At 63.3% G+C, this 56025-nt stretch carries 51 protein-coding genes, 2 tRNA genes and 1 other RNA gene (1 of these 54 only partly in view); 31 read left to right on the top strand and 23 right to left on the bottom strand.

Annotated features, from left to right (window positions below; genetic code table 11):
- Positions 1 to 245 precede the first annotated feature (245 nt).
- Genes ACFFUC_RS06515 through soxZ form a run of 6 tightly spaced genes read left to right on the top strand, consistent with a single transcriptional unit; the run spans position 246 to position 5084 of the window.
- Positions 246 to 584 (top strand): c-type cytochrome, encoded by a 339-nt coding sequence (locus ACFFUC_RS06515; protein WP_377684649.1) that lies wholly within the window; start codon positions 246 to 248, stop codon positions 582 to 584.
- Positions 581 to 1873 (top strand): NAD(P)/FAD-dependent oxidoreductase, encoded by a 1293-nt coding sequence (locus ACFFUC_RS06510; RefSeq protein ID WP_377684647.1) that lies wholly within the window; start codon positions 581 to 583, stop codon positions 1871 to 1873. The genes ACFFUC_RS06515 and ACFFUC_RS06510 overlap by 4 nt, the downstream gene beginning before the upstream one ends.
- Positions 1874 to 1896: 23 nt before the next feature.
- On the top strand, positions 1897 to 2925 hold the full coding sequence (locus ACFFUC_RS06505; RefSeq protein ID WP_377684645.1) for a YeeE/YedE family protein: 1029 nt from the start codon (positions 1897 to 1899) through the stop codon (positions 2923 to 2925).
- 6 nt (positions 2926 to 2931) lie between these two features.
- Positions 2932 to 4278, top strand: coding sequence for an FAD-dependent oxidoreductase (locus ACFFUC_RS06500; RefSeq protein WP_377684643.1), 1347 nt, complete (start codon positions 2932 to 2934; stop codon positions 4276 to 4278).
- Positions 4262 to 4747 (top strand): thiosulfate oxidation carrier protein SoxY, encoded by a 486-nt coding sequence (locus tag ACFFUC_RS06495; protein WP_377684641.1) that lies wholly within the window; start codon positions 4262 to 4264, stop codon positions 4745 to 4747. The genes ACFFUC_RS06500 and ACFFUC_RS06495 overlap by 17 nt, the downstream gene beginning before the upstream one ends.
- Positions 4748 to 4757: 10 nt before the next feature.
- Entirely contained in the window at positions 4758 to 5084 is a 327-nt protein-coding gene (gene soxZ / locus ACFFUC_RS06490) for a thiosulfate oxidation carrier complex protein SoxZ (protein ID WP_377684639.1), read from the top strand.
- Positions 5085 to 5091: 7 nt separating this feature from the next.
- Here the strand turns inward: soxZ and ACFFUC_RS06485 are convergent, their stop codons facing one another.
- Positions 5092 to 6000 carry a LysR substrate-binding domain-containing protein gene (locus ACFFUC_RS06485; RefSeq protein ID WP_377684637.1) on the bottom strand — a complete coding sequence of 303 codons (909 nt, stop codon included), beginning with the start codon at positions 5998 to 6000 and terminating at the stop codon, positions 5092 to 5094.
- A gap of 221 nt (positions 6001 to 6221) precedes the next feature.
- On the opposite strand from ACFFUC_RS06485, the gene ACFFUC_RS06480 reads away from it, so the two are divergent.
- Entirely contained in the window at positions 6222 to 6848 is a 627-nt protein-coding gene (locus ACFFUC_RS06480; RefSeq protein WP_377684635.1) for an isochorismatase family protein, read from the top strand.
- A gap of 90 nt (positions 6849 to 6938) precedes the next feature.
- Here the strand turns inward: ACFFUC_RS06480 and ACFFUC_RS06475 are convergent, their stop codons facing one another.
- From ACFFUC_RS06475 to ACFFUC_RS06450, 6 genes are all read right to left on the bottom strand, one after another.
- Positions 6939 to 7253: an HlyD family secretion protein gene (locus tag ACFFUC_RS06475; RefSeq protein WP_377684633.1), complete on the bottom strand. Its 315-nt coding sequence runs from the start codon at positions 7251 to 7253 to the stop codon at positions 6939 to 6941.
- Between the two features lie 27 nt (positions 7254 to 7280).
- Entirely contained in the window at positions 7281 to 8030 is a 750-nt protein-coding gene (locus tag ACFFUC_RS06470) for an HlyD family secretion protein (protein WP_377684631.1), read from the bottom strand.
- Positions 8027 to 9613, bottom strand: coding sequence for an MFS transporter (locus ACFFUC_RS06465; RefSeq protein ID WP_377684630.1), 1587 nt, complete (start codon positions 9611 to 9613; stop codon positions 8027 to 8029). Before ACFFUC_RS06465 ends, ACFFUC_RS06470 begins: the two co-directional genes overlap by 4 nt.
- 372 nt (positions 9614 to 9985) lie before the next feature.
- Positions 9986 to 10060: transfer RNA gene (locus tag ACFFUC_RS06460), tRNA-Asn, on the bottom strand.
- A 31-nt stretch (positions 10061 to 10091) separates the two neighbouring features.
- Positions 10092 to 10166 (bottom strand) — tRNA-Asn (locus ACFFUC_RS06455).
- A 61-nt stretch (positions 10167 to 10227) separates the two neighbouring features.
- Positions 10228 to 11112 (bottom strand): MBL fold metallo-hydrolase, encoded by an 885-nt coding sequence (locus tag ACFFUC_RS06450; RefSeq protein WP_377684628.1) that lies wholly within the window; start codon positions 11110 to 11112, stop codon positions 10228 to 10230.
- 33 nt (positions 11113 to 11145) lie between these two features.
- Here ACFFUC_RS06450 and ACFFUC_RS06445 point away from each other — a divergent pair, with 33 nt between their 5' ends.
- The 6 genes from ACFFUC_RS06445 (at position 11146) to ACFFUC_RS06420 (ending at position 19523) form a co-directional block, all read left to right on the top strand.
- Positions 11146 to 12486, top strand: a complete 1341-nt coding sequence (locus ACFFUC_RS06445; RefSeq protein ID WP_377684626.1) for an ATP-binding protein — start codon at positions 11146 to 11148, stop codon at positions 12484 to 12486.
- Positions 12487 to 12630: 144 nt separating this feature from the next.
- On the top strand, positions 12631 to 13557 hold the full coding sequence (gene fabD / locus ACFFUC_RS06440) for an ACP S-malonyltransferase (protein ID WP_377684623.1): 927 nt from the start codon (positions 12631 to 12633) through the stop codon (positions 13555 to 13557).
- Between the two features lie 84 nt (positions 13558 to 13641).
- On the top strand, positions 13642 to 14379 hold the full coding sequence (fabG, locus tag ACFFUC_RS06435) for a 3-oxoacyl-[acyl-carrier-protein] reductase (RefSeq protein WP_377684622.1): 738 nt from the start codon (positions 13642 to 13644) through the stop codon (positions 14377 to 14379).
- Between the two features lie 138 nt (positions 14380 to 14517).
- Positions 14518 to 14751 (top strand): acyl carrier protein, encoded by a 234-nt coding sequence (locus tag ACFFUC_RS06430; RefSeq protein ID WP_377684620.1) that lies wholly within the window; start codon positions 14518 to 14520, stop codon positions 14749 to 14751.
- 154 nt (positions 14752 to 14905) lie between these two features.
- Positions 14906 to 18379, top strand: coding sequence for a DNA polymerase III subunit alpha (dnaE, locus tag ACFFUC_RS06425; protein WP_377684618.1), 3474 nt, complete (start codon positions 14906 to 14908; stop codon positions 18377 to 18379).
- Between the two features lie 85 nt (positions 18380 to 18464).
- Entirely contained in the window at positions 18465 to 19523 is a 1059-nt protein-coding gene (locus tag ACFFUC_RS06420; protein WP_377684616.1) for a hypothetical protein, read from the top strand.
- A gap of 183 nt (positions 19524 to 19706) precedes the next feature.
- On the opposite strand, the gene ilvC is transcribed toward ACFFUC_RS06420, so the two are convergent.
- Positions 19707 to 20729: a ketol-acid reductoisomerase gene (gene ilvC / locus ACFFUC_RS06415; protein ID WP_377684613.1), complete on the bottom strand. Its 1023-nt coding sequence runs from the start codon at positions 20727 to 20729 to the stop codon at positions 19707 to 19709.
- A gap of 129 nt (positions 20730 to 20858) precedes the next feature.
- Here ilvC and ACFFUC_RS06410 point away from each other — a divergent pair, with 129 nt between their 5' ends.
- The 5 genes from ACFFUC_RS06410 to ACFFUC_RS06390 all read left to right on the top strand — a co-directional run bounded on the left by ACFFUC_RS06410 (position 20859) and on the right by ACFFUC_RS06390 (position 24324).
- The gene (locus tag ACFFUC_RS06410; protein ID WP_377684611.1) at positions 20859 to 21314 is read left to right on the top strand and encodes an Lrp/AsnC family transcriptional regulator; all 456 of its coding nucleotides are present in this window, start codon (positions 20859 to 20861) and stop codon (positions 21312 to 21314) included.
- The gene (locus ACFFUC_RS06405) at positions 21311 to 21775 is read left to right on the top strand and encodes an Lrp/AsnC family transcriptional regulator (protein WP_377684609.1); all 465 of its coding nucleotides are present in this window, start codon (positions 21311 to 21313) and stop codon (positions 21773 to 21775) included. The genes ACFFUC_RS06410 and ACFFUC_RS06405 overlap by 4 nt, the downstream gene beginning before the upstream one ends.
- A gap of 75 nt (positions 21776 to 21850) precedes the next feature.
- Positions 21851 to 23152: a lipoprotein-releasing ABC transporter permease subunit gene (locus ACFFUC_RS06400; protein ID WP_377684607.1), complete on the top strand. Its 1302-nt coding sequence runs from the start codon at positions 21851 to 21853 to the stop codon at positions 23150 to 23152.
- Positions 23145 to 23807 (top strand): ABC transporter ATP-binding protein, encoded by a 663-nt coding sequence (locus ACFFUC_RS06395; RefSeq protein ID WP_377684605.1) that lies wholly within the window; start codon positions 23145 to 23147, stop codon positions 23805 to 23807. Before ACFFUC_RS06400 ends, ACFFUC_RS06395 begins: the two co-directional genes overlap by 8 nt.
- 4 nt (positions 23808 to 23811) lie before the next feature.
- Entirely contained in the window at positions 23812 to 24324 is a 513-nt protein-coding gene (locus ACFFUC_RS06390; RefSeq protein ID WP_377684603.1) for a phosphatase PAP2 family protein, read from the top strand.
- A gap of 13 nt (positions 24325 to 24337) precedes the next feature.
- Here the strand turns inward: ACFFUC_RS06390 and ACFFUC_RS06385 are convergent, their stop codons facing one another.
- The 9 genes from ACFFUC_RS06385 to ACFFUC_RS06345 all read right to left on the bottom strand — a co-directional run bounded on the left by ACFFUC_RS06385 (position 24338) and on the right by ACFFUC_RS06345 (position 33068).
- A complete protein-coding gene (locus ACFFUC_RS06385; RefSeq protein WP_377684601.1) occupies positions 24338 to 24673 on the bottom strand; it encodes a YnfA family protein in 336 nt (111 codons plus the stop codon).
- Positions 24673 to 25404, bottom strand: a complete 732-nt coding sequence (locus tag ACFFUC_RS06380; protein WP_377684600.1) for a gamma-glutamylcyclotransferase — start codon at positions 25402 to 25404, stop codon at positions 24673 to 24675. Before ACFFUC_RS06380 ends, ACFFUC_RS06385 begins: the two co-directional genes overlap by 1 nt.
- On the bottom strand, positions 25397 to 27367 hold the full coding sequence (gene parE, locus ACFFUC_RS06375) for a DNA topoisomerase IV subunit B (RefSeq protein WP_377684598.1): 1971 nt from the start codon (positions 27365 to 27367) through the stop codon (positions 25397 to 25399). Before parE ends, ACFFUC_RS06380 begins: the two co-directional genes overlap by 8 nt.
- Before the next feature lie 102 nt (positions 27368 to 27469).
- Positions 27470 to 28129: a glutathione S-transferase family protein gene (locus ACFFUC_RS06370; RefSeq protein ID WP_377684596.1), complete on the bottom strand. Its 660-nt coding sequence runs from the start codon at positions 28127 to 28129 to the stop codon at positions 27470 to 27472.
- Positions 28130 to 28227: 98 nt separating this feature from the next.
- Positions 28228 to 29412, bottom strand: a complete 1185-nt coding sequence (locus ACFFUC_RS06365; protein ID WP_377684594.1) for a dipeptidase — start codon at positions 29410 to 29412, stop codon at positions 28228 to 28230.
- A gap of 10 nt (positions 29413 to 29422) precedes the next feature.
- Positions 29423 to 29914 (bottom strand): GNAT family N-acetyltransferase, encoded by a 492-nt coding sequence (locus ACFFUC_RS06360; RefSeq protein ID WP_377684592.1) that lies wholly within the window; start codon positions 29912 to 29914, stop codon positions 29423 to 29425.
- Positions 29911 to 31749, bottom strand: coding sequence for a M3 family oligoendopeptidase (locus tag ACFFUC_RS06355; RefSeq protein WP_377684757.1), 1839 nt, complete (start codon positions 31747 to 31749; stop codon positions 29911 to 29913). The genes ACFFUC_RS06360 and ACFFUC_RS06355 overlap by 4 nt, the downstream gene beginning before the upstream one ends.
- 84 nt (positions 31750 to 31833) lie before the next feature.
- A complete protein-coding gene (locus tag ACFFUC_RS06350; RefSeq protein ID WP_377684590.1) occupies positions 31834 to 32775 on the bottom strand; it encodes an alpha/beta fold hydrolase in 942 nt (313 codons plus the stop codon).
- An 8-nt stretch (positions 32776 to 32783) separates the two neighbouring features.
- The gene (locus ACFFUC_RS06345) at positions 32784 to 33068 is read right to left on the bottom strand and encodes an SCP2 sterol-binding domain-containing protein (RefSeq protein ID WP_377684588.1); all 285 of its coding nucleotides are present in this window, start codon (positions 33066 to 33068) and stop codon (positions 32784 to 32786) included.
- A gap of 125 nt (positions 33069 to 33193) precedes the next feature.
- On the opposite strand from ACFFUC_RS06345, the gene ACFFUC_RS06340 reads away from it, so the two are divergent.
- The 5 genes from ACFFUC_RS06340 (at position 33194) to ACFFUC_RS06320 (ending at position 38459) form a co-directional block, all read left to right on the top strand.
- Complete coding sequence (locus ACFFUC_RS06340) at positions 33194 to 33940, top strand: tetratricopeptide repeat protein (protein WP_377684586.1); 747 nt, start codon at positions 33194 to 33196, stop codon at positions 33938 to 33940.
- A gap of 2 nt (positions 33941 to 33942) precedes the next feature.
- Positions 33943 to 36921 (top strand): helicase-related protein, encoded by a 2979-nt coding sequence (locus ACFFUC_RS06335; protein ID WP_377684584.1) that lies wholly within the window; start codon positions 33943 to 33945, stop codon positions 36919 to 36921.
- Positions 36918 to 37208: an RNA-binding S4 domain-containing protein gene (locus ACFFUC_RS06330; protein ID WP_377684581.1), complete on the top strand. Its 291-nt coding sequence runs from the start codon at positions 36918 to 36920 to the stop codon at positions 37206 to 37208. Before ACFFUC_RS06335 ends, ACFFUC_RS06330 begins: the two co-directional genes overlap by 4 nt.
- A gap of 60 nt (positions 37209 to 37268) precedes the next feature.
- The gene (gene fdxA, locus ACFFUC_RS06325) at positions 37269 to 37607 is read left to right on the top strand and encodes a ferredoxin FdxA (protein ID WP_377684579.1); all 339 of its coding nucleotides are present in this window, start codon (positions 37269 to 37271) and stop codon (positions 37605 to 37607) included.
- Between the two features lie 342 nt (positions 37608 to 37949).
- Positions 37950 to 38459: a CarD family transcriptional regulator gene (locus tag ACFFUC_RS06320; protein ID WP_377684577.1), complete on the top strand. Its 510-nt coding sequence runs from the start codon at positions 37950 to 37952 to the stop codon at positions 38457 to 38459.
- A 72-nt stretch (positions 38460 to 38531) separates the two neighbouring features.
- Here the strand turns inward: ACFFUC_RS06320 and ACFFUC_RS06315 are convergent, their stop codons facing one another.
- A complete protein-coding gene (locus ACFFUC_RS06315; protein ID WP_377684575.1) occupies positions 38532 to 39917 on the bottom strand; it encodes a M20/M25/M40 family metallo-hydrolase in 1386 nt (461 codons plus the stop codon).
- 169 nt (positions 39918 to 40086) lie between these two features.
- Between ACFFUC_RS06315 and hemA the strand changes: the two genes are divergently transcribed.
- The 3 genes from hemA (at position 40087) to ispG (ending at position 44032) form a co-directional block, all read left to right on the top strand.
- Positions 40087 to 41316, top strand: coding sequence for a 5-aminolevulinate synthase (gene hemA / locus ACFFUC_RS06310; protein WP_377684574.1), 1230 nt, complete (start codon positions 40087 to 40089; stop codon positions 41314 to 41316).
- A gap of 109 nt (positions 41317 to 41425) precedes the next feature.
- Positions 41426 to 42772 (top strand): helix-turn-helix domain-containing protein, encoded by a 1347-nt coding sequence (locus ACFFUC_RS06305; RefSeq protein WP_377684572.1) that lies wholly within the window; start codon positions 41426 to 41428, stop codon positions 42770 to 42772.
- Positions 42773 to 42901: 129 nt separating this feature from the next.
- Positions 42902 to 44032 (top strand): flavodoxin-dependent (E)-4-hydroxy-3-methylbut-2-enyl-diphosphate synthase, encoded by a 1131-nt coding sequence (ispG, locus tag ACFFUC_RS06300; protein ID WP_377684570.1) that lies wholly within the window; start codon positions 42902 to 42904, stop codon positions 44030 to 44032.
- Between the two features lie 89 nt (positions 44033 to 44121).
- Here ispG and ACFFUC_RS06295 read toward each other — a convergent pair whose 3' ends face one another.
- The gene (locus ACFFUC_RS06295; protein WP_377684568.1) at positions 44122 to 44880 is read right to left on the bottom strand and encodes a DsbA family protein; all 759 of its coding nucleotides are present in this window, start codon (positions 44878 to 44880) and stop codon (positions 44122 to 44124) included.
- A 124-nt stretch (positions 44881 to 45004) separates the two neighbouring features.
- Between ACFFUC_RS06295 and ACFFUC_RS06290 the strand changes: the two genes are divergently transcribed.
- From ACFFUC_RS06290 to ACFFUC_RS06270, 5 genes are all read left to right on the top strand, one after another.
- Positions 45005 to 46141, top strand: coding sequence for a pyridoxal phosphate-dependent aminotransferase (locus tag ACFFUC_RS06290; protein WP_377684566.1), 1137 nt, complete (start codon positions 45005 to 45007; stop codon positions 46139 to 46141).
- 101 nt (positions 46142 to 46242) lie between these two features.
- Entirely contained in the window at positions 46243 to 47496 is a 1254-nt protein-coding gene (locus ACFFUC_RS06285) for an N-acetylmuramoyl-L-alanine amidase (RefSeq protein ID WP_377684564.1), read from the top strand.
- Between the two features lie 69 nt (positions 47497 to 47565).
- Positions 47566 to 50106, top strand: a complete 2541-nt coding sequence (locus ACFFUC_RS06280) for a penicillin-binding protein 1A (RefSeq protein WP_377684563.1) — start codon at positions 47566 to 47568, stop codon at positions 50104 to 50106.
- Between the two features lie 86 nt (positions 50107 to 50192).
- Positions 50193 to 51320: a peptide chain release factor 2 gene (gene prfB, locus ACFFUC_RS06275; protein WP_377684561.1), complete on the top strand. Its 1128-nt coding sequence runs from the start codon at positions 50193 to 50195 to the stop codon at positions 51318 to 51320.
- A 258-nt stretch (positions 51321 to 51578) separates the two neighbouring features.
- Positions 51579 to 52562: a patatin-like phospholipase family protein gene (locus ACFFUC_RS06270; protein ID WP_377684559.1), complete on the top strand. Its 984-nt coding sequence runs from the start codon at positions 51579 to 51581 to the stop codon at positions 52560 to 52562.
- A gap of 68 nt (positions 52563 to 52630) precedes the next feature.
- Here ACFFUC_RS06270 and ACFFUC_RS06265 read toward each other — a convergent pair whose 3' ends face one another.
- The 4 genes from ACFFUC_RS06265 to ACFFUC_RS06250 form a co-directional block, all read right to left on the bottom strand.
- On the bottom strand, positions 52631 to 53548 hold the full coding sequence (locus tag ACFFUC_RS06265) for a pseudouridine-5'-phosphate glycosidase (protein WP_377684558.1): 918 nt from the start codon (positions 53546 to 53548) through the stop codon (positions 52631 to 52633).
- Positions 53545 to 54456 carry a PfkB family carbohydrate kinase gene (locus tag ACFFUC_RS06260; protein ID WP_377684556.1) on the bottom strand — a complete coding sequence of 304 codons (912 nt, stop codon included), beginning with the start codon at positions 54454 to 54456 and terminating at the stop codon, positions 53545 to 53547. Before ACFFUC_RS06260 ends, ACFFUC_RS06265 begins: the two co-directional genes overlap by 4 nt.
- A 221-nt stretch (positions 54457 to 54677) precedes the next feature.
- Positions 54678 to 54774: signal recognition particle sRNA small type (ffs, locus tag ACFFUC_RS06255), an RNA gene on the bottom strand.
- Between the two features lie 64 nt (positions 54775 to 54838).
- Positions 54839 to 56025, bottom strand: partial view of a 5'-nucleotidase C-terminal domain-containing protein gene (locus ACFFUC_RS06250; RefSeq protein WP_377684553.1) — the 3' portion only. It continues 595 nt past the right edge of the window; the window shows 1187 of its 1782 coding nt (coding positions 596–1782); the start codon falls outside the window, past its right edge; the stop codon is at positions 54839 to 54841.

The following is a 56025-nucleotide window of genomic DNA, read 5'->3' as shown; positions in this document are numbered from 1 at the left end:
CGCCCTTCGCTTTATCCGGCAGGGCGGGGAAGAATATCCACGGTTTGATGCTGTCGCGAAAGGGATTTTCCCGCTTTCCCCTCCGGTCGGGGGATGGCTTCTTTATCTATCACTTCGGTCGTTATTTGCCTTGCGCGACCTGGCTTCTGCGGCGAGAAAACGAAGGCGGGCCGGACACTTCGGGCCTGCCACGCCGTCAAAGCCGACGAACCGCACAGAGAACCGACGTCAGGAGGACGCGACCAATGAAGCCTCGCCCCGCCCAGCTTGCGATAGCCCTTGCGTTCGTTACGGCGCTGACGCCCCTTGCAGCTTTGGCTACCCGAGCGCATGCCGCTGAGGCACAGGTTGGCGAGGCGCAAGTCCTCGCCGCGCCTTGCGCTGCCTGCCACGGACCCGACGGCGTTTCTCCTGCGCAGATCCCCGCGATCGCGGGCAAGCCGCAGGAGGATCTGGTCCGGCAGCTCCTTGCGTTTCGCGACGCGGCCCCTGCGGACACGACGATCATGAACCGGCTTATGAAGGGGTATGACGACGCGCAAATCGAGCTTTTGGCCGGCTATTTCGCGAAAGTGGGGCAATGATGATGAAAGCGGACCGCAGAACCGTTCTGACCGGAATGGGAGCCGCTTTCGGCTCTCTGGCCGCGCCAGCGATCTTGCGCGCGAATGCGGCTTCGGCCCGTGTCGTCGTGGTCGGCGGCGGCTTTGGCGGAGCGACCGCCGCGCGCTATCTGCGCCGCTACAGCGCCGGTCTGAAGGTTACACTGATCGAGCCCTCCGAGGTCTTCGCGACCTGTCCCTTCTCGAACCTCTATCTCGCGGGGCTGCGGGATTGGGACAGCATCACCCATCGCTACGACGGGCTGCGCGCGGCGGGGATCGAGGTCGTCCATGCCTATGCCGAAGGCGTCGATGCCGGGGCGAAGACGGTGACCTTGTCGAATGGTGCGGTGCTCGGCTACGACCGGCTTGTCCTCTCGCCCGGAATCGACATCAAATGGGGCGCGCTCGAGGGCTATGACGAGGCCGCCGCCCAGCTGGCTCCCCATGCCTGGAAAGCGGGGCTCCAGACCAAGCTGCTCAAGGCCCAGCTCGAGGCGATGGAGGATGGCGGCACTTTTGTCATGTCGATTACCGACGGCGCTTTCCGATGCCCGCCCGGACCTTACGAGCGCGCCTCGATGGTTGCGCATTACTTCAAGCAGCATAAGCCGAAGTCAAAGATCCTGCTTCTCGACAGCAAGCCCAATTTCTCGAAACAGGGGCTCTTCCAGCAGGGCTGGCAGGCACTTTACGGCGAGATGATCGAATGGGTCGGGCTGGATGACGACGGGCAGGTGGTCAGGGTCGACGCCGCCGCCAGAACCGTCGAAACCGTCTTCGGGACCAGCCATAAAGCCGATGTTCTCAATATCGTGCCGCCGCAGCAGGCGGGGGCGATTGCGCGGGCGGCAGGGGTAACCAGCGATACCGGCTGGGTGCCGGTGCAGGGGCAGACATTCGAGGCGGCGCAGGCGGCGGGCATCTATGTCGTGGGAGATGCGACCATAGCCGCGCCGATGCCGAAATCGGGCTTTTGCGCCAATGCGCAGGGCAAGGTCGCGGCGGCCGCGATCATTGCCGATCTGGCGGGGCAGGAGCCGGTAGCGGCAAGCTATGTCAACACCTGCTACAGTCTCGTCGGACCGGATTGGGGCATTTCCGTTGCAGGCGTCTACTACTTCGACGGCGAGAAACTGGCAGAGCGCGAGGGCGCGGGCGGGGTTAGCCCGATCGGTGCGGATGCCGCCTTCCGTCGGGCCGAGGCGCAATATGGCGCGGGTTGGTATGCCTCGATCAGTGCCGACATCTGGGGTGGCACGCCCGTCTGACGGCCGGAATTGACGGAGTGGATATGGGTGCGGCTCTTCTTGGCCTGACCATCGGCGCGGTATTCGGTGCGGCGGCGCGGATCAGCCGCTTTTGCCTGCTGCGCGGTATGAAGGCGCTGGTCGGCGGCGGTGACCGGTCGCCGCTGCGCCTGTTCGCGCTGGCTTTAGCGGTGGCGATCCTCGCGACCCAAGCCTTGAACCTCTGGGGCCTGACCGATCTGTCCGCATCGCTGCCGATGCGCCCACAATTCGCGGCGGGCGGGCTGTTCATCGGCGGCGCGGTTTTCGGGATCGGCACGGTTATGGCCAATGGCTGCGGGGCGCGGATGCTCGTATTGCTTGCGGGCGGGAACATGCGCGCGCTTTTGGTGCTTCTTTGCATGGGGCTTGCGGCGCAGGCGAGCCTGACGGGCGTGTTGTCGTCCTTGCGCGCGGCGCTGCAACTGGGCCGGTTCGCGCCCGAAGCCTTGAGCATTCCGGCCCTGCTGGCATTCACGGGGATACCGGCCGGACTTGTGACCGGCGCGGTGGTCCTCGCGGCTACGGGCGCGTTGGCGGTTTATGCGCGGCCCGTGATCGTCGAGCAGCGCCGCGACGCGGTGATGGGGGTGCTCATCGGGCTTTGCGTCGCTGCGGGCTGGTGGGCGGTCTTTGCGACGGATGATCCTTTTGATCCCAAAGTGCTCAACGGGCTGAGCTTTGTCGGGCCGGTGGGCGAGGGCATCGTCTGGCTGATCCTTTCGACAGGGCGCGCGCTGAGCTTTGGCGTGGCGGTTGTTGCCGGCACGCTGGCCGGAGCCTTCGCCGCGTCGCTTTTGCAGCGCAGCGCCGCGCTTGAAACCTTCACCTCGGGCCGGAATGCGCTGAAGGTGGCTGCGGGCGGAACCCTGATGGGATTTGGCGGAGTGCTTGCCACGGGCTGCTCGATCGGGCAAGGTTTGACGGGTTTATCCACCCTTTCGCTGGCCAGTCTGGTCGCATCGCTAGGTATTTTGTCCGGTATTGCGGTTGGTCTGATCATATCCCGCCACACATCTCCTGTAGGGAGCTAAGGCCCGATGATCCGACGTCCCTTGCTGAGCCGCCGCAGCTTGTTGGCTGCCGCGCCTTCCTTCGCGCTCATGGCCGGTTCGGGAGGTGCACTTCTGGCGGCCCCCGCAGCATTGACTGGCGCGACCCAGCTGCTTCCGCGCAGCAGCAAAAGCCCCCGCATCGTGATTTGCGGCGGCGGCTGGGGCGGGCTTTCCGCTGCCCGCCACCTGCGCGAAAGCGTTCCCGATGCCGAGATCATCGTGCTCGAACGCAATCCGATCTTCTGGTCCTGCCCGATGTCGAACAAATGGCTGATCGACGTGGTCGATACGGCCTTTCTGACCCATGACCTGAACGCGCCCGCGATCAAATGGAACTACCATCTCGTGCAATGCGAGATCACCGCGATCGACCGTGGCGCGAAGGCCGTTTTCACGTCGAAAGGCAAGGTCGACTACGATTTCCTCATCCTCGCGGGCGGCATCCGCAATGCCTATGACGCGTGGTTCGGCGAAGATCGGGCAACGGCCGAATATACCCGCCAGCATTTCGGCTCGGCCTATATCCCCAATGCCGAGCATCTCGCGTTGAAAAACAAGATCCACAATTTCAAAGGCGGCACGATCGTGATGACCCTGCCGCCACCGCCACACCGTTGCCCGCCATCGCCATACGAGCGGGCCTGCGTCATGGCGTGGCATTTCAAGGTCAACAAGATCCCCGCCAAGATCATCATCCTTGACCCCAAGCCCAATATCGCGCCGATCGGGGCAGGCTACCGCGCCGCCTTCGACGAACTTTACGCCGATATCATCACCTATGTCCCGAACGCCGGTGTCAAAGAGGTCGATCCCTACAACAAGCGCATCATGACGCAGGCCGGAGACTTCGACTTTGACGAGGCCGTCTTCATGCCGCCGCATCAGGCCTCGGACATGGTCTGGTATGCCGATCTTGTCGGCACGACCGAAGACGGCAAACCCTCGGGCTGGGCCGACATGAATCCGCGCTTTTATACCGCGAACGGCGATGACGATGTCTATATCATTGGCGACAGCATGGGACCGGTGTCGCCGCATTTCGGCCATTACCCCAAATCGGGCCATGTCGCGAACTACATCGGCAAGATCGTCGCGACCAACATCGGCCAGCGCGTGCGCGACGAAGAGGTCACGGCGCTTTTGCCGGACAATCTGTGCTATATGCTGGTCAACGGCGACCCGCGGGAGGCGATCTCGGTCGAGTTTCTATATGACGTCGGACAGGACGGGCTGGTGCATCAGACGCAGATCGATATCGATGTGCGCACGCCGGACCTTCTGGCCGAGGATTTTGTTTGGGTGGGCGGGATGTTCAATGACTTCCTTCGTTAAACCGTCGCGGCGCCAAGTCGTGGTTCTGGGCGGCGCGCTCGGGCTATCTTGGCTTTTGCCGGGCGGAGTCTGGGCGCAGGACACGACCGCAGCCCCGCGCGCAGACAGCGCCGAGGCCGACCGGATCGCCGCCGAATTCATCGGCAATGCACCGCTTTCTCCCGAGGGCCTCGCGCTCGATCTGCCTGCACTTGGCGACAATCCGGCCGCGGTTCCGGTCCGCGTCCATGTCACCGAAGAGATTACCGACGAGAGTTTTTGCGAGGAGATCATCATCCTCGCCGAACGCAATCCGATGCCTCTGGCCTGCCGGATGCGCTTTTCTGCTGCGACCGGATCGGCCGATGTCGCCGTCCGGCTGCGGCTGATCGAGACGATGGATGTGCGCGCTTTGGCGCGGATGAGCGATGGCCGCGTCCTAGATGCGCGCGGTGCAATCACGGTCGCCGCCGGCGGCTGCGGACTTTGAAAGGGAAATCATGGCCCGTCCCCCGCGGATCTGGATCAGCAGCGAAACACCTGCCGCGGGCGAGGTCGTGCGGGTGCGCGCGCAGATCGTCCATGTCATGGAAAGCGGGCTGCGTCTCGACGCGGCGGGTGCGCTGATCCCGCGCAATACCCTGACGCATTTCACCGCGACCATCGGCGAGGCGCTGATCCTCGACTGGGTGCCCGAAACCGCGATCTCGCAAAATCCCTATATCGAATTCACCTTCAAGGCGCGGCTAAGCGGGACATTGACCATGGTCTGGAGCGACGCGACCGGCGTCGTGGCAGAGGCGAGCCAAGAGATCACCGTTCTCTGAGCTTGCCCTAAAACACCAGCATTTTCGGGATCTCGGCCACCAGATGGTCGACAAAGGCCCTGACCGAGGGCAGCTGGCCCTGCCGGCAGGACAACAGCGCCGTCAGGGTGGAATCGCCTGCCGACCAATCGGGAAGAACGCGGCGAAGTCCCCCCGCCTGCAGGTCGTCGCGGCAGATATAGGCGGGCAGGGCGACGATCCCCAGCCCCGAGATCGCGGCCCGTTTCAGCCCGACCATATCGTTGCTCACCAGCCGCGGGGCGAGCGGCAGGACATATTCGCCTTTGCCCGCGATATGCCGCAGCCGCCAGATTGCCGGCACGCCGGTCCGCATCATGAAAAGCGACGGATGACCCGCGAGATCCTGTGGTGATTGCGGCGCGGGGCGGCTCTCGAGATAGGCGGCGCCCGCGAAAAGCTGCCACGGCGCCGGAGAAAGCGTCCGCTGGACCAGCGCGGAATCGGGCAGGGGCTCGGAATGGGCACGGATCGCGATATCGATGTTCTGGGCGACGATATCGACGGATTGGTCGGTCACGGTGCCGCTGACATTGACCTTTGGAAAGCGCGTCAGAAAATCGGCGACAATCCCGCTCATCGCGAATTGAGCGATTGCCGTGGAGGTGGTGAAGCGGATCGTTCCCGATGGCTCGCTCAGCCGGTGGCGGATGGAGATTTCCGCTTGCTCGGCTTGTTGCAGCATCGAGGTCGCATGCTGGAAAAACTCGGTCCCCGCATCGGTCAGCCCGAAGCTGCGCGAGGTGCGGTTCAACAGCCGCACGCCCAGCTCCGCCTCGAGCTTTTTGATGCGGTGGCTCAGCGTCGATTTCGACAGTTGCAACTTGTTTGCGGCTGCCGTGAAGCCGCCCTGGTTCACGACATGATGGAAGTAGAGAAAGTCGTTCAGGTCCAGCACATCGTCTCGCGATCGTTCTACATGACGGAAGATGAGTTCGGACTTTGACGGCTTCCGCGACATTTGGCCAGCAGATAATATACATATGCTGCATATCGATGCGGCATTATTTTACCGCATCTGCGGTTAGGCGGCCGCAGTGACGGCCATGATGCGGCATCGGGAAGGGGCCTGGCCTCTGCCCCCCAAGCCGCGCTCTCGCGTAAAATTCAGGAGTCTCCATGTCCGACGCAACCCGTCTCTATGTTCCGCTCAAGCCCGACAACACCGCCATTCTTCTGATCGACCACCAGCTCGGCCTGTTTACCGGTGTGCGCGATTTTGAAACGGGCGAGCTCAAGCATAATGTCGTGGCCTTCGCCAAAGCGGCCAAGGCCATGAATATCCCGATCATTCTGGCGACGATCGGTCGCGATACGATGTGGGGGCCGACTTTCCCCGAACTGACCGATGCGCTGCCCGGTGTCGCGGTCCACGACCGCTCGGTCCTCAACGTCTTCGACGATCCCGAGATTGCCGCCAAGATCGAGGCCACCGGCCGCCAGAACCTGATTTTCGCAGGGATCTCGCTCGAGGTTTGCGCGGGCTTTCCCTCGATGACCGCTGTGCGCAAGGGGTATAACTCTTATGTCGCCGTCGATGCTTCGGGCACGTTCAGCCAGACCAAACGCGAAACCGGCCTGCTGCGCATGGTTCAGGCGGGGGTGGTCGTGTCCGATTACGCGACCCTGATCGTCGAACTTTTGGGCGATAACGCGAGTCCGCTCGCGGGCGAGGTTTACGCGGCGCTCGACATGCCTTGGGCCACGCTGGTCGGCCAGCTGACCCAATCGGCACGCGGCAAATAAGCGGTTGACGCAAAGCACGCTCTGGCCCCGCCTGCAGGCGGGGCGGGGCGGGGCGGGGCCGGTTGCGCGAGCCATGCGGTCCGCGCGACCTTAATTGGCGGGCGCGGAAGGCGGCGTGGTCGTGCTTGCCGCAGCCTGCGGGCGCGGGGTGCCGGTTTTGGCGGTGACGGTGACCGACAGGCCGGGCGCGATCAGGTCGAAATCCGGCATGTCCTTGTCGAAGGCGATTTTCACCGGCAGGCGCTGGACGACCTTGGTGAAGTTTCCGGTCGCATTATCGGGCTTGAGCACGCTGAATTGCGAGCCGCTGGCGGGCGAGAAGGCCTCGATCGTGCCGGAATAATGCAGGTCCTTTGCAATATCGAGAACCATTGTGACCGGCATGCCGACATACATGTTGCGCACCTGGGTTTCCTTGAAATTGGCAACAACCTAGCGGTCGGCGGTTACGATCGAGGTCAGCTGCGTTCCCGGCGTGACATAGGCGCCGACCCGCGCGCCGACCTCGCCCAACTTGCCCGCCACGGGGGCGGTGATGCGGGTATTCGACAGGTCGATCTTTGCCAGTTCGACCACGGCCTCGGCGGCTTTGACATCCGCTTCGAGTGTTTCGCGGTCGACGATCACGGTTTGCAGATCCTGCCGCGCCACCTCGAGATTGGCGCGGGTCTGGGCGTAGGTGGCCTGTGCTTGGCTGAGCGCGACATTGGCATCGTCGAGGCTCGCTCTGGAGGAGGTGCCGCGCTCGCTCAGTTCCTGCTGGCGCTTGGCGTTGACCTCGGCATTGTCTCGGGAGACCTGCGCGGCTTGCGCGCTCGCCTCGGCGGATTTGATCCGCGCCTCGGCCGAGCGCTCGCTTTGGGCCGAAGAGGAGAGCGAGGATTGCTGTGCCAGCAGTTGCGCCTGTGCCTGCTCGAGCCGCTCGCGATAGATGCGGTCGTCGAGCTGCAGGATCAGCTGGCCTTCGCTCACCTCGTCGTAATCGGCGACGGAAATCCGGACGATATAGCCCGCCAGTTGCGGGGCGATGATCGTGACCTTTCCCGCAACATAGGCATTGTCGGTGACCTGCGTGCCGTCGTTGAAAGGCGGCAGGCGCCATGCGTAAAGCACGACGCCGACACCGATCGCGCCGGCGAGAACGGCGATTCCTGAGGCCAGTTTGGTAATGGTGCCGCTCATGAAACATCCGCAGAGGCAGGTTTGGAGGGAGCGGCGAGCCTTGCGCGCGCGGCCTTCCAAAGGGTTTGAACAAGAAGAAGGGTAAAGGCGAAGGCCGCGAGCGCGGCAATCAGGGTAAAGGCATCGTTATAGGCGAGGATATTGGCCTCGCGCGTGGCGTTCCGGCCAAGCACGGCGATGCCTTCCGCCTGAAGCAGCACGGGGTCGTTCAGGGTTTTTGCATAGGCGCCCGACAGCAGGGCGATCTCGTTGACCACCTGCGGATCGCTCAGGGTCACATGTTCGACGAGGTAGCTCGAATGAAGCTTCTCGCGGATCGTCACATAGGTGCCCATCAGGGCCGAGCCCAAAAGGCTGCCGAGGGATTGGGTGGTCATGAAGACCACGACGAAGCTGAGAATGTAGTTCGAGCCATGTTTGAGCGCGGCCATCAGTCCCGCCACCATCGCGGGGGGCAGAAACATCGTCGTTGCGAATGCGATCATGCCTTGGCTGAGCATCATGTCCTGAGGGCGGGTCTGGCTTGTGGAAAAGCTGTCGAGCCATGCTCCCGCCGCAAGCAGCGCCAGCGCGACGAGGTGGATTTGCGACGAGCGCGCCAAATCCCCGGGCTTCATGACAAAAGCGCAGCACAGGCCTCCCGCGATCGAGGACAGCAGGATCATCCAGCTCAGACCGGCCAATTGCTCGTTCTGGAGCCCCAGCGCCTGCAACATTGTCGTGCCGGTGAACTGCTCGGAAACGACCATGCGGAAGATCAGCATGATCGCGGCAAAGCGCAGGATCGCGGGGCTGAAAATCCAGCCGAGGTCGAACATCGGCACCTTGCGGTTCAGCTCGAGCAGCGCCGCCACCGCCAATAGCGCAAGTCCGGTGGCCAAGGTGACGCCAAGCCAAGGCGCCTGAAACCACCAATAGGGCCGGCCCAGAACCAGCACGACCGCAATCGAGCCGAGCCCGAAAGCCAGTGTCAGATAGACCAGCACATCCATCGAGACGATCGGCGTCGTGCGCGGCGCCTGCTTGGCCAAAGGCAGGACCAGCACCAACCCTCCCGCAATCAGCCCCATGCCGAGATCGATCAGGACGATGCCGTAAATCCCTCCGGCATCAAGCACAGAGGGCGAGATCAACCGCGCCACCGGTGCGCCGAGTGTCGTGTTGAGCAGACTGAGCGGCGGCGCGAGCCTGACTTTCTTGTCCTGCGGAAACGCCTCCATCATGTAGAGCATCGCGAGCGAGGTCAGCGGAGCCGCCGCCATGCCCGAGAAGAACCGCGTGACGAGCGCGGATTCGAGGCTGGTGATCCAAAGATTGGTCAGCGAGACGCAGATGAAGATCGAAATCGAGATCTCGGCAAAGCGGCGCAGGCCGATCACATCGCGCACTTTCAGCATCGCCAGTGCCAGCGAGACATTCGGCGCCATATAGGCCGCGGCGAGCCAGCTCGCCTCGTTGGCGCTCAGATCCAGCTGGCCCTGAATTTGCGGGAGGTTCACCGTCACCATATTCATCGCGATGCCCTGCGTCAGCGCGAGCATGCAGGAGGCGAAAATATAGGCCGCCGCACGCGGATTGCCCATGACTTCGGGGGGCTGGGACGACGGTGGGGCAGCCGTTTGGGCCGCGGTTGCGGCGGCCGCACTTACCGAAGAGGCAGGTTCAGGACCACTCACGACAGACCGGCTCCGTTCATGCGCTTTGACCACTTCTCTCTCGCGCTACCGCCTTAGGCATAACGCGCATAATTGAACGGAAATTCAGGAAGGGCAAGGAATCCGTCGAGAGATTATCGCGAGCAAAGGGCGAATTCGGACAGGCCTGCGGCCTGCGTCTGCGCAACGACAGCGCCTCAGGACAGGATCAAAGAATCGGGCGCAGACATGTGGCCGTAAAAGTGCCGACAACGAGTGTGGAAAGCCGCTTGGCTTTCGTATCAATCAAGGTGGTGTGATTGGCTCCGGCGGTAGGGATCGAACCTACGACCAATTGATTAACAGTCAACTGCTCTACCGCTGAGCTACGCCGGAACGGGGTGCCTTGGAAGGCTGCGGTTTTACATGGCTCCGGCGGTAGGGATCGAACCTACGACCAATTGATTAACAGTCAACTGCTCTACCGCTGAGCTACGCCGGATCATGTGAGGCGGTGTATAGCCATGCCGTCCGGCCCCGTCCAGAGGGCAAAGACGTTTTTTTCACATTCTCGCATCACTCGTGTAAAAGACTGAATTTTCTGTCAGATTTCCGTCATTATGCACGGCGCCAAGGTCGCCGAGCGCAACGAGATGGGCCAGAACATTGCGGCTGGCGGCCTGAATCAGTTCGGGGCCGACCTCGTAGATGCGCTTTGCCAGCTCTCCCGCGGTGCCGGGGCTTTCGCGCAGGGCGGCCAGAACCTGCGCGGTGCGGGCGCGGCGGTGGCGGGCGAGTTCGTGCAGACGGTTGCGCGGGGCCTCGATCGGCGCGCCATGGGCGGGCAGGAGCCTGCGGGCATCCAGCGCGTCGAGCTTTGCCAGCGAGCGCATGTAATCGGCCAGATCCCCGTCGGGCGGCGAGATCAGCGTCGAGGCCCAGCCCAGAACCACATCGCCGCAAAAGACCTGATCGCCGTGGATGAAGCTCAGGTGATTGCCGAAATGGCCCGGAGTGTGGAGGGCTTCGAGCCGCCATTCGGCGGTCTCGACTCCGGCCCCGTCGGCGAGGGCGATGTCGGGGCTGAACGCGCGGTCGATCCCTTCGCCGCCGCCGATTTCCCCTTGTTCGAGCAGGCGGGTCATCGCGGGGGACCTGCCGGAATCGGCATCGCCGAAGGCGAGCACCGGCGCTCCGGTCAGATCGGCAAGGATGCGCGCGCCGGGCGAATGGTCAAGATGGGCATGGGTTACGAAAATATGGCTGATCCGGCCGCCGCCACGGGCGACTTCGGCGAGAATCGCCTCGCGGTGACCGGCCATGTCGGGGCCGGGGTCGATCACGGCGACCTCGCGCCGTCCCAGCAGGAAAGTATTGGTTCCCGGACCCGTCAGGGGCGAGGGATTGGGGGCGAGAACGACCCTTGGGTCTTTTTCTGGACTGCTCATCGCATTAGCTTATCAGCATGATCGGAGGGGTCCATGAATTTTGACTGGCTCAAGCGCATGATGCCGCGCGGGCTTTACGGCCGCGCCGTCCTGATTTTGTTCCTGCCGGTGGTGGTGGTGACCTTCGTCGTGACGGTCATGTTTCTCCAGCGCCATTTCGAAGATGTGACGCGGCAGATGACGGCGGGCATGTCGCGCGAGCTTGATCTGGTCGCGGCGCGCATCGAGGCCTCGCCCGATATCCGCAGCGCGCGGATCGAGGCGGGGGCGGTTGCAGTGCCGTTGGGACTGGATCTGACGCTTCCCGCCACTGAAACCGGAAGCGACCAGCGCGATTTTCTCGATTTTTCGGGGCGGGTGGTGATTTCGTCGCTCCACGAGCTGGTGCCCGAGATCGAGGCGGTCGATCTCGACAATTCCAAGGATGTGGTGGTGACCATGTCCGGGAAATTCGGCCCCTACGAGCTGACCTTCTCGCGCCGGCGGGTCTCGGCCTCGAACCCGCACCAGCTTTTGGTGCTTATGGCGGGGACCTCGCTGTTGATGACGGTGATCGCATCGCTCTTTCTGCGCAACCAGCTGCGCCCGATCCGCAGGCTGGCGCGGGTCGCCGAGGGATACGGCAAGGGCCAGATCCTGCCCTACCGGCCAGGCGGCGCGATCGAGGTACGCAAGGCGGGGCAGGCTTTCCTTGAAATGCGCAGCCGGATCGAACGCCAGAACGAGCAGCGCGCGCAGATGTTGTCGGGGATCAGCCATGACCTGCGCACGCCCCTGACGCGGTTGAGGCTGGGGCTCTCGATGCTCTCGCCGGATTACCCGCCCGAGCGCGAAGAGATCGAGGGGCTGGAAAGCGATGTCGCCGCAATGGGCGAGATGGTCGATGCCTTTCTCGATTACGCGCGCTCGGTCGCGCAGGACCCCGAGCCGGTCAAGGTTCCCGCGCTCGATTTCGTGCGCAAACTGGTGGCGGATGCCAAACGCGGCGAGCAGAAAGTCGAGCTGGGCGCGCTCGAGGGCGACCCCGACGGCGTCGTGACCTTCCGCCCCGATGCGATGCGGCGCGCGGTCGAAAACCTGATCGGCAATGCCGTGCGCTACGGCAAACATGCCGAGGTCGATGCCGCTCTGGGGCCGAGTTTCTTCCGCATCTCGGTCGAGGACGACGGGCCGGGCATCCCGCTCGAGCGGCGTGACGAGGCCCTGCGGCCCTTCACCCGCCTTGATCCCGCGCGCAACCAGAACAAGGGCGAGGGCGTGGGGCTGGGTCTCTCGATCGCGACCGATATCGCGCGGGCCCATGGCGGGCAGTTGCGGCTGGGCACCGGCACGCGGCTTGGGGGTTTGCGCGCCGAAATCGTTTTGCCGCGCTAGGACGGGTCGTCTGCGCGACAGTCCTCGGGGGCGGGCTTTGGATGCGGGCGGGGTGTCGGCGGCTTTTGCGCGGGGCTCGGCTGTTGCGGGGGGGCGCGGCGCAAGATAAGCCTGTTGCAACGCAAGACAAAAGGAGAGACCCCCATGCGGGCATTCGTATTTCCCGGACAAGGCGCACAGGTCATCGGCATGGGGCGCGATCTGGCCGAAGCCTATCCGGCCGCGCGCGCGGTTTTCGACGAGGTTGACGCGGCGCTTGGCGAGAAGCTGTCCGATCTGGTCTGGAACGGCGATATCGAGACGCTGACCCTGACGCGGAACGCGCAGCCCGCGCTGATGGCGACCTCGATGGCGGCCTTCCGCGCGCTCGAGGCCGAGGGTTTCGGGATTGCCGATGCGGCATTCGTCGCGGGCCATTCGCTTGGCGAATATTCGGCGCTTTGCGCGGCGGGCGCGATCAGCCTTGCCGACACGGCGCGTCTTTTGCGTCTGCGCGGCGCGGCCATGCAGGAGGCGGTTCCGGTCGGGCAGGGCGCAATGGCGGCGATCCTCGGACTTGATTTCGACGCTGTGGCCGCGATTGCGCGCGATGCGGCGGGCGACGAGGTGTGTCAGGCCGCCAACGACAACGATCCGGCGCAGGTGGTGATCTCGGGCCACAAGGGCGCGGTCGAGCGTGCGGCCGAACTTGCCAAGGAACGCGGTGCGAAGCGGGCGCTGATGCTGCCGGTCTCGGCACCCTTCCATTCGGCGCTGATGGAGCCTGCGGCCCGTGTCATGGCCGAAGCTTTGGCGGACACTGCAATCGCCGCGCCGGCCGTGCCGCTGGTCGCCAATGTCCGTGCCGCTGCCGTGACCGATCCCGAGGAAATCCGCGCGCTGCTGGTCGAGCAGGTCACGGGCTCGGTGCGTTGGCGCGAGTCGGTCCAGTTCCTGCAGGCTGCCGGCGTCACCGAATATTGGGAGATCGGCGCGGGCAAGGCTTTGTCGGGCATGATCAAGCGCATCGACAAGGAAGCCGTGTCGCGCAACATCGCGACCCCTGCGGATATTGCGGCCCTCAAAGGCTGAGCGGACCGGAAGCGGGCGGGGGCGCTGCCCCCGCACCCCCGGGATATTTCGACATGAAAGATGACAGGAAAGTTTGGAGAGACGATGTTTGATTTGACGGGCAAGCGCGCGCTGGTAACCGGCGCTTCGGGCGGAATTGGCGGCGCGATCGCCGAGACGCTTCATCAGGCGGGCGCGGTCGTGACGCTTTCGGGCACGCGCGAGGCGCCTTTGCGCGAGCTGGCCGATCGTCTGGGCGAGCGCGCCTTCGTCGCCACAGCGAATCTTTCCGACGCGGCCGAGGTCGAGGCTTTGCCCAAGACCGCAGCCGAGCTGATGGGCGGCGTCGATATTTTGATCAACAATGCCGGCATCACCCGCGACAATCTTTTCATGCGCATGTCGGACGAGGAATGGGCGCAGGTCATCGAGGTCAATCTGACCTCGAGCTTCCGTCTCTGCCGCTCGGTTCTGCGCGGCATGATGAAGGCGCGCTGGGGCCGCATCGTCAACATCAGCTCGATCGTCGGCGCGACCGGAAACCCTGGTCAGGGCAACTATGCCGCGGCCAAGGCCGGACTGGTCGGAATGTCGAAAAGCTTGGCTTTTGAAGTGATTAGCCGTGGCATCACCGTCAACTGCATCGCGCCCGGCTTTATCGAAACCGCGATGACCGACAAGCTCAACGAGGAGCAGAAGGGCCGCATCCTGACCCAGATCCCGGCGGGCCGGATGGGGACGGGCGCGGAAATCGCCGCAGCCGCACTTTACCTTTCGAGCGCGGAATCGGGCTATGTCACCGGAACAACGCTGCATGTGAACGGCGGCATGGCGATGCTCTGAAAATTTGTTTATGCAGTTGCAAGATCACAGCCGCGTGCTATATCCCGCCAATAAGCCGCAAGGGGAACCGCCTTCGGCTGTCGTCGGCATCAAGCTGGCAACATCATGGGCGGATGCCCGCGAACGTGAGGAAAAGACATGAGCGATATCTCTGATCGCGTGAAAAAGATTGTCGTCGAGCACCTGGGCGTCGACGAGGACAAAGTGACGGAAACCGCTTCCTTCATCGACGACCTCGGCGCTGACTCGCTGGACACCGTCGAGCTGGTTATGGCTTTCGAAGAAGAGTTCGGGATCGAGATTCCGGATGACGCTGCAGAAACCATCCAGACCTTTGGCGATGCCGTGACCTTCATTCAGGGCGCAGTCTGATCCTTTCAGGCAATGCATTGCGGACGGCGTCTTCCCTTGTGGAAGGCGCCGTTTCCTTTTGGGCGCCGGCCCGCGTGTAAACGGGCAAAGCGCGGCGGTCTCGTGATCGCGCGAAGCGATTGAAATTCCCCGCCGCCCGCGCCAAGTTACAGCCATGTCCGACAAAGCCCCCCGATTCATCCACCTGCGCACCCATTCCGAGCACTCGCTGCTGGAGGGGGCGATCCATGCCTCGAAAATGGCGGCGATTGCTGCCGATATGGGGATGCCCGCCGTCGCGCTGACCGACAGCAACGCGCTGTTCGCGGGGCTCGAGTTTTCCGTGAAGGCGCAAGACAAGGGCGTCCAGCCGATCATCGGCTGTCAGGTCACGCTCAAGACCGAGAAGGCGACCGGCGCGATCGTGCTTCTGGCACAGAATCAGGCGGGCTGGCTCAATCTGATGAGCCTTTCGACCGAGCTTTACATGCGGCCGGGTACGGATCCGGTTTTCGTGACGCCGGAAGGATTGGCCGCGCGCAGCGAAGGGTTGATCTGTCTGAGCGGCGGCGCTTTGGGGCCGGTGGGCCAGCTGGTCGGCGCGGGGCTTTTGCCCGAGGCGCGGGCTTTGGTCGAGCAGCTCATGGGGTTTTATCCCGACCGCCTCTATATCGAATTGCAGCGCCACCGCGACGGATCGGGCGCGCCTTTGGCCGTCGAGCAGGCGGCGGAAGGCGGCATGATCGATCTGGCCTACGCGCTTGATCTGCCGCTTGTCGCGACCAATGACGTCTATTTCCAGAAAAGCGATCTTTACGACGCACATGACGCGCTGATCTGCATCGCGGAGCGCGCCTATGTCGACCAGACCGCGCCGCGCCGCCGCCTGACGCCGTCGCATTACTTCAAAACCGCCGAGGAAATGGCCGCGCTCTTCGCCGACCTGCCCGAGGCGATCGAGAACACCGTCGAAATCGCCAAACGCTGCGCCTTTGCCGTGTCGCGCCATGCGCCGATCCTGCCGCGCTTCGCCGATGACGAGGTTGAAGAACTGCGCCGTCAGGCCAAGGTCGGCCTCGAGCGGCGCCTTGCCGTCATCCCCCATGCGGTTCCGGTCGAGGAATACGAGGCGCGGCTCGCCTTCGAGCTGGGCATCATCGAGCAGATGGGCTTTCCGGGTTACTTCCTGATCGTTGCCGATTTCATCAAATGGGCCAAGGATCACGGCATTCCGGTCGGGCCGGGCCGCGGCTCGGGCGCGGGCTCGCTCGTGGCTTACGCCTTGACGATCACCGATATCGACCCTCTGCGCTACAGCCTCCTGTTCGAACGCTTCCTTAACCCCGAGCGGGTCTCGATGCCCGACTTCGACATCGACTTCTGCATGGACCGCCGCGAAGAGGTCATCCATTACGTGCAGGAGCGGTACGGCCGCGACCGCGTCGGCCAGATCATCACATTTGGTGCGCTGCTGTCCAAGGCTGCGGTGCGCGACGTTGGGCGCGTGCTGCAACTCCCCTTCGGTCAGGTCGACCGCCTGTCGAAGATGATCCCCGTCGAGGGGGTGAAGCCGGTGTCCATCACCAAGGCCTTGGCCGACGAGCCGCGCCTGCGCGAGGCGGCCAAGGAAGAGGTCGTGGCGCGGCTGCTTGATTATGCCGCGAAGATCGAGGGGCTATACCGCAACGCCTCGACCCATGCGGCGGGCGTGGTGATTGCCGATCGCCCGATCGACCAACTGGTGCCGATCTACCGCGATCCGGCATCCGACATGCCCGCGACCCAGTTCAACATGAAATGGGTCGAACAGGCCGGTCTGGTGAAATTCGACTTTCTCGGCCTCAAGACCCTGACCGTCATCCAAAACGCGGTCGATCTGATCCGCGGCGGCGGGCGGCATCTGCATATCGCGGCGGACGGGCGCGAGCTTTACACGCCCGCCGATGGTGCGGTGGACGAGATCAACGCCATCCCCCTTGAAGACGAGCCGACCTACGAGCTTTTCTCGAATGCGCGCACGGTTGCGGTCTTTCAGGTGGAAAGCTCGGGGATGATGGATGCGCTGCGGCGCATGCGTCCGACCTGTATCGAGGATATCGTCGCGCTGGTGGCGCTCTACCGCCCCGGCCCGATGGAGAATATTCCGACCTATTGCGAGGTCAAGAACGGCCAGCGCGAGCTGGAATCCCTGCATCCGACCATCGACCCGATCCTTGCCGAGACGCAGGGCATCATCGTCTATCAGGAACAGGTGATGCAGATCGCGCAGGTTATGGCGGGCTATTCGCTTGGCGGCGCCGACCTTCTGCGCCGCGCCATGGGCAAGAAGATCGCCGAGGAAATGGCGAAAGAGCGCCCGAAATTCGTCGAGGGCTGCAAGGCGCAAGGGATCGACGCCAAAAAGGCCGGCGAGGTTTTCGACCTTCTGGAGAAATTCGCGAACTACGGGTTCAACAAATCCCACGCGGCGGCCTATGCGGTCGTCAGCTACCAGACGGCTTGGCTCAAGGCCAACCATCCGGTCGAATTCATGGCCGCCGTGATGAACTGCGACATGCATCTGACCGACAAGCTTGCGGTCTACAAGCGCGAGGTCGACCGGATGGGGATCGAGGTCGTGCCGCCTTGCGTCAACCGCTCGGACGCGACCTTCACCGTGGTCGACGGCTGCGTCGTCTATGCGCTTGGCGCGCTGAAAGGCGTGGGCGGGGATGCGATGAAGCTGATCGTCAATGCGCGCGGGGATGTGCCCTTCAAGTCGATGATCGATTTCGCGCGCCGCGTCGATATGCGCCGCGTGGGCAAGCGCCCGCTCGAGACTTTGGCGCGGGCAGGGGCCTTCGATCTGATCGAGCCGAGCCGCTCCAAGGTGCTGCGCTCGCTCGACGGGCTGGTCGCCTGGTCGGCCGCGGTCCAGCAGGCCGCGCAATCGAACCAAAGCTCTCTGTTCGGGGGGGGCGAGGATCTGCCGCCGCCGCGTCCGGTGAATGCGCCGCTTTGGCTTCCGACCGAGAAGCTGGCCGAAGAACATGCCGCGATCGGCTTTTATCTTTCGGGGCATCCTCTGGACGATTACCAGCCCGCTTTGCGGCGCAAAGGCGTCTCGACGCTGGCCGAGATCTCGGCCGCCGCGCAGGACGGGGCGATGGTGACCTCGATTGCCGGTACGGTTTCGAGCCGTCAGGAAAAGAAATCGGCCAAGGGCACGCGCTATGCTTTCGTCGCGCTGTCCGATCCGACGGGGCTCTACGAGGTCACGGTTTTCTCGGATACACTCGACAAACACCGTCAGGATCTCGAGCCGGGGGCGAATGTCGTCTTGCAGGTTCAGGTCGAGCCGTCGGGCGATCAGGTCAAATTGCTCGCTCGCGGGGTCCAGCCGATGGAGAGCGCGATCGCGGATGCCGGTGCCGACCGTCTGGCGGTGACGATTGCCGATTTCCACCCCGTCCCCGAAATCGCCGCCGCGCTGAGCCGCATCCTTGCCGAGTTCAAGGCACCGCCGCGCGCCCGCGGTCCGATCAGTCTGCGGTTCCGTGACGGCGATGCTTTGGTCGATGTCGAGATTGCCAAGGACGCCCCGCTTACAACCCCCGCGAGACAGCTGCTCCGCGCCATCCCCGGCGTGCTCGAGATTGTGGACGAATAGGGTGTAATGTCGGGCTAAATGAGCTTGGAATCCGCGCGTTAACATTGCTAAATGCCGCCAGACGATCACCCGTTTGGAGGTAGGAATGCGGTTTCCGAATATTGCGAACAACAGCTCGCCAAGCTTTGACGGGGAGGTGACGCGCTTTGTGTCGCCGGAAGTTCGGGACAAGTCCTGGTTCACGCCGCACAAGCCGGTGATTTTCGTCAACGGTATGGACAACCAGCCCGAGGATCACGTCAGAAGCGCCAACAACCTGTCGCTGATGCTCGGCTGTCCGGTGATCGGCGTCTTCAACCGCTCGCACGGCTTTATCCGCGATGTCGCGCAATGCGTCTCCGACAAGGCGACCCTGACCGGCGTACAGAACACCAAAGCCAGCAACGTCCAGCGCGAGATCGCCCAATTCGACGCGGTTTATCAGGCGCTGAAGCAAAAGAACCAAAGCCTGACCAAGGAAGACGTCGCCCATGATCTGCTGAGCGACAATGCCGCATCCCAATCGTTGTTTGCGCTGCTCGCGGCGCCGGGCGGGATGCTCGGGACGCCGATTTATCTGCATTCGCAAGGCAACCTCATCGGATCGAACGCGCTTTCGGCCGTGACCTTGGTCAAGGGCGCGGGCTCGGTTCACGGGATCGAGGTTTTCAGCTTCGGCTCGCCCGCGCGGGGGTGGCCCGCAGGGCTGCGGCGCGTGAACAATGCCTATACGTTCGACGGGGTCAGCATGCTGGATCTCACGATGGATTGGAGCAGTTCGAAAGTCGGCTTCAAGGTGGCGCATGGTTTCGACACCTATGTCGGGCAGGATGGCGAATTTGTCGTGAACCGCTTCCGTACCGGCGGTTGGGGCATGACCTTCAATCTCGACGAGAAGGGATTGGCGAAGTTCTGCGCCGGTCTGGGCAACAATACCCGCCGGTTGCGCAATATCTTCGACCGGCTGGAAAAAGCGCATTGGACCGACAGCGACGATGTTGCGGTCGAATATGTGAACCTCTTGAGCGACGCCGAGATTGCGACCTTGAAGCGCACCGACGGCGAATTCGTTACCCAACTCGTCCGGCTGTTGAATGCGGGCTATACCGCGCGGGACGAGAAAGCCGCGATCCGCCGACTGGAAAGCGCTCCGGCCAACGTCTGAGCCGCCCGGTCGTCGATGCCGGAGCCGTGGCGGCCGGTGTGACGCGGGTATTTGGATGATGAAGAATGACGATGAAGAATGATGGGGGCCCTTCGGGGCCTTTTTCATTTGCGCGCGGGCTGGAGGCGCGGAACGGAAAAGGCCGCCCGAGGGGGCGGCCTTTCCTTGCAGTGATCGCGGGGATCAGTTGCGGGCCTTGTCGACCATTTTGCCTTTCGAGATCCACGGCATCATGGCGCGGAGTTTCTCGCCGACTTGCTCGATCTGGTGCTCGTCGTTGATGCGGCGGGTCGCTTTGAAGGACGGCTGGCCGACAGCGTTTTCCAGCATGAAGTCGCGGACGAATTTGCCGGTCTGGATGTCGGTGAGGACGTCTTTCATGCGCTTTTTGGTTTCTTCGTAGGGAAGAATGCGCGGGCCCGACACGTATTCGCCGTATTCGGCCGTGTTCGAGATCGAGTAGTTCATGTTCGCGATGCCGCCTTCATAGATCAGGTCGACGATCAGCTTCACTTCGTGCAGGCATTCGAAATAGGCCATTTCCGGCTCGTAGCCGGCTTCGACGAGGGTTTCGAAGCCCATGCGGATCAGTTCGACCAGACCGCCGCAGAGAACGGCTTGCTCGCCGAAGAGGTCGGTTTCGCATTCCTGACGGAAGTTGGTTTCGATGATGCCCGAGCGGCCGCCACCGATGGCCGAGCAATAGGACAGAGCGAGGTCCATGGCTTTGCCGGTTGCGTCATGGTGGACCGCGACGAGGCAGGGCACGCCGCCGCCTTTGGTGTACTCGCCGCGAACGGTGTGGCCCGGACCTTTGGGTGCCATCATGATGACGTCGACGCCGGCTTTCGGCTCGATCAGGCCGAAGTGCACGTTCAGACCGTGAGCGAAAGCGATCGCTGCGCCCTCTTTCAGGTTGTCGTGGACGTATTTCTTGTAGGTTTCAGCCTGAAGTTCGTCGGGCATGGTGAACATGACCAGATCGGCCCAAGCAGCTGCTTCGGCGATCTCCATGACTTTCAGGCCTTCCGCTTCGACTTTCTTGGCCGAAGCCGAGCCGGGACGCAGAGCGACAACGACGTTTTTCGCACCCGAATCGCGCAGGTTCAGCGCATGGGCATGGCCTTGGCTGCCGTAGCCGATCATGGCAATTTTCTTGTCCTTGATCAGGTTCACATCGGCGTCGCGATCGTAGTAAACGCGCATTGGGGCGTCCTTTCCTATGTTGATGCAATGACTTTAGCCTCGGATCGTGACGAATAAAGTTCAATCGTCGCGATATTTGCGCTAATTTCGCATGAGTCATGCCGAAACTTTTTATCTTGCGAGAAAATCATGCTCGACGATACCGATCGACGCATCCTGCGCCATCTGCTGGCCGATCCCGAGGCCGCCAATGCCGATCTGGTCGAGCGCGCAGGCGTGACCAGCGCCAGCCTGTGGCGCAGGCTGGAAAAGCTGCGCGCAGAGGGTACGATCAAGGCCACCTCGGCGCGGATCGACTGGCGCAAGCTCGGCTACGAGGTTCAGGTCAGCCTGCGTTTCAACCTCGACAAGGCCGATCCGCGTGCCTTCGACGATTTCACCGCTGCCGCCCGTGCGGTGCCCGAGGTGACCGAGATCCAGACCTTCCTCGGCTCGGTCGATCTGCGGCTTTCGGTGATCGCGCGCGATATGGCGCATTGGCAGCAGATCTACCGCGAAAAGATCCTGACCCTGCCGCATGTTTCGGACAGCGATGCGCTGATGCTGGTCGCGACGATCAAGGAAACGCAGGAGATGCCGCTATGAGCACGGTTTTCGACGCCGATGCCACCGATCTCGCGATTTTGCGGCTGCTGTCCGAAGATGCCACTCAAAGCGCGGCGGAAATCGGGCGCGCGCTCGGTCTTACCCAGCCCGCGACATGGCGGCGCATCAAGCGCCTGAGCGATGCGGGCGTCATCGCCGGACGCCGGATCGAGGTCGACCAAGCCGCGGCCGGTTTCGGCGTCACGGTCTTTCTCGGCATCCGCCTTGCCACCAAGGGGCGCACCAGCCTCGAGGATTTCGAACGCGCGGCGACCTCGATCCCCGAGGTGCAGGTGGTCCAGCATGTCCTCGGCCAGTTCGACTACCGCCTGCGCATCGTCGCCCGCGACATCGCCGATTTCGAGCGCATCCTGCGCCGCCGCATCATGACGCTTCCGGGGATTGGTCAGGTCGAGGCCAACGTCATGCTGTCGGAAGAGCGCCGTCCGGGCCCGCTTTGACGCCCTCACGGCGTTGTTGTCTTGCCTTTCGTCCCCGCCCGCGCCAAGCAGGACGTGACTTAGGATAGGTGTTTCATGGCCAACCCGCCTCCGTTCTCGCGCTTCGAATTCATGATAGCCTGGCGCTACTTGCGCGCGCGCCGTGCCGAGGGCGGGGTCAGTGTCATGACCTGGATCAGCCTGATCGGCATCACGCTTGGCGTCATGGCGTTGATCGCGACCTTGGCGGTTCGGGCGGGGTTCCGCGCCGAATTCGTCGATACGGTTCTGGGGGCGAATGCCCATAGCACGCTCTATTATACCCCGACCTATGTCACCAACGAGCTGACCGAGGAGACCTATACCGTCCCCGGCCGGATCGAGGATTACGACGCTTTGGCCCAAAAGGTCGCGGCGCTGCCGGGCGTGGTCCGTGCGGCGCCCGTGGTGCGCGGTCAGGTCATGGTCACGATGGGCGACCGCTCGAATGTGGCCGAGGTTTACGGCGTCACCGATGGCGAGCTGCAGGCCATCCCGCGCATTGCCGATCCCGAAACGGCGCAGGGCAATATCGCGGATTTCGACAAGGGAATCGCGATCGGCATCGGCATTGCCCGCGAATTGGGCCTGACACTTGGCGACAAATTGCAGGTAATCTCGCCGAACGGCGCCAAGACCGCTTTCGGAACGACCCCGCGGATTTCGACCTATGACGTCGTTTATATCTTCTCGGCAGGACGCTACGACATCGACCGCACCCGCATCTATATGCCGATGGCCGAGGCGCAGTCCTATTTCAACCGCGAGGGCGCAGCCGACGAGATCGAGGTCTATGTCGACAATCCCGAAAAGATCGACGACTGGACCTCGCCGCTTTTGAACCTCGCGGGCGACAATGCGATGGTCTGGACGTGGAAAGATTCCTCGGGCTCCTTCCTGCGCGCGCTCGATATCGAGGATGACGTGATGTTCGTGATCCTGTCGGTGCTGGTGCTGATCGCCTCGATGAACATCACCTCGGGGCTGATCATGCTGGTCAAGAACAAGGGCCGCGACATCGGGATCCTGCGCACGATGGGGTTGAGCGAGGGCTCGGTTCTGCGCGTCTTCTTCCTGTGCGGGGCGTTTACCGGCGTGATCGGCACGGTTGCCGGCGTGATCCTCGGCGTGGTTTTCGCGCTGAATGTCGACCACATCATGGCCTTCGTGAACATGATTTCGGGCGGCGGCGCATGGGATCCTTCGGTGCGCGGCATCTACGAGCTGCCCGCCAAGCTTTTGCCTTGGGATATCGCAAGGGCGGTCGGGCTTTCGCTGGCGCTTTCCTTTATCGTCACCATTTTTCCGGCGCGCCGCGCGGCGCGTATGAACCCTGTAGAGGCGCTGCGCTATGAATGACGTTTTGCGGATCGAAGGCGTTTCCAAGACCTACAGCAAGGATGGTGCCGCGCCGGTGCCGGTGCTCAAGGACTTTCGGCTCTCGATCGCCAAAGGCGAGGTCGTGGCGCTGGTCGCCCCTTCGGGGGCAGGGAAATCCACGCTTCTCCATATTGCGGGGCTGCTCGATACGCCGGACGAGGGGCGGGTGGTTCTGAACGGGCGCGACATGACCGGCCAGCCGGACCGTTTGCGCACCGAGGCACGCCGTCGCGAGCTGGGTTTCGTTTACCAGTTCCACCATTTGCTGCCCGAATTCACCGCGGCCGAGAACATCATCCTGCCGCAGCTTGCGAACGGCACCGGACAGGCGGCGGCCCGCAAACGCGCGCTGGCGCTGCTCGACCGCGTCGGGCTTGGCCATCGCGCCGATCACCGCCCCGCCGAAATGTCGGGCGGAGAGCAGCAGCGCACCGCCTTTTGCCGCGCCTTGGCCAATGAGCCCGCGCTCTTGCTCGCCGACGAGCCGACCGGCAACCTCGATCCCGCGACCTCGGATCGGGTCTTCGACATGCTGATCGAGCTGGTGCGCGAGACCGGCCTTTCCGCTCTGATCGCGACCCATAACCTCGAGCTTGCGGCGCGCATGGACCGTGTCATCCGGCTGGGGGCCTAAGAGGGTGCGTCGCGCGGGGGGCGTTCTGGCGGCAGGTTTGACGGTTGCGGCAACGGTTCTGCCAGCTGCCGCCGATCCTTTGGAAAGCTTCGGGACCGGCATGAAATACGGCCTTCCGCTAGCCGCCGCCGTCTGCGCGGCCGATCAGGGCCGGTTCGAGGATTTCGCGGTGCGCGGTGCGCTTCAGGCGGGCCTCGTTCTGGCGTTGAAGCATTTTTACGGCGACGCCCCGATCGGGCGGCGTCCAAGCGGCGAGGGGCGGGGCTTTCCCTCGGGCCATGCTGCCGCCGCGGCCTTTGGCGCGGCCGATCTCGCGGGCAAATGCTTCGACGACCAGCCTTGGGCGGGTGCTGCCGCCTATGGCGCGGCGGGACTGGCCGCCTATAGCCGCGTCCATGCGGGCGAGCACACGCCGAAACAGGTCTGGACCGGCGCGTTGATCGGCTTTTCCTTTGGCGCGGCCAGCTTCGGCATCGGCAAGGACGGCGCGGATTTCAGCGTGGGCCTGAAATTCTAGGGACTGGCTCGTTTCACCCCCGCGAGCCCAGCAAGATCACGCCCGCGCCGATCAGGCAGATCGCCCCGCCGATCACATCCCAGCGCGAGGGGGGGTGCCCCTCCATCAGCCATAGCCAGCCAAGCGATGCGAGGATATAGACCCCGCCATAGGCTGCGTAGGCACGGCCGGCGAAGTCGGTGTCGATGCGGGTCAAAAGCCATGCAAAGAGGATCAGCGCCGCCACGCCCGGCAAGGTCCACCAGATCGGGCGCCCCATGCGGAGCCAGGCCCAAAAGGCGAAACAGCCCGCGATTTCGGCCAAAGCGGCCAGCAGGTAGAGCCCGAGAGCGTGCAAAGCCGCGCCCATCAGCGCGCGCCTTCGACAAGGCACCAGCGGTCGATCTCGGCGGCAACAAGGGCTTGGAGTTGCCAGATATAGGCATCGTGAATGCCTGCGGCGGCGAGCCCCTCGGCGGTGCGCAGCAGGTATTCGCTGCCCGATCCGGCGGGGCCGTTGGCATGGGCAAGGCGCAGAGCCTGCTCGGGCAGTGGCAGAAATTCCAAATCAATATCAACGGGATCGGCGTAAAAGGTCAAAGCCTCCTGAATCCCTTGCGCGGTCTCGACCTCGATCCAGCGGGCATTGGCGGCAAGCTCGTGGGCGACAAGCTCGCGGCGCAGGATGGCGCGCAGGGACTGGGCCTCGGTGCCACGCTCGATTTCGAGGATCAGCCCCTCGCATTGCCCGCCCGCAGCCAGCGCCAGCATCAGGCCCGGCGTTTCGGGCGAGCCGCGGAAATGGGTCAGCGGGATGGTGAACTGCCGGTGCCAGTTCGGCGCCGTCGCACGTTTGCGCGCGCCAACAGCAAATCCGGGGTTCCAGATCAGCGAACCATAGGCAAAGACCGGAATGGGGCCGGAGCGCCCGCCGATCAGTCGCGCGGCAAGCCGGTCGAGATCCTCGTCGTCCAAAAGCCGCCAGGCGGGGTCGTGCAGATGTCCCGCGACACAACGGGTCACGCGGCGGATGTGGTCGTCGGTCAGGGACAGCGGCGCGCGCTGGCTGCACGCGCCCTGATTGTGGTCTGGCTCAGACATCCAGCTCTTCGGCATCGGCGAATTGTGCGTTTTCCTGAATGTACTGGAAACGCAGCTCGGGCTTTTTGCCCATCAGCCGTTCGACCAGATCGCCGGTCTCGCCGCCTTCCTCGTCGTCGATCGAGACGCGGATCAGCTTGCGCGTCTTGGGGTTCATCGTCGTGTCTTTCAGGTCCTTGGCGTCCATTTCGCCCAGACCCTTGAAGCGCTGCACGTCGATTTTTCCTTTTCCGCCAATGCCTTTCTCCATCAGGCGCTCTTTCTCGGCATCATCCGAGACATAGATGCGATGGGCGCCCTGCGTCAGGCGGTAGAGCGGCGGGCAGGCGAGATAGAGATGCCCTTTGTCGATCAGCGGCCGCATCTGGGTGAAGAAGAACGTCATCAGAAGCGACGCGATATGCGCGCCGTCCACATCGGCATCGGTCATGATGATGACCTTGTCGTAGCGCAGATCGTCGACGTTGAACTTCGTGCCCATCCCGACGCCGAGCGCCTGACAAAGATCGGCAATCTCCTGGTTCGAGCCGAGCTTGGACGAAGCCGCGCCCAGCACGTTCAGGATTTTGCCCTTGAGCGGCAAAAGCGCCTGCGAGGTGCGTTCGCGCGCCATTTTGGCGCTGCCGCCTGCCGAGTCCCCCTCGACGATGAACAGTTCGGTCCCGTCGCGGTTGGTGGCCGAGCAATCGACCAGCTTGCCCGGAAGACGCAGCTTTTTCGTGGCGGTCTTGCGCTGGGTTTCCTTTTCCTGCTTGCGGCGCAGACGTTCTTCGGCGCGCAGGATCAGGAAATCGAGGATCGCGCCTGCCGATTTGGTATCGGCAGCGAGCCAATTGTCGAAATGGTCGCGCACCGCGCCTTCGACCAGACGGGCGGCCTCGACCGTGGCCAGACGGTCCTTGGTCTGGCCCACGAATTCCGGCTCGCGGATGAAGCACGAGACCAGCGCGCTGCCGCCGACCACCAGATCCTCGCGGGTGATCTGCGCGGCTTTTTTGTTGTTGATCAACTCGCCGTAACCACGCACGCCCTTGAGGATCGCGGACCAGAAGCCCGCCTCGTGGGTGCCGCCCTCGGGGGTGGGGACCGTGTTGCAATAGCTCTGGATGAAGCCGTCGCGCGCGGGCGTCCAGTTGATCGCCCAATCGACTTTGCCGGGGGTCTGGAACTTCTCCATGAAATCGACCGAACCGGCAAAGGGCCGGTCGGCATAGGTCGAGGATTTGCCCAGAACCTCGGTCAGGTAATCGGCCAGACCGCCGGGGAAATGGAAGGTCGCCTCGAGCGGGGTCTCGCCGTCGTCGATTTCGGTTTTCCAGCGGATTTCGACGCCCGAGAAAAGATAGGCCTTGGATTTGATCATCTTCATCAGGCGCGCGGGCTTGAAGCGGTGCGCGTGGAAAATCTGTTCGTCGGCATGGAAGGTCACGGTCGTGCCGCGACGGTTCGGGGCCGCGCCGATTTTCTCGACCGGACCTTGCGGGATCCCGCGCGAGAAGCGCTGTTCCCAAAGCTCGCGGTTGCGCGCGACCTGAACCACCATGAGATCGGAAAGCGCATTCACCACCGATGCGCCGACGCCGTGCAGACCGCCCGAGGTCTGATAGGCGCCTTCGGTGAATTTGCCGCCGGCGTGCAGCGTGCAGAGAATGACTTCGAGCGCGGATTTGCCGGGGAATTTCGGATGCGGATCGACGGGAATGCCGCGGCCGTTGTCGCGCACGACGACGCTGTAATCGGCCAGAAGCTCGACCTCGATCCAGCTGGCGTGACCGGCGACGGCCTCGTCCATCGAGTTGTCGAGGATCTCGGCGACAAGGTGGTGGAGCGCGCGTTCATCGGTGCCGCCGATATACATGCCCGGTCGTTTGCGGACCGGCTCCAGCCCCTCCAGCACCTCGATCGAGGCGGCGGAATAGGCATTGCTTGCCGTTTCAGCTGTGGGGAAGAAATCGTCGGCCATCGGAATACTGCTCTTGTTTTGATTTGCTGCTTATCTCACGCGCGTCGGGCACTGGGCAAGGGGTAGTGGCGTCAGGGCTGCTACCCGCTAGCCGTTGTTGGCCTATTCGGGCTCCTGCAGGCGCTCCTGCCACATTTTGCGGAAGGCGGGGCGGTCCTGACAGGCGGTCAGCCAGCCTTTGACGGCGGGGAACGCCTCCCACAGAGGGCCGAAGCCTTGGGCGTAGCGCAGAACCTCGGCGGTGTTGAGATCGGCCACCGTAAAGCGGTCCGACACGATAAACTGGTGGGCGCAGAGGTGATCTTCAAGCACCTTGAGCGGACGCACCAGCCGTTCGGCGGCATTGGCGATCAGCGCCTGATCCTCGCCGGACTGGTTCGGACCGGGTTTGTGCAGGAAAAGGATGGTGAGCGCATCCGGCTCGATCATGGTCGCCGCGTAAAAGGACCATTGCAGCATGAGCGCTTCTTCGGCCTCGTTGCGGGGACCGAGATCCTTGCCGTATTTGCGCGCCAGATACTGTGTGCAGGCGAAGGATTCCGAAAGCGTCAGGTCGCCGTCCTGCAAGACGGGGATCGCGCCTGCGGGCGAAAGCGCCAGAAATTCGGGGCTGCGGGTGTTGAGCGGCGCATCGGGCGCCTCGGCGTCGCCCAAACGGTAGGCCTGAATGACCGGCACCTGCCGGAAGTCGAGTCCCGCTTCGTGGCAAAGCCAGATCAGCCGCGAGGCGCGCGAGCGGGTAACGCCGTGAATGGTCAGCATGGAGATCCTCTCGGCTTTCGGGCCTGTTCGCGATGATGTCGTGACCAATTAGGCCGGAGCCGGCGGTTCGGGCAAGTCCGGCGTTGGGTCAAAGAGGTTTAATCGGGCAGGCGGGCGGCAAGGTAAAGCATCATATTGCCGCCCATGACCTTGGCGATCTGGTCTTCGCCCAGCCCCTCGTCCATCAGCGCCTGCGTCAGCACGTCGAGATGGGCGCTATCGAAAGGCGCATCGACCGAGCCGTCGTAATCCGAGCCGAGCGCGACGTGGTCTTCGCCCAGAAGGGTGATCGCGGCACTGATCGCGCGGGCGATATCGGCGGGGCTTTGACCGCAAACGACATCGGACCAATAGCCGATCCCGACGATCCCCCCTTTGGCCGCAATTCCCTTCAGTAGGTCGTCGTCGAGATTGCGCGGGCTCGGGCAATGGCCGTGAATGCCGGTATGGGACAAGATCGGCACCACGCGCGGGATCGCCAACACGTCGCGCACCACCTGCGGCGAGGCATGGGCGAGATCGACAATCATGCCGCGCTCGCCCATCTCGGCGATGGTCTCGCGCCCGAAACCGGTCAGCCCGTTGCCCGAGCCACCCTCGCCATGCAGGCTGCCGCCGAGCTCGTTGTCGAAGAAATGGGTGATGCCGATGATGCGGTAACCGGCATCATAGAGCAGGCGCAGGTTCTCGATCCGGCCTTCCAGCGGATGGCCGCCTTCGGTCGCGAGAAGGCCGCCGACGGTCTTGGCACCGCCCGCCCGTGCGGCAAGCAGCGTCGCAAGATCACTTTTGGAACGGATCACGACAAGGCTGTCGGGGGCCTCGGCGGCATAGGCGCCAAGACGGGCGGCCTGATCGAGCGCGCGGGCGCGCAGGCTGTTCCATGTGGTCGGCGGGCGCAGCTGGCCCATTACCAGAGGGGTGATGTTGTCGGCGGCATCCGTGCTGTTATGGCTGTAATTCTGGCTGCGCGGGCTTTTGGTGACGGCGGCAAAGACCTGCACCGCAACATTGCCTTCGATCAGGCGCGGAATGTCGACATGGGCGTAATCCGCGCGTTCCAGCAGGTCGCGGTCCCACAAAAGCGAATCCGCATGGAGATCGCCGATGGTCAGGCGCTGGTGCAGCGCCTCGGCCTCGGCGCTGACCGGCCAGCCCTCGGGGGGCGTCGTGAGGCGGTTGCGGCTTTTCTCGACCACGACGGGGCCCCAGACCAGAAGGGCGGCCAATGCCGCAATTCCGAGCAAAAGGACGAGGGCGAGAAGACGTCGCAACAGTCTCATGGGGCGCCTTTCAAGGAAGGGTTGGGTCGGATGGAACAAGCGGCAGGCGCAGGACATGCTGCGCGCTGAGATTGCCGCCGTGGTAAAGCTCTCCGTGGTCGACAAAACCCGCCGCAAGATAGACCGCACGGGCCGCGGGATTGACGATATTGACCGACAGGACCAGCCCCGTGGCGGCCGGATAAAGTGCCGCCGCATAGGCCGGCAGCGCGGCCATCGCAGCCTTGCCGGTGCCCTTGCCCTGTTCGGAAGCGTCGATCATCACGCCGCGCACCCCGATTTCGCCGTCGCGGGCGAAAGGATAGCTTTTGTGGAAAGCGCGGTCGGTTTTGAAAAAGCCGACCACTTTTTCGTCCCGCAATACGATATGGAAATCGAAATCGGGGTTCAGGTTCGAGAAATGCTCCCCGATCGAGCCGCAGAACGGCTCTTGATCGGGGTGGACCGCGACATGGGCGACGCGGTCCAGATCCTCGTGCGAGATGGGCTCGAGCCGGATCAAGCTTCCATTGCCTCGAGCTCGTCGATGAAGCCCTCGATCATCGACAGACCCTTGTCCCAGAAGGCCGGATCGGCAGCGTTCAACCCGAAGGGCGCCAGCAATTCGCTGTGGTGTTTCGATCCGCCGGCCTTCAACAGGTCGAAATATTTCGACTGGAAGTCGGGCAGACCGCCCTCGTAGGCGGCATAAAGCGCGTTCACCAGTCCGTCGCCGAATGCATAGGCATAGACGTAGAAAGGCGAATGGACGAAATGCGGGATATAGGACCAGAAGGTCTCGTAGCCCGGCATGAATTCAAAGACCGGACCCAAAGATTCCGCCTGAACCGACATCCAGAGGTCGTTGATGTCCTCGGGTGTCAGTTCGCCCTCTGCGCGGGCGGCATGAAGCTTGCTTTCAAAGTCGTAGAAAGCGATCTGGCGCACGACCGTATTGATCATATCCTCGACCTTGCCTGCCAAAAGCCCCTTGCGCTCGACCGGATCGGTGGTCTTGGCCAGCAGCGCGCGGAAGGTCAGCATCTCGCCGAAGACCGAGGCGGTTTCAGCCAAGGTCAGCGGGGTCGAGGCCAGCAATTCGCCCTGAGCGGCGGCGAGACTCTGGTGGACGCCATGTCCAAGTTCATGCGCCAAGGTCATGACATCGCGGGGTTTTCCCAGATAGTTCAGCATGACATAGGGGTGAACCGTGACGACGGTCGGATGGGCGAAAGCGCCCGGGGCTTTGCCCGGTTTGACGCCCGCGTCGATCCAGCCCTTGTCGAAGAAGGGTTTGGCCAAAGCCGCAAGATCGGGCGAGAAGCCGGCATAGGCGTCCAGCACGGTCGCCTCGGCCTCGGCCCAGTTGATGGTGCGCGGCGTCTCGGTCGGAAGCGGTGCGTTGCGGTCCCAGACCTGCATCTTCTCGAGGCCCAGCCATTTCGCTTTCAGCGCATAATAGCGGTGCGACAGGCGCGGATAGGCGGCGGTGACGGCATTGCGCAAAGCCTCGACCACTTCCGGCTCGACATCGTTCGAGAGGTGGCGGCCGAATTGCGGGCTGGGCATTTTGCGCCACTTGTCTTCGATCGCCTTTTCCTTGGCGAGGGTGTTGTGGATGCGGGCGAAAAGCTTGACGTTCTCGCCGAAGACTTTGGCGAGGGCGCGCGCGCCGGCCTCGCGTTTGGCGCGGTCGTGGTCGGTCAGAAGGTTCAGCGTCGCCTCGATGCCGAGGGTCTCGCCGTCAACCTCGAAGGTCAGACCGGCCGTGGTTTCGTCGAAAAGGCGGTTCCATGCGGCGGCACCGACGACCGAATTGTCGTGGAGGAATTTTTCCAGCTCGTCTGAAAGCTGGTAGGGCCGCATCGCGCGCATGCGGTCAAAGACCGGCTTGTAGCGGCTCGGGCCGTTTTCGGCGGTAAAGACCGCTTCGTAAACATCATCAGGGATGCGGTTGAATTCCAACGAGAAAAAGACCAGCGGCGTCGTGAAGTTGGTGATCTTTTCCTGCAGGTCGCCCAGCATTTTGGCGCGCTCGCCATCAGTGCTGTTTTGGTAATAGCGCAAGCCCGCATAGGACATGATGCGCCCGCCGGTCACGCTGATGTCTTCATAACGCCTGATGCAGGCCAGCATTTCGGCGGCGTCGAGGGTGTCGAGGCGGCCTTCGTAATCGGCGGCAAAGCTGGCGGCTGCGGTTTCAAGCGCGGCGATGTCGCGGGCCAGTTCCGGTGCGTCGGGGGCAGGGTAGAGATCGCCCAGATCCCAATCGGGCAATTGCCCCAGATCGGCGGCAGCATCGGAGGGTTTTGCACCCGCGTCCTTGTCGCGTGCCAGCGCGTCGCGGCCGTAAGCCATTGCGGCAAGGGGGAAGAAAGAGGCGGAAAACGTCATCTCGGGTCCTTTCAGTTGACCAAGATTTGACCTCTCCGACGCCGGTCTTCAACCCACAGAGCGGAAATGACGGATCAAGGCATTGAGAAAATGACGCCGGAGCGGTGCGCGCTCGATCAGGGGCTCGTGGCGCGCGCCGTCGATCTCGAGCAATTCGCCGTCATGCCAGCCGGAGGCGCGGGCGCGGATGGCGCGCGGGCTCACGACCTTGTCCTTGGGGCTCATCGCGATCAGGCAGGGCTGGGCGGGCAGCGGCATCGTCCTGATGCGGTCGCATTCGCGGATCGCCGCATCAAGCCAGTCGAAAGTGACGCCGCCAAGGGTCAGCTCGGGCCAGTTGTCGGTTTCGGCGACAAGACGGCCCCAGCGCAAACCGTCGCCGGTCAGATTGTTTTCGGCGAAAGAGTGATGCAGCACCATCGGCTGGTCGCCGCCCGAGCCGGGGCAATGCCTGCTGCCGCCTCCGATCCGGCGGCCGAGCTTGGCCCAGCCGCGAATCGACCAAAGCGGATAGGGCGTGGTGTTGATCCCCCACATCGGCGAGGAAAACACCGCCGAGACCACCGGCAATTCGTCCAGAAGCGAGGCATAGCCGATCGCGCCGCCCATCGAATGGGCCAGAAGATGCCAGGGCCGGGGCAGCGAGAGCTCTCCGGCGGCCACCACCAGCTCCAGCACGTCGCGCTGGTAATCGGCGAAATCGGCGATATGGCTGAGATGTGGATTGTCGATCAGCCGGTCCGAGAGGCCCTGACCGCGCCAATCAAGCGAGAGGACGTCATAGCCCGCCTCGTTGAGCGCCTGTGCGACACCGTTGTATTTCTCGAGATATTCGGCGCGGCCCTGAAACAGCAGCACCGTTCCCAATTGCTCGGTTGCCGCGGGCCAATGGGCGGCACGCAGGCGGATTCCGTCTTCGGCGCGCAGCCAGAAGGCGCGTGCCCGGGGAAGCTGGTCCCCGGGAAGCGTGCTGAACGGGGCGGGTGCCACGAATGTCCTCAGGACAAAAGCGCGCCCAGTTTCATGGCGACACCCATCGCGCCTTCGACTTTCAGCTTGCCGGTCATGAAGGCCATGGTCGGATTGACCGAACCGTCGAGGATGCCTTCGAAGGTTTCACGGCTGGCGGTCAGGGTGACATCGGTTTCTTCGTCGCCCGCGCGCACGCCGTTTTCGTCGATGATGATCGCACCTTCGTCGGTGATGACGAATTTCGCCGTCGAATCAAATTTTTGCACCTTCTTCGACAGCGCTTCGACTGCTGCATCCACAACTTTGCTCATTTAGGCGATCCTTCCGGCTTTCTCTGGAATAAATTCCGTCAAACGATTACATAGGTCTTATGCGACAGATTGCTTGCAAATTCCACTCTGCCCTGACGGCATTCAGCCTCGCGATTTGTCTGGGAATGGCAAGCGGAAGCGTCGCCGTTTCAGAGGAAACCGCCAAGAGGTCGGGCACGTCGGATCTGGTGCCGGTTCAGGAGGCCACGCCCGAGGGCGAGCTGCCCTTTGTGGAGCTGCCGCCGCCCTCCGAGGGGCAAATGCTGCCCGACGGAATCCAGCCCGAGGATCTGCCCGATCTTCTGCCCGAACCGGACCCCGATGCCGAAGGGCTTGCTGGCGATTTCGGCAGCACCAATGATGTCGCGGCCGATCCCGCAGCCGCAGCTCCCAGTGCGCAGGATATCGACCAGCTTTTCGCCGAGCTCGCAGCCCCCGAGGGCGATGCCTGGATCCGCGCCCAATCCGATATCCAGCGCATCTGGTCGCGTTCGGGATCTGCCGCGATGGATTTGCTCTACAAGCGCGGCGAGGAGGCCCTTGATGCCGGTGATCTCGCGGCCTCCATCGGGCATCTGACGGCTTTGACCGATCACGCCCCCGATTTCGCGAGTGGCTGGTATTTGCGGGCGGTGGCCTATTATCTCGACGGCGAGTTCGGCCCCGCGGTCGCCGATCTCGGCATGACGCTCCAGCTCGAGCCGCGCCATTTCATCGCGCTGACGCAATTGGGCGGGATGCTGGAAGAGACCGGGGATGACAAACGCGCGCTCGACGCCTATCGGGCAAGTCTCAAGATCAATCCGCACCAGCAAGAAGCCGTCGACGCGGTCACTCGGCTCGAGCAGAAAGCCGCCGGCACGGACGCCTGACAATGCAGAACAATTCACGGGTCACGGCAGTGCTGGGGCCAACCAATACCGGCAAGACGCATTACGCGATCGAACGGATGCTGGCCCATCGCACCGGCGTTATCGGCCTGCCTTTGCGGCTTTTGGCGCGCGAGGTCTATGACCGCATCGTCGCCAAACGCGGGGCACGCGTCGTGGCTTTGGTCACCGGCGAAGAGCGCATCATCCCCGACAAGGTGCAATATTGGGTCGCCACCACCGAGGCCATGCCCGATGTCGGCGCCGATTTCGTCGCGGTCGACGAGATCCAGCTTTGCGCCGACCCCGAGCGCGGCCATGTCTTTACCGAACGGCTTTTGAACGCGCGCGGCATTCACGAAACCCTGCTTCTGGGCTCGGATACGATGCGTCCGGCGATTGCGGCTCTGGTGCCGGGGGCGCAGTTTCTCCATCGCGACCGCTTTTCCGAGCTGAGCTGGGCGGGATCGAAAAAATTGTCGCGCATGCCGCGTCGCTCGGCGATCGTCGGCTTTTCGGTCGACAACGTCTATGCGATGGCCGAGCTTTTGCGCCGCCAGAAGGGCGGGGCGGCGGTGGTTATGGGCGCGCTCTCGCCGCGCACGCGCAACGCGCAGGTCGAGATGTACCAAAACGGCGATGTCGAATTTCTCGTCGCGACCGATGCGATCGGGATGGGGCTCAACCTCGATATCCATCACGTCGCCTTCTCGGCCACCGACAAATTCGACGGCCACCGCATGCGTCCGCTTTTCCCCCATGAAATGGGCCAGATCGCGGGCCGCGCCGGCCGCTTCACCGAAGCGGGCACCTTCGGCGTCACCGGCGAGGCCGAGATGCTCGATCCCGGCCTGATCGATGCGATAGAGAATCACCGTTTCGCACCGATCAAGCGTTTGATGTGGCGAAATCACGCCCTCGAATACGGAACGCTCGACCGTTTGCTGCAATCTTTGGAGGCGCCGACCTCGTCCGAATGGCTGATGCGCGGCCGCGAGGCCGACGATCTGCGTGCGCTCAGGGCCCTGCGCGAAATGCCCGAAATCCGGGCGCGGGTGAACAGCGGCAGCGATGTCAGACTGCTGTGGGACACCTGCCGTATTCCCGACTTTCGCGGCATTTCACCAGCAGAGCATAGCACATTGCTCGCACGGATCTTCGAATTCCTGCTCGAAGGCGGCATTCCGCAGGAATGGCTTGCCAACCAGATCAAGCGCATCGACAACCCGCTCGGCGACATCGACACGCTGTCCAAACGCCTCGCTTTCATCCGGACCTGGACCTATGTGGCTCAACGATCGGGATGGGTTCGCAATGAAAGCCATTGGCGGAACGAGACACGCGCGGTAGAAGACCGCCTGTCGGATGCGTTGCATGCGGCTTTGACGCAAAGATTCGTGGACCGGCGCACATCAGTGCTCTTGCGCCGGCTCAAGCAGAAGGAGAGCCTTGTGGCCGAGGTGAATGATAAGGGCGAAGTGACAGTCGAGGGCGAATTCGCCGGACGACTGGAAGGGTTTCGCTTTCAAGCAGATCCGTCAGCATCGGGGGATGAGGCACGGACGCTGACCCGCGCGGCATATGAGGCTTTGAAGCCGGAATTCCACCTGCGTGCGGACCGTTTCTACAACGCGCCCGATACCGAGCTGGACTTCACCGAACAGGGTGGCCTGATGTGGGGCAGCTCGGCGATCGGCAAGCTCGTGAAGGGCTCCGAACCGCTGAAACCGCAGGTCGAGGCTTTCGTTGACGAGGAAGCCGGTCCCGAGATCGCAGAGAAGGTCAAGCGTCGCCTTCAGCACTTCATCGACCGCAAGGTCGCAACTGGCTTCGAGGCGCTGCTCGCGCTGAAAAACGACGAGACCCTGACCGGTCTGGCCCGCGGCTTCGCGTTCCGTCTGGTCGAGGCGCTTGGCGTTCTGCCGCGCGAACAGGTCGCGAACGAGGTCAAGGATCTCGATCAGGAAGCCCGTGGCGTTCTGCGCAAACACGGCGTCCGTTTCGGTCAGTATACGATCTTCCTGCCCGCGCTTTTGAAGCCCGCGCCGACCCGTCTGCGTCTGGTGCTTTGGGGTCTGGATCAGGATCTGTCGGAATTCCCCGAAAGCCCGCCGCCCGGTCTGGTGACCATCCCGAACCTGCCCGATGTCCCCAAAGGCTATTACACGCTTTCGGGCTATCACGCGGCGGGCGACCGTGCGATCCGCATCGACATGCTCGAGCGTTTGGCCGACATGCTGCGCGCGCAAGACAGCCGCGGCGGTTTCGAGGCGACGCCGGACATGCTCTCGATCACCGGCATGACGCTGGAGCAATTCGCGACGCTGATGGGTGGCCTCGGCTACCGCGCCGAAAAAGGCGAGCGCCCGAAGGCCCGTGCCGAGGCGGCTGTTGCTGCCGAGGTCGAAGCCGATCCGATCGATCCGAACCTGCCGCTGACCGAAGAGGAAAGCGTCCTTCAGGCCGAAACCCGTGCGAAATGGGAAGCCGAACAGGCTTTGCGCAAGGCGGCCGAACAGGAAGCGGCCATCGCTGCCGGTGAAGTCGTCGAAGAGGCGGTTGCCGAAGCCGATGCCGCGCCGGTCGAGATGGAAGTCTTCTACAGCTTCACTTGGGCTCCGCGTCCGCGTGGCGGCCAGAACCGTCGTCCGCAGGGCCAGAACCAGTCGGGCGAAGGCGAACAGCAGCAGCGTCCGCGCGGTCCGCGCCGCAATGCCCAGGGTGGCGACGCCCAAGGGGAGCGCGGTGATCGCGGCGAGCGTTCGCAAGGTCAGGGCGGCAAGCCGCGTCACGGCGGCGGCAACCGTCGTCGCGACGAGGACGGCGAGCAGGGCGGCAAGGGCAAAGGCCCGCGTCACGCCAAAGGCGGCAACAACGGCAACGAGGGGGCCAAATCCTTCTCGGCGCGTCCGCCTCGTGCCGAAAAGCCGATGGACCCCGATAGCCCCTTCGCAATCCTCGCGGCGCTCAAGAACAAGTCGTGAGCGAAGACCGGATCCGGCTGGACCGCTGGCTCTTCCATATCCGGGCTTTCAAGACCCGTACACTCGCCTCCGACCGGATCCAGTCCGGCGGAGTGCGGGTGAACGGCGCTCCCTGCAACAAACCCGCGCGCCTCGTCGGCGCGGGGGACCAGATCACGGTCGCGACGGCCGGACGGGTCTTGGCGCTCGAGGTGGTCGCCTCCGGCGAGCGGCGCGGCCCCGCCAGCGAGGCGCGGACACTTTATCTCGATCTGACCACCGGCGGGATGCCGGATACGCTTGAATGATCGGGGCCAAGCGGTTAGGTCAAATCACAACAGAAATTCCCGAGGCTAAGGACTGCGCAGATGACCTATGTCGTCACTGAAAATTGCATCATGTGCAAATACACCGATTGCGTGGAAGTCTGTCCGGTTGACTGTTTCTACGAGGGTGAGAACACCTTGGTGATCCACCCCGACGAATGCATCGATTGCGGCGTTTGCGAACCCGAATGTCCCGCTGATGCGATCCGTCCGGACACAGAGCCGGATATGGAGAAATGGGTCGAGTTCAACCGCAAATACTCCGAGCAATGGCCGGTGATCACGCGCAAGAAGGATCCGATGCCGGGCTATGCCGAAATGGATGGCAAACCGGGCAAGCTGGACGCCTATTTCTCGGAAGCGCCGGGCGAGGGCGATTGATTCTCTTTGCAGGCTGACCTTCGGGTGCCGCGTTTTTCCGGCGGGGGCTTCGGCTCCCGTCTAAAACGTTGGAATTGCTGGTTAACAATCGATATTACGCGATCGATGCCGCGCTGCCGCGAGACGCTATCTATCGGGCGATTTTTGTGATATAAACTTGTCACAATACAGGACCAGACGGCCACGCCAAGGGCTGACCGTTTGGTTTTTATGCGTCTGCATGTCGCCGTCTGCCCGGAGACATTACGGAATTAAACGGATTTAGGCCTGCTGGGGAGGGGCGCTTCCTTCCTTCAGGGGCGATTTGCATCGCGGCCCGCGGTGCCACCTAGAGGATGACCCATGTCGAAATCGAAGAAGTCTGAGTTTCGCCCTGATGATTTTGTCGTTTATCCGACCCATGGCGTGGGCCGGATCGTTTCGATCGATGAGCAGGAAGTCGCGGGACTTCGGCTGGAAATGTTCGTCATTTCCTTTGAGAAAGACAAGATGACCCTGCGCGTTCCGACCGCGCGCGCGACCGAAATCGGGATGCGTGGCCTCTCGACCCCGGACCTGATCGAACGTGCGCTGGAAACGCTCAAGGGCAAGGCCCGCGTCAAGCGCGCGATGTGGTCGCGCCGCGCTCAGGAATACGAGCAGAAAATCAACTCGGGCGACCTGATGTCGATTGCCGAGGTGGTACGCGACCTGCACCGCAACGACGAACAGCGCGAGCAATCCTATTCCGAGCGTCAGCTTTACGAAGCCGCGCTCGAGCGTCTGACCCGCGAAGTCGCGGCCGTGAACGGCTGGGATGAGGCCGGTGCGCAAAAGCATGTCGAAGAAGTGCTGGTTGCCCGCGCAGCCTGATCGCGATCTTCGTTTCGCAAAAGGAAAGGGGCGCCGTTATGGCGCCCCTTTCTGTTTGGCTGCGGCCTCTGCTCAGGCGAATGTGGCGATGATGCGTGCCCAGCTGCGCGCGCCTTTGGCGAAGCTCTCGACATCGTATTTCTCGTTGGGCGAATGGATGCGGTCGTCATCCATGGCAAAGCCCACCATCATCGTATCCATGTCGAGCAATTCCTGAAAATCGCCGGCAATCGGGATCGAGCCGCCGGCGCCGACAAAGGCCGCCTCGACGCCCCATTCCTCGCTCAATGCCTGTTTCGCCGCGGCAAAGGCCGGATCGGTGATGTTCATATGGCTCGCGGGGCTTCCGCCGTGGTGCTTGAAGCTGATCGAGCAATCGGCGGGGATCGCCTTTTCCATATAGGCACGGAAGGCGGTTTTGATCTTCTCGGGATCCTGATCGCCGACAAGGCGGAAGCTGACTTTCGCGGTTGCTTCGCCGGGCAGGACGGTCTTGAAGCCCTGGCCGGTATAACCGCCGGACATGCCGTTGATCTCGAAGGTCGGACGGCTCCAGGTCATCTCGAGACCGGTGCGGCCCTTTTCGCCAATCGGCTCTTTCAGTCCGACCGCGCCGAGGAAATCGGCGGAGCTGAAGTCAAGCGCCTCCCAGTCCTTGCGCAACGCCTCGGGCAGTTCCGTCACGCCGTCGTAGAACCCCGGAAGGGTAATGCGGCCATCGGAATCCTTCATTCCCGCAAAGGCATTGCACAGGATTTGCAACGGGTTGGCGGCAATACCTCCGAAATAACCTGAATGCAGGTCGCGGTCGGCGGCGCGCAGGGTGATCTCTTCGCCGTAAAGGCCGCGCAGCTGCGTCGTGATCGCGGGGCGGCCGTCGGTATAGCGGCTGGTGTCGCAGATAGCGGCGATGTCGGCCTTCAGCTCGGAGGCGTTCTCAATCAGGAAGGGGCGCAGGCTCGGCGAGCCGGATTCCTCTTCGCCTTCGAGCAGCAGGATCAGCCCTTCGGGCAGGCTGCCGTGCACCTCTTTCCAGGCGCGGAAGGCTTCGATGAAGGTCATCAGCTGGCCTTTGTCGTCGGATGCACCTCGGGCGCGGATGACCTTGCCCTTCGGCGTATCCTCGATGCGCGGTTCGAAGGGGGGCGTATCCCACAACTCGAGCGGATCGACGGGCTGGACGTCATAATGCCCGTAAAACAGGATCTTGCGGCCGGTTCCTGGTGCGGAATGTGCGACGACCATCGGATGGCCGGGCGTTTCGCGGATCGAGACGTCAAAGCCGATCGCGGCCAGATCATCGCGCAGCCATTCCGCCGCGCGGCGGACGTCGCCCGCAAAGGCCGGATCGGTCGAGATCGAAGGGATGCGCAGCAGGTCGAGCAGCCGGTCGAGGGCTTGCGGAAGTCCTTCATCCAGTTTCCCGAGGACTTTTTCGAGCGCGCTTGCGGAGGTCATTTCCCAACCTTTCCTGATTGTTTTCCTAGGTTTTGCACTGCTTCCATTGTCGCATTGCGACACTTTTGCACTGTCATTTTCCGGCCCCGAGCCTTATCTATGCCGGACCCGATGGAACAAGTAATGGTCCTCGGAATGTCTAAGTTCAAGCAAGGCAAGGGGCCAAGCGATGGATTATTCAGCCGCACTCGATCAGGCGATCAGCAGGCTTCATGAAGAAGGCCGCTATCGCACCTTCATCGATATCGAGCGGCGGAAGGGTGTCTACCCTCAGGCCATCTGGACACGTCCGGACGGAACCGAGACCGAGATAACCGTCTGGTGCGGAAACGATTATTTGGGCATGGGCCAGCACCCTGCCGTTTTGGCCGCGATGCACGAGGCGCTGGATGCGACCGGCGCGGGCTCCGGCGGCACGCGCAATATTTCGGGAACGACGGTCTATCACCGCCGCCTCGAGGCCGAGCTTGCCGATCTGCATCAAAAAGAGGCCGCGCTCGTCTTTTCGAGCGCCTATGCCGCCAACGATTCCACGCTTTCGACCCTGCGCAAGCTGTTCCCCGGCCTGATTATCTATTCGGACGAGCTGAACCATGCGTCGATGATCGAGGGGATCAAGCGTTTCGACGGTCCCAAGCGCATTTTCCGCCACAACGATCTCGCCCATCTGCGCGAGCTGCTGGCTGCCGATGATCCGTCGGTTCCGAAATTGATCGCCTTTGAATCGATTTATTCGATGGACGGCGACTTCGGCCCGATCGAAGCGATCTGCGATCTTGCCGACGAATTCAACGCCTTGACCTATCTCGACGAGGTTCATGCCGTCGGCATGTATGGCCCGCGTGGCGGCGGCGTTGCCGAACGCGACGGTCTGGCCCATCGCATCGACCTGTTCAACGGCACGCTCGGCAAAGCCTTCGGCGTTTTCGGCGGCTATATTGCCGGTTCGGCCAAGATGATCGACGCGATCCGCAGCTATGCGCCGGGGTTCATCTTCACGACTTCGCTGCCGCCGGCAGTCGCGGCGGGTGCGGCGGCCTCGATCGCCTTCCTCAAGACGGCAGAGGGCCAGAAGCTGCGCGACGAGCAGCAAGATCATGCCAAGGTGCTGAAGATGCGTTTGCGCGCGCTCGGCATGCCGATCATGGATCACGGCAGCCATATCGTGCCGGTCCATGTCGGCCATCCCAAGCACTGCAAGGCTTTGTCGGATCTGCTTTTGTCGCAATACGGCATCTATGTGCAGCCGATCAACTTCCCGACCGTGCCGCGCGGGACCGAGCGCCTGCGCTTCACCCCGTCGCCCGTCCATGATTACAAGCAGATCGACCAGCTTGTTCGTGCAATGGACGCTTTGTGGTCGCAATGCTCACTTAACCGCTCATCGGCGGTTGCCTAAGACCTTTGATGGTGAAAAGCTCTCGCCGCCGTGATAATCATTACGTAAGAAATCTGTGGGACGTTATTGATTCGCGCAGAGACTAATCGGCAGCATAGGGCAGGCACAGATGATCGGGCTGAGGGGCGCAACCCCGGCAGATAGCGAAGAGGTCCCGGTGGGTGTCCCGCCGGGATATGAGGACACCGACGATATCCGTCTTGGTGACCTGATGCGCGGTGAGCGCGCGACGATGGGGAAATCCCTGCTCGATGTTCAGCGCGAGCTGCGCATCCGTGCCTCGTTCGTGGCCGCGATAGAAAACTGTGATGTGACGGCCTTCGACGCGCCGAGCTTCATCCCCGGCTATGTCCGGTCCTATTCGCGCTATCTCGGCATGGATCCGGACTGGACCTTCCAGCGCTTCTGCACCGAATCGGGGTTCCGCCCGCCGCATGGCCTCGCCGCGGCGGCCTCTGGCCCCAAACCCCAGCGCCGACCTTCGGATCCGGCCGAGGCTTTGGCCAACCCCCATGCGCTTTTCCTGCCGCAGCAGCAGAGTTTCTGGTCTTCGGTCGAACCCAAAGCCATCGGTTCGCTGATCGTCATGGCGCTTTTGGTCGGCGGTTTGGGCTATGGCGGCTGGTCGGTCCTGCAGGAAGTGCAAAAGGTCAATCTCACGCCGGGCGAACATGCGCCGGGCGTGGTGGCGAGCCTTGATCCGGTTCAGGATGCCTCGCTGCCCGAAAGTTTTGATACGGCGCAAGTGAACCTGCCGCAGCCCGAAGGGTTGGACCGCATCTATCGCCCGCAAGTGCTCGAAGTGCCGGTTCTGACCGCGCGCGACGGCCCGATTGCTTCGATCGATCCCGGCGTTGTCGCCGCGACCGGCGAGAGCGTGCCCGCAAGCACTACGGCGGTTGCCGGCAATACGGGTTCGGGTGACGCCAATGCGGCTTTGATTGCCGGCGGCCATATCCCGCTCGCGCCTTCGCCTTCGGGGCAGGGTGGTGCCGCCTCGACGCAGACGGGCGAGGCTCTTGCCATGGGGCCGGTGATGCCCGGTGATATGTCCTCCGTGCGCACGGTTGCGCCGGATGCGGCAGCGGTCGAGTTGCTGGCGGTGCGTCCTGCATGGGTGCGTGTGACCTCGGCCGACGGCACGGTCCTTCTTGAGAAAACCATGGATGCGGGCGAGCGTTTCGCTTTGCCCAAGCTCGAAGAGCCGCCGATCCTGCGTGCGGGCAATTCGGGTGCGGTCTATTTCGCGGTCAATGGCCAGACCTACGGCCCCGCGGCGCCGGGCGCGCAGGTCGTCAAGAATGTCGAGCTTTCGCCCCACGCCCTTGCCGAGAAATACGCTTTCGCCGATCTGAGCAAAGATCCCGAACTGGCCCAGATGATCGCGCTCGCCTCGGCTGCGCAAGCTGCAGGCGAGGGTGGATCGGCTTTGGACAATCCCGCGCCGGTCGAGTAACCGGCGCCGGACTTCCGCCCCGTTTCGCCGCTGCGTCCGAAACGCAACCGTGAAGCTTAACCCTGTCGCCTCGGCTTGCTTGCAGCCGGCGACAGGCCTATTTCATTGGCCAAGCGAAAGAGCAGGCTCATGACCCACAATCCGATCCGTCCCTGGCGCAATGTCGAGCGTCGCAAATCCCGTCAGATCATGGTCGGCAAAGTGCCGGTGGGCGGCGATGCGCCGATCTCGGTCCAGACCATGACCAATACCGATACCTCGGATGTGCGTGCGACGCTGGACCAGATCATCCGCGCCGCCGATGTCGGGGCCGATATCGTGCGCGTCTCGACGCCGGACGAGGCGTCGACGCAAGCCTTGCGTGAGATCTGCCGCGAAAGTCCGGTTCCGATCGTCGCCGACATCCATTTCCACTACAAACGTGCGATCGAGGCCGCCGAGGCCGGTGCCGCTTGTCTGCGCATCAACCCCGGCAATATCGGCGATGCCAAACGCGTGGCCGAGGTCGTGCGCGCGGCCAAAGACCACGGCTGTTCGATCCGGATCGGGGTCAATGCCGGCAGTCTCGAAAAGCACCTTCTGGAAAAATACGGCGAGCCTTGCCCCGCGGCCATGGTCGAAAGCGGGCTCGACCACATCAAGCTTTTGCAGGACAACGACTTCCACGAGTTCAAGATCTCGGTGAAAGCCTCTGATGTTTTCCTGTCGGCAGCCGCCTATCAGGAGCTGGCCGACGCCACCGATGCGCCGATCCATCTGGGGATTACCGAGGCGGGCGGTCTGATCTCGGGCACGGTCAAATCGGCGATCGGGCTGGGCAATCTTTTGTGGATGGGGATCGGCGATACGATCCGCGTTTCGCTTTCGGCTGATCCGGTCGAAGAGGTCAAAGTCGGCTTCGAGATCCTTAAATCGCTTGGCCTGCGCACCCGCGGCGTCCAGATCATCTCCTGCCCGAGCTGCGCGCGTCAGGGCTTCGACGTTATCAAAACCGTCGAAAAGCTGGAAAAGCGGCTCGAACACATCAAGCAACCGATGAGCCTTTCGATCATCGGCTGTGTCGTGAACGGCCCGGGCGAGGCATTGATGACCGATATCGGTTTCACCGGCGGCGGCGCAGGCTCGGGCATGGTCTATCTGGCCGGCAAGCAGGACCACAAAATGTCGAACGACCAGATGGTCGATCACATCGTCGGTCTGGTCGAGGAACGCGCAGCCAAGCTCGATGCCGAGGCCGCAGCGGCGGATGCCGCCGAATAATGCGCGCCCCTCGCGCTTGGATTGCAGCGCTTGGATTGCAAAAAGGGCGGCCATTGGCCGCCCTTTCGCTTTGGTGACGGGGCCGAGGCTCAGCCCTGTTCGGCTTGCGATTTGCGGGCGGCTTCGACCGCATTCGCCAGACCGGAGGCCGGAACGCCGCGAAGCATCTCGGGACCGATGATGAAGGTGGGCGTGCCCATGATCGCCATGCTTTCGGCGAGCTGGTGGTTCTTGCGCAGAACCGCGCTCACGTCTTCGGTGTTCATGCGGTTGATCACGGCCTGCGAATCCAGACCCTGTTCCTGCGCCAGCTTGGTCAGGCTTTCGAGATTGACCGGACCGTTCAGCGTCATGAGCGCGTCATGGGCCTTTTTATAGGCCTCGGGTCCGGCGATCTGCTGGACCGAAACCGCGAAACGGGCGGCGATGTCGCTTTCCTGACCGAGAATCGGGAATTCCTTGAGGATGAAGCGGATGTTGCCGTCCGATTTGATCAAGGCCTCGACCTCGGGGTTCACCTTCTTGCAATAGCCGCATTTGTAGTCGACGAATTCGACCATGGTGATGTCGCCGTCGGGATTGCCGCCGACCCAGCTATGGCCGTCCTCGAAAATCGCGTCGCGGTTGTTGACGACCAAAAGCGCGTCGTTTTCCACCTCTTGGGCGACGCGGCGAGCCTCGAGCACGTTGATCGACTCGACCAGCACTTCGGGATTGGCCATCAGATATTCGCGAATGGCGGTGCCGAAGGCCTCTTTTTCCGCGTCAGACATGTTTGCCGGATCAAAGGCAAAGGCCGGCAGGGCGGTCGCAACAGTCAGCGCCAGGGCGGCGAGCATGGGTTTCATCTTGGATATCCCCTCAAATTTAGGGCAAAATGCCTGTCAAAGCGTTTGGTTTCAAGGACACCTCTGCGTGATTGCTTGACCCCGGGCACCGGGCTTGGGATAGGAAAGCAAAAGGGGACAGAGCATGAGACAATCGCAACGCGGGCAAGTCGACGCTTTCATCGTCATGGATGTCATGGAGGCTGCGCGTGCCGCCGAAGCCTCGGGGCGCTCGATCATCCATATGGAGGTGGGCCAGCCCTCCAGCGCGGCGCCCAAAGGTGCGCGCGAGGCGCTTGCGAAATCCATCGACGAGCCGCTCGGCTATACCGTGGCACTTGGTCTGCCCGCGCTGCGTCAGGGCATCGCCGATCTCTACAAGCGCTGGTATGGCGTCACGGTCGATCCGGCGCGCGTCGTTGTCACGCCGGGTTCTTCGGGCGCCTTCATCCTTGCTTTTTCAGCCCTTTTCGACGCAGGCGACAAGGTTGCCCTCGGCGAGCCCGGCTATCCGAGCTACCGCCAGATCCTGCGCGCCATGTCGGTCGAGCCGGTCGGAATTCCCACAAAGGCCGAGAACCGCTTCCAGCCGCAACCCGATGAAATCCCCGAGGGCGTGCAGGGCCTCATCCTCGCATCGCCGGGCAATCCTTCGGGCACGGTTCTGAGCCGTGACGAGCTTGCGGCGCTGACCAAACGCGCCTCGGAACTCGGAATCGCGGTGGTTTCGGACGAGATCTATCACGGGCTTGATTACGGCACGCGCTGCCATTCGGCGCTCGAAGTGACGGATGATGTTTTCGTCATCAATTCCTTCTCCAAATATTTCAGCATGACCGGCTGGCGTCTGGGCTGGATGATCGTTCCCGAGAGCCATATCCGCACGGTCGAGCGTATCGCGCAGAACATGTTCATCTGCCCGCCCCATGCCAGTCAGGTTGCGGCGCTCGCGGCCCTTGACTGCCACGAGGAGGCGCAGGCCAATCTTGCCGTCTATGCCGAGAACCGCCGCCTGATGCTCGAAGAGCTTCCCAAAGCCGGTTTCACCAAGATCGCGCCGCCCGAGGGGGCGTTCTACATCTATGCCGATGTCTCGGACCTGACCGACGACAGCCTCGCCTTTGCCGCCGAGATCCTCGAAAAGGCAGGGGTTGCGGTCACGCCGGGGCTCGATTTCGATCCGGTGCGCGGCGCGCGTTCGCTGCGCTTCAGCTATGCGCGCTCGACGCCCGAAATCGCCGAGGGGCTGGCGCGTCTGACCCGATTCATGGCCGGACGCTGAGGATGGTGCGCGCGCGCGGGCTGATCTTGGGGCTGATGCTGGGGTTGTTGACGGCCCCTGTTTCTGGTCGGCCAGCGTTCGCGCAAGAGGGCGCGGAGCAGGTGGCGGATACGGACCCCGCATTTGCCGCCCCCGAACAGCCCGCCACACCCGAAGTTCCGCGCTTGGGCGAACGCATGCTTCCTGCCGGCGCGACGGCGGCGCTTGATCCGGCGCGGACCACGATCAGCGCCGAAGGGCGCGACCGTGGTCGGCCGCGCCCGCTCGACATCCGTATCGCGACCAGCCATGCGGTGCCCTACCGCAGCTATTTTTTGGCCGAGCCGCCGCGGCTGATCATCGACTTCCGCCATCTCGATTTCGGGGAAAACCAGCCCGCGGCGATCGACGGTTCGGGCCTCGTGCCCGGTCTGCGCTGGGGCCGGTTCCGCGCCGGTTGGTCGCGGATGGTGATCGAGCTGGCCGGCCCCTATGCGATGCGCCGCTCGATCCAGACGCCCGAGGGTGCACAGGGTTCGGTGATTTCGATGCGGATCGAGCCGGTCAAGGACAAGGATTTCGAAGTGCAGCAGGATGCGCTTCTGGCGATGTGGGACCTGCCGCCGAGCACCGTTCCCGCCGCCAAGCCGCGTTCGGTTGCGGGTAGCGCCGAGCGTCCCCTGCGCGTTGCGGTCGATCCCGGACACGGCGGCATCGACCCCGGAGCACAGGTCGGCGCGATCAGCGAAGCGGCTGTCATGCTGGGCTTTGTCCACGAGCTTTCGGGCGTGCTGCGCGCGGCGGGCTATGAGGTCATTACCACCCGCGACGATGATTCCTTCGTCCCGCTCGAACGCCGCATGACCATCGCGCGCGCCCAAGGCGCCGATATTTTCCTGTCCTTTCATGCGGATGCCTTGCCCGAAGGTCAGGCAGCCGGTGCCACGATCTATGTCTGGAACAGCGAGGCCAATGACCGCGCCTCGCTCGAGCTGGCGACCCGCCATGATCGCGACGATATTTTGTCGGGCGTCGATCTGAGCGGGACCGATGACGAGGTGGCCGAAGTCCTCATGGATCTCGCACGGCTCGAAACCCATCCGCGCTCGCAGAATTTCGCGGGGATGCTGGCGTCGGAACTGTCGCGCTCGGGGTTCGATATGCATCGCCGTCCGGTGCGGGGCGCCGCGTTTTCGGTGTTGAAATCGCCCGATATTCCCTCGGTCCTGATCGAGCTGGGCTTTCTGACCGACCCGTCCGACCGCGCCAATCTCTTTGATCCCGAATGGCGCGCGAATATGGCCCGCTCCATTACCAAATCGATCGGCGTATGGACGCAGGACGAGGCGGCGCGGGCAGAGCTTTTGCGAAAATGATACAAGCTTGTTTTGACGCCCCCAAAAGCCGCGTCTATAGAGACGCACGCAAAACCTGAGGCTGGCACGGTGTTTCGTTTTCTCCTGAACTTTTTCGGCGCGATCTTTTCCTGGGTCGTGACCGCGGCAGCCTTCATCGCCCTGACCGTGGGCGGTGTGCTGTGGATCTATTCGCGCGACCTGCCCAGCCACGAGCAGCTTGCCCAATACAGCCCCAAGACCACCAGCCGGATCTATTCGGGCGAGGGCCGGCTCATCGACGAATTCGCCGAAGAGCGCCGGATTTTCGTTCCGATCGACGAGATCCCGCCGCTGGTGAAGGAAGCTTTCATCTCGGCCGAGGACAAGAATTTCTACACCCACCCCGGCTATGACCTGCGCGGCATGGCCGGTGCGGTGGTGCAGGGCCTGCGCTCGGGCGGGCAGATGCGCGGCGCTTCGACCATTACCCAGCAGGTGATGAAGAACTTCCTGCTGTCCTCGGACCGCAGCGTCGAGCGCAAGATCAAGGAGCTGATCCTCGCGACCCGTCTCGAGACCTCGCTGAGCAAGGACCAGATCCTCGAGCTTTACCTCAACGAGATTTTCCTTGGCCAGAACAGCTTTGGCGTGGCTGCGGCCTCGCTGACCTATTTCAACAAGGCGCTGACCGATCTGACCCCGCACGAGGCCGCGACCCTCGCCGCCATGCCGCAGGCACCGGGTCGCTACCACCCCGTGCGCGCCAAGGAGCGCGTGACCGAACGGCGCAACTATGTCCTGCGCGAGATGTGGCAGAACGGTTATATCGATCAGGCCACCTACGAGAGCGAGCGCGAATTGCCGCTGCGCTCGGTCCAGAACGGCGATTTCCCCTCCTTTGCGCAATCGCTGCCGCCGCGCGACTATTTCACCGACGAAATCCGCCGCCAGCTTTCGCGCGAATTCGGCGAAGAGGAGTTCTTCGGCGGCGGCCTCTCGATCCGCTCGACCGCCGATCCGCAATTGCAGGTCGTGGCCTCCAAGGCGTTGCAAAAGGCGCTCGAGCAATATGACCGCAGCCGCGGTGTGTGGCGCGGCACCCGCCAGACCATCGCAGCCGAACATCTGGGCAGCGAGCAGGCCTGGCGCGCGGCGCTGAGCGATGCCGAAGTGCCGCGCGATATCGTCGGCTGGTCGCCCGCCGTCGTTCTCGAACTGACGCAAAGCGATGCCCGCATCGGCATCGAAGGCGTGGAGAACGACGAGGACGGCCATTGGATCCCCGCCAAGGATGTCCAATGGGCGCGCAAACGTCTGGCCGACGGCAAGCTTGGCCCCAAGGCCCGCGTCGCCTCGGATCTGGTCGATGTCGGCGATGTCGTTCTGGTGCGCCAGATGACCAGCGACAGCGACGGCAGCTTCATCCGCTGGACCCTGCGGCAGGTGCCCGAGGTTCAGGGCGGCTTCATGGCGATGGACGTCAATACCGGCCGCGTTCTGGCGATGCAGGGCGGCTTCTCCTATCAGTCCTCGGTCTTCAACCGCGCGACGCAGGCGCAGCGCCAGCCCGGTTCGAGCTTCAAGCCCTTCGTCTATGCCGCGGCACTCGACGGCGGCTATACGCCCGCGACCATCATCGTCGACGAGCCGATCGTGGTGAATACGCCGCAGGGCCTGTGGACGCCCAAGAACTCCAGCGGCCGTTTCTATGGCCCGACGCCGATGCGTACCGGCATCGAGCAGTCGCGCAACCTGATGACCATCCGCATCGCCGAGAATATCGGCATGGATACGGTCGCGAAATATGCCCATGATTTCGGGATCTACGACAAGCTGAGCCCCTTCCTCGCCAATAGCCTCGGCGCGCAGGAGACGACCCTGTTCAAGATGGTCGCGGCCTATGCGATGCTTGCGAACGGCGGCGAGCGCGTGGAGCCCACGCTGGTCGACCGCGTGCAGGACCGCCGCGGCCGCACGATCTACCGCCACGACCGCCGCCTTTGCGACACCTGCGACCAGACCGTCTGGCCGGCAGGGACGGGGCCGGTCTTCACCTCGGACCGCGAGCGGGTGATCGACGCGATCACCGCCTATCAGATCACTTCGATGATGGAAGGCGTGGTCAAGCGCGGTTCGGGTCGAGGCGTGAACCTTTCGGTGCCGATCGCGGGCAAAACCGGCACCACCAACGATGCCAAAGACGTCTGGTTCATCGGCTATTCCTCGAATATCGTCGCGGGCTGCTATCTGGGCTACGACAATCCGCGCTCGCTTGGCGGCAATGCCTTTGGCGGCACGCTCTGCGTTCCGGTCTTTCAGGAGTTCATGCAGCAGGCGATCAAGGAATATGGCGGCACGGCCTTTCAGGTGCCGCCGGGCGGCCATTTCGTCAACATCGACCGCTTTACCGGCGCGCGTCTGGGTCCGAATGCCAAGGGCGACAATGTCATCGCCGAATATTTCCGCGACGGGTCGGAGAACAACAACCTGATGATCGACGGCGGTTGGGACCGCGTCGATCCCGATACGCTGCCGCTTTACTCGATGGGCGACGGCGGCGGGCAGGCGGTGACGACCTCGACCGGCCAGAAGAAAGTCATCCCGAAGAAGGCCGATTTCGGCACTCTCTCTTCGGGCGGATTGTACTGATCTTCCTTTCCTGTTGCGCGGTCAGGTTCTTGCTCCTGCCGCGCACGCAGGTTATCTGCTTTGTCTGACTTACAAGGACGAAACCCATGCGTGCCGAAATTCTGGCCACAATCGACACGATCCGCAAATCGCTCAAGCTTCTGGCGCAGCGTCTGGATTGGGAAACCGCACCGCATCGCCTCGAAGAAATGAACGCGATGATCGAGGACGGTGATCTGTGGTCCGATCCGGCACGGGCGCAAAAGCTGATGCGCGACCGCCAGATGCTCTCGGATGCGATCGGCACCTACCAGCTGATCGAGAGCGGTCTGAAGGACAATGTCGATCTGATCGAGCTGGGCGAGGCCGAGGGCGATCAGGAGATCGTCACCGAGGCCGAAGAAGCCCTGAAGGCGCTGGCCAAACTTGCCGCCCAGAAAGAGCTCGAGGCGCTTTTGAACGGCGAGGCCGACGGCAACGACACCTTCCTCGAAATCAACGCGGGCGCGGGCGGGACCGAAAGTGCCGATTGGGCCTCGATCCTTGCGCGGATGTATGTGCGTTGGGCCGAGAAAAAGGGTTATGACGTCGAGCTGCAATCGGAAACGCCGGGCGAAGAGGCGGGGATCCGCAGCGCCGCCTACAAGATCTCGGGTCCGAATGCCTACGGCTGGCTCAAGTCTGAATCGGGCGTCCACCGTCTGGTGCGCATCTCGCCCTATGACAGCGCGGCGCGGCGCCACACCTCCTTCAGCTCGGTCTGGGTCTATCCGGTCGTCGACGACAATATCGAGATCGTCATCCCCGACAACGAGATCCGCATCGACACCTATCGGTCCTCGGGCGCGGGCGGTCAGCACGTCAACACCACCGACTCGGCCGTGCGGATCACCCACATTCCGACCGGTATCGTCGTGACCTCTTCGGAAAAGTCGCAGCACCAGAACCGCGCCAACGCAATGGCCGCGCTGAAATCGCGCCTCTACCAGATGGAACTCGACAAGCGCAACGCCGAGATCAACGCCCAGCACGCCGCAAAGGGCGATGCGGGTTGGGGCAACCAGATCCGCTCCTATGTGCTTCACCCTTACCAGATGGTGAAGGATCTGCGCACCAACCACGAAACCTCGGATACGCAAGGCGTGCTCGACGGCGATCTCGACGCATTCATGGCGGCGACTTTGGCGATGGATGTCGCCGGCAAATCGCGCGCCGAGGCGAATGCCGACGATTGATCCTCTGACGAGTCAAGGCAAAAGGATTTCGGGGCCGGACTGTCGCAGTCCGGCCTTTTGCTTGTCTTTTCCATGCTTTGACGTCGCGGCCTTTCGGGCCGATCACGCCGATAAGTGCGATTGACCTGCGGCTTCGGGGTTACGCCGCGCGGCGAAGGGGCTATGCTGCAGCTGCATTGGCGACAGGGACGGCATCATGGCGAAACGGATCAATCTCGCGCTCCAGGGCGGCGGGCGCATGGCGCTTTCGCTTGGGGGGTGCTGGACCGGCTGCTCGAAGACGACGGGATCGAGATCGCGGCGATCAGCGGCACATCGGCGGGCGCGCTGAACGGGGCCGCGCTCAAGGCCGGTCTGGCTTGCGCCGAGGGCGCCGAGGGCAGGCGGGCCGCCAAGGAGAACCTCGCCTATGTCTGGGCGCGGGTCGGCGAAGTCAGCGACAATCCTTTTCTGCGTTGGCTTCATGCGATGATGCCGGTGCCGCGTCCGATGCAAAGGCTCACCGACCTGTTCTCGCCGGTGGCCTGGCTTGAAGGGGTGACGCGTCTGGTCAGCCCCTACGATCTCGGCCCGTTCTACACCAATCCGCTCGCCGCGATCATTCGCGAGATGCCCCATCCCGATCTGAAGCGCGATGGCGGGCCGCAGCTTTTCATGACCGCCACCAATGTCCGCACCGGCCGGATCCGCGTCTTCGGCGATCACGAGATCACGCCCGAGACGATCATGGCGTCGGCATGCCTTCCGACCGTCTTCAAGGCGGTCGAGATCGAGGACCCGAAAACCGGCCAGATGGAGGCCTATTGGGATGGCGGCTACAGCGGCAATCCGGCGCTGTTTCCCCTTTATGATCAAAAACTTCCGCGCGATATCGTCGTGGTGAACATCAACCCGATGCGCCGCGAGGCCCTGCCGATCTCGCCGACCGAGATTCAGGACCGCATCAACGAGATCAGTTTCAACGCCTCGCTCTTGGGAGAGCTTCGCGCGATCATGTTCGTGAAACGTCTTTCCGAGGAGGGGCGTCTGGTCGGGCGGCCGATGAAGAACGTGCTGACGCACAAGATCAACGACGACCAGCTGATGAACGACATGCGCGCCTCGACCAAGATGATCCCGGGGCCCGGCATGTTGGCCCGGCTCCGGACGGCGGGGCGCGCAGCGGCCGATGGTTTCATCAAGAGCCATCTCGACGATATCGGCAATCGCGACAGTTGGGATCTCTCAAAAGCTTTCGCGTGATTTCAAATGGAAAGCGGCCGGATCTGATGTGATCCGGCCGCCTTTTCCACCATTCTGCCTGACTGGGCTCAGGCGGCATGCGCCGCTGCAATCGCGGCGGCAAGGCGCGCGTTGTTGAGGACGAGCGCGATATTGGCATCGAGCGAGCGGCCCTCGGTCAGCTCGAAAATGCGCTGGAGCAGGAAAGGCGTCACCGCCTTGGCCGAAATCTGACGGCTCTCGGCTTCTTCCAGCGCCTGTTCGACTACGGGGATCATCGTGCTGCGCGGGATTTCGGCATCGAACGGGATCGGGTTCACGACCAGCTGGCCACCCGTCAGTCCGAGGGTCCGGCGCATTTCGGCCGCGGCGGCGATCTGCGCGGCATCATCCATGCGCAACGGTGCGGCGAGGCCCGAATCGCGCGACCAGAAAGCGGGCAGGGCGTCCTGACCGAAGGCGATGACCGGCACGCCGAGCGTTTCCAGCACTTCGAGCGTTTTGGGCAGATCGAGGATCGCCTTCGCGCCCGCAGCCACCACCGTGACCGGCGTCAGCGAAAGCTCCTGCAGGTCGGCCGAGATGTCGAAGCTGCTTTCCGCCCCGCGATGGACGCCGCCGATTCCGCCGGTTGCAAAGACGCGGATGCCGGCAAGGGCCGCACAGATCATCGTCGCCGCCACCGTGGTCGCGCCGGTGCGGCCCTGAACGAGGCAGGCCGACAAATCGGCGCGCGAGAGCTTCATGACCTCTTCCGGCGGCGTTTCGGCAAGGGTCTGCAGTTGTGCGTCGTCGAGCCCGATATGGATCCGCCCCGCCATTACGGCGATGGTTGCGGGGATCGCCCCCGAGGCGCGCACCACGGCCTCGACCTCGCGCGCAACCTCGAGGTTTTGCGGATAGGGCATGCCGTGGGTGATGATCGTCGATTCCAGCGCGACGATCGGCTGGCCTTTGGCTTTGGCTGCGCTGACCTCGGCGGAGAAGGTCAAAGGAAGCTGGGTCATTGGATGTCCTTTCCAGAGACATAAGAGGAGACGGCCGCAAGGGCCGAAGCAAGGGCGGCTTCGCGTTCGAGACCGGAGAGGCGGGCCTCTAGATGGGCGGAAAGCAGGAAGTCGCCCGCTCCGGTCACGCGGGTGACGTCAAGCGGAGGCGGTGTCAAAACAAGGGTGGGCGCGCTGCTGATCGCTTCGGCCAGCGGATGGGGACCGTCGGTGACGATGACGCGGGCGGCACCTGCGGCAAGGATGGCCTCGGCGGCCTCGGCCGCAGTCGCGAGCGGGCGTCCGGCCAGAACCTCGGCCTCGCGGCGGTTGAGATAGAAGCTGGTCTTTGGCCGGTGCAAAAGGCTCTCCAGCCGTGCAGCCTTGGCTGGGCTGGCGGGGACCAGCACGAGTTCGGCCGCATTGAGGCAGGGATCGCTTTGGAACTGCGCGATGATCTCGGGCGCGAGATTGCTGTCGAGGATGATCATTCCCGCCCACGGGTGCGCCGCATCCCCCAGCCTGCCGTCCCGCAACGGGGCGAGAATGGCCGCACCCGCCGCTTCGAGCGCGCGGGCATCGGCGACCGAGGCGAGCATCTGCGCGCCGGCCTCGATCGCCATATAGATATCGGTACCGTGGCTCTTGCTGCGGTGTAGCATGGCGCTGTCGACGCCGCGCGTCTCGGCCAGATCCGCCAGCGCCGCGCCGGATGCATCGCTTCCGATCGAGGACAGCATCACGGGCCGGAAGCCGCGCGTGGCCAAAGCCAAAGCGATATTGAATGCCACGCCGCCCGGCCTTTGCTCGACCCGCCCCGGCACATCGTCGCCCGGACCGAGCGGGGTCGAACTGCGTCCGATAATGTCCCAAAGCATGGCACCGATACAGACAAGTCCGGCGGAAGCTGTGGTCTCGGAGGCGGGCATGAAAAGGTCCATAACAGCGCAGATAAGCCGCCTTCATGGCACGAGCCACGGGCGCTGTCGATGAAAGAACGCGGGGCGAGGGGCGGTGACTTTGGGTCAGATCCGCGGGGAACGGTGGGTCCGCGCAAGGCTTTGGCCGCAAAAGTCGGGGGATTTCACACGCAGCAAGCAGTTGTGACAGCCAGAAGGCGGTCCCGATTTCATCTGTTTGTGGTGGAAAGGGTGAGAGGCTGGACAGCGACCCAAACGGGATTCGTTACGGCTGCTTCCTTCCGGACCTGACCGAGTTGGCGAAGCGCTTGCCCGCGCCAACCTCTCGAGGGGTAGATAGAACGCCGGCGCGACAGATGCAAGCCCCTGCGCGATGTGAATGAAATGGTGCTTAAAAATGAATGCGGAGGCGCAAAAAACCCTCGGGCGAGAGGCCGAGATCCTCGGGGCGAAAGCCCGCAATCGCCGAGAGATCACGCCCCGCATCGGGCGCCGTTTCGAAAATCGCGCTGCGCCCCTGTGCGGGTCTGAAGCGAAAGCCGCTGGCGGCAGGCGGTTCGACACGGCGGCAATGGGTGACATAGCGGCGCAACACGTCGCGGGCGCGGGTGCCGTCGTCCAGCGCGACCTCTCTGCCGGTGGTGAGGCCCGCGAAAAGGCCGGTCTCGGACTGGCGGTAGCTGTTGGTGACCAGAATGAAGCTGTCGTCCGGCGCGACTTTGCGGCCGTAGTGACGGATGTCGGAAATGCGGCGGGCATCGGGGGCGGCGAGGGTGCCGTTGGCCTTGTGGCGTGCGGGTTGCGCCAGATCGATCTCCCAACCGAGCCCGTCGATCGCGTCGAAATTATAGCTCGGGAAATCGGGGTCGATCAGAAGCTGGTCGGGCCGGTCCGGCAGGATCTGGCGGAAGGCCGAGGCGGAGCGCTCAAGCCATTGGGCGAGGTCGCGGCCACTGAGCTTTAGCGCCACGAGACGATTCGGATAGGGGTAGAGTTCCGAGAGGTGCTGGAGGTTCAGCGGGCCGGGCGGAATCGCGGTATAATGGCAGGGACCGCTGCGCCCTCCGGCGCGGGAGGGCGTTACCGTCGCCAGAATCGGAAGGTTCTGCCAGCGTGTGCCGCGCAGCGCATGTTTGACATGCCAGCGCTGCGACATCGACACCAGCCTTTGCCCTGCATCATGGCCGAGCAGCGCGAAACGGCTGTCGAGCGCGACATCGCTGCGCGCGACCTTGCGTTCGAAATGGCGCCGCGTCGCGGCCTGAACCGGACGCACGATCGCGGCAACGCCGGCATGGGGTGGCGCCGAAAGCGCGCTTTGCACCGCGCTATGTCCGCTTTCGACCCGCCAGCCGCGCGTGGAGCAGGGCGAAAGCACCAGCCGGATCACGCCGAGATGCGAGCCCCAGAAACCGGCCATGACGGCGGGCTTTTGTGCCAAAGTGCCCGCGGTCGGGTCGATGCCGGGTTGGACGGGAAAGTCGGGCGCGGGAAAGACCAGATGGGTATGGCCCGCGATCACCGCATCGACGCCCTGCAGAGCGGCCAAAGCGGTTGCGCCGTTTTCCATTCCGCGCC

It is taken from the genome of Paracoccus cavernae, assembly GCF_042430175.1.
Taxonomy (GTDB): domain Bacteria; phylum Pseudomonadota; class Alphaproteobacteria; order Rhodobacterales; family Rhodobacteraceae; genus Paracoccus; species Paracoccus cavernae.
Note: the sequence above shows the minus strand (reverse complement) of the source record. Positions and strands in the feature narration are given on the sequence as shown.

What these genes read in the sequence shown, in the direction of transcription:
- ACFFUC_RS06515 (WP_377684649.1), top strand. Translation starts at nt 246, where the DNA reads ATGAAGCCTCGCCCCGCCCAGCTTGCGATAGCCCTTGCGTTCGTTACG.
- ACFFUC_RS06510 (WP_377684647.1), top strand. Translation starts at nt 581, where the DNA reads ATGATGATGAAAGCGGACCGCAGAACCGTTCTGACCGGAATGGGAGCC.
- ACFFUC_RS06505 (WP_377684645.1), top strand. Translation starts at nt 1,897, where the DNA reads ATGGGTGCGGCTCTTCTTGGCCTGACCATCGGCGCGGTATTCGGTGCG.
- ACFFUC_RS06500 (WP_377684643.1), top strand. Translation starts at nt 2,932, where the DNA reads ATGATCCGACGTCCCTTGCTGAGCCGCCGCAGCTTGTTGGCTGCCGCG.
- ACFFUC_RS06495 (WP_377684641.1), top strand. Translation starts at nt 4,262, where the DNA reads ATGACTTCCTTCGTTAAACCGTCGCGGCGCCAAGTCGTGGTTCTGGGC.
- soxZ (WP_377684639.1), top strand. Translation starts at nt 4,758, where the DNA reads ATGGCCCGTCCCCCGCGGATCTGGATCAGCAGCGAAACACCTGCCGCG.
- ACFFUC_RS06480 (WP_377684635.1), top strand. Translation starts at nt 6,222, where the DNA reads ATGTCCGACGCAACCCGTCTCTATGTTCCGCTCAAGCCCGACAACACC.
- ACFFUC_RS06470 (WP_377684631.1), bottom strand. Translation starts at nt 8,030, where the DNA reads ATGAGCGGCACCATTACCAAACTGGCCTCAGGAATCGCCGTTCTCGCC.
- ACFFUC_RS06465 (WP_377684630.1), bottom strand. Translation starts at nt 9,613, where the DNA reads ATGGGCAATCCGCGTGCGGCGGCCTATATTTTCGCCTCCTGCATGCTC.
- ACFFUC_RS06450 (WP_377684628.1), bottom strand. Translation starts at nt 11,112, where the DNA reads ATGAGCAGTCCAGAAAAAGACCCAAGGGTCGTTCTCGCCCCCAATCCC.
- ACFFUC_RS06445 (WP_377684626.1), top strand. Translation starts at nt 11,146, where the DNA reads ATGAATTTTGACTGGCTCAAGCGCATGATGCCGCGCGGGCTTTACGGC.
- fabD (WP_377684623.1), top strand. Translation starts at nt 12,631, where the DNA reads ATGCGGGCATTCGTATTTCCCGGACAAGGCGCACAGGTCATCGGCATG.
- fabG (WP_377684622.1), top strand. Translation starts at nt 13,642, where the DNA reads ATGTTTGATTTGACGGGCAAGCGCGCGCTGGTAACCGGCGCTTCGGGC.
- ACFFUC_RS06430 (WP_377684620.1), top strand. Translation starts at nt 14,518, where the DNA reads ATGAGCGATATCTCTGATCGCGTGAAAAAGATTGTCGTCGAGCACCTG.
- dnaE (WP_377684618.1), top strand. Translation starts at nt 14,906, where the DNA reads ATGTCCGACAAAGCCCCCCGATTCATCCACCTGCGCACCCATTCCGAG.
- ACFFUC_RS06420 (WP_377684616.1), top strand. Translation starts at nt 18,465, where the DNA reads ATGCGGTTTCCGAATATTGCGAACAACAGCTCGCCAAGCTTTGACGGG.
- ilvC (WP_377684613.1), bottom strand. Translation starts at nt 20,729, where the DNA reads ATGCGCGTTTACTACGATCGCGACGCCGATGTGAACCTGATCAAGGAC.
- ACFFUC_RS06410 (WP_377684611.1), top strand. Translation starts at nt 20,859, where the DNA reads ATGCTCGACGATACCGATCGACGCATCCTGCGCCATCTGCTGGCCGAT.
- ACFFUC_RS06405 (WP_377684609.1), top strand. Translation starts at nt 21,311, where the DNA reads ATGAGCACGGTTTTCGACGCCGATGCCACCGATCTCGCGATTTTGCGG.
- ACFFUC_RS06400 (WP_377684607.1), top strand. Translation starts at nt 21,851, where the DNA reads ATGGCCAACCCGCCTCCGTTCTCGCGCTTCGAATTCATGATAGCCTGG.
- ACFFUC_RS06395 (WP_377684605.1), top strand. Translation starts at nt 23,145, where the DNA reads ATGAATGACGTTTTGCGGATCGAAGGCGTTTCCAAGACCTACAGCAAG.
- ACFFUC_RS06385 (WP_377684601.1), bottom strand. Translation starts at nt 24,673, where the DNA reads ATGGGCGCGGCTTTGCACGCTCTCGGGCTCTACCTGCTGGCCGCTTTG.
- ACFFUC_RS06380 (WP_377684600.1), bottom strand. Translation starts at nt 25,404, where the DNA reads ATGTCTGAGCCAGACCACAATCAGGGCGCGTGCAGCCAGCGCGCGCCG.
- parE (WP_377684598.1), bottom strand. Translation starts at nt 27,367, where the DNA reads ATGGCCGACGATTTCTTCCCCACAGCTGAAACGGCAAGCAATGCCTAT.
- ACFFUC_RS06370 (WP_377684596.1), bottom strand. Translation starts at nt 28,129, where the DNA reads ATGCTGACCATTCACGGCGTTACCCGCTCGCGCGCCTCGCGGCTGATC.
- ACFFUC_RS06365 (WP_377684594.1), bottom strand. Translation starts at nt 29,412, where the DNA reads ATGAGACTGTTGCGACGTCTTCTCGCCCTCGTCCTTTTGCTCGGAATT.
- ACFFUC_RS06355 (WP_377684757.1), bottom strand. Translation starts at nt 31,749, where the DNA reads ATGGCTTACGGCCGCGACGCGCTGGCACGCGACAAGGACGCGGGTGCA.
- ACFFUC_RS06345 (WP_377684588.1), bottom strand. Translation starts at nt 33,068, where the DNA reads ATGAGCAAAGTTGTGGATGCAGCAGTCGAAGCGCTGTCGAAGAAGGTG.
- ACFFUC_RS06340 (WP_377684586.1), top strand. Translation starts at nt 33,194, where the DNA reads ATGGCAAGCGGAAGCGTCGCCGTTTCAGAGGAAACCGCCAAGAGGTCG.
- ACFFUC_RS06335 (WP_377684584.1), top strand. Translation starts at nt 33,943, where the DNA reads ATGCAGAACAATTCACGGGTCACGGCAGTGCTGGGGCCAACCAATACC.
- fdxA (WP_377684579.1), top strand. Translation starts at nt 37,269, where the DNA reads ATGACCTATGTCGTCACTGAAAATTGCATCATGTGCAAATACACCGAT.
- ACFFUC_RS06320 (WP_377684577.1), top strand. Translation starts at nt 37,950, where the DNA reads ATGTCGAAATCGAAGAAGTCTGAGTTTCGCCCTGATGATTTTGTCGTT.
- ACFFUC_RS06315 (WP_377684575.1), bottom strand. Translation starts at nt 39,917, where the DNA reads ATGACCTCCGCAAGCGCGCTCGAAAAAGTCCTCGGGAAACTGGATGAA.
- hemA (WP_377684574.1), top strand. Translation starts at nt 40,087, where the DNA reads ATGGATTATTCAGCCGCACTCGATCAGGCGATCAGCAGGCTTCATGAA.
- ACFFUC_RS06305 (WP_377684572.1), top strand. Translation starts at nt 41,426, where the DNA reads ATGATCGGGCTGAGGGGCGCAACCCCGGCAGATAGCGAAGAGGTCCCG.
- ispG (WP_377684570.1), top strand. Translation starts at nt 42,902, where the DNA reads ATGACCCACAATCCGATCCGTCCCTGGCGCAATGTCGAGCGTCGCAAA.
- ACFFUC_RS06295 (WP_377684568.1), bottom strand. Translation starts at nt 44,880, where the DNA reads ATGAAACCCATGCTCGCCGCCCTGGCGCTGACTGTTGCGACCGCCCTG.
- ACFFUC_RS06290 (WP_377684566.1), top strand. Translation starts at nt 45,005, where the DNA reads ATGAGACAATCGCAACGCGGGCAAGTCGACGCTTTCATCGTCATGGAT.
- prfB (WP_377684561.1), top strand. Translation starts at nt 50,193, where the DNA reads ATGCGTGCCGAAATTCTGGCCACAATCGACACGATCCGCAAATCGCTC.
- ACFFUC_RS06265 (WP_377684558.1), bottom strand. Translation starts at nt 53,548, where the DNA reads ATGACCCAGCTTCCTTTGACCTTCTCCGCCGAGGTCAGCGCAGCCAAA.
- ACFFUC_RS06260 (WP_377684556.1), bottom strand. Translation starts at nt 54,456, where the DNA reads ATGCCCGCCTCCGAGACCACAGCTTCCGCCGGACTTGTCTGTATCGGT.